We start from the raw sequence: 55,418 nt of genomic DNA, 5'->3' as shown, positions 1-55,418 counted from the left end.
CGGCCTCGGTATCGGCAAGCAGCGACAGCGCGCGGCGTGCGATCGCCTCGGCCGGGTCGAGCCAGTCGACCGGCCAAGGTGCTGTCTTGCGCATGCGGTTGGCCAAAAAAGGATAATGGGTGCAGGCAAGCACGACGATGTCGGTGCGCAGCCCGTCATGCTCAACGAAGCACGGCGCGATCTCGGCGCGCACGGCGTCCTCGTCGACAAAACCATCGCGCATATAGGCTTCGGCCAATCCAGCCAGCCTGTCGCTGCCGACCAGGCGGACGTGGCATTTCTGCGCCCATTTGCTGATCAGGTCGCGCGTGTACTGGCGCTTGACGGTGCCGGGCGTCGCCAGCACCGAAACCAGGCCTGAGCGCGTGCGTTCCGCCGCCGGCTTGATGGCCGGCACGGTGCCGACGAAAGGGTGGCCGGGAAACCGCTCGCGCAACGCATCGATGACCAGTGTCGAGGCGGTGTTGCAGGCGATGACCGAAATGGCCGGGGAAAACCGTTCGAGCAGCCTGGCGAACAACTCGAGGATATGTGTTCTCAACGCCGGTTCCTCCCAGGCGCCGAAGGGGAACGCCGCGTCGTCGGCGACATAGATGAAGCGGCAGTCAGGCATCAGGACGCGCGCCTCACGCAGCACGGTGAGGCCGCCAATACCCGAATCAAACATCAGGATCGGACGGGCGCTCGACGGATCGGTCATGGTCATTGAGTCACTAAGGGCTGGGAAACACTAAGGGCTGGGGAATTACAAACGAGATCACGAGAGAAGGCCGGCCCATGCATTTTGCTTCGGCCAATGATGCTATGTCCCGGCCGCTTCTATGTGAAACCATCATGGCCTTGATGCGGCGAGACGGGTCACACAAGGCCCCGCTTGCCGAAGCCGCCGGCCCGCGGCCGGCCGATTGCCGGAGATGCAGGTTGAGATGCGCGATGGTTCGACGGCACCGGTGCGGCGCGCATGGCGTAGGGCGGAGCCTGGGCCGTCACGCCGGCGGCTGACGCTGAATGAAGCGCCGCGGTGCCGCGCAGCGGCCCGGGCGGGTCGAAATCGTCGAAACTCAGGGATGATGCCATATCCGAAGAGCGACCGCCCGCCGGCTTGGCCGCCAAGATAACGGCCCACAGCCCGACAAGAGCTAATCCCAGCAGGTTAAGGCCGGAATGCGAATCTTCGCCGTCGAATTTTACGACAAGAACAGTGCCGGCCTGCAGAATCGCAAACAGGGTCGAGAACACGATATACGACCAAAGGATCCAACCCGACCCTTGCGCGTCGCGGCTTCGACGCCAGGCGAAATTCGCGCGGAACAGAACGATCACCAGCGAGGCGACGAGAACGGCCGCGGCCAGACCTTCCCTGGAAGGACCTGGTTTCGAATTGGCCAAGCCCTCGATGCCGATGGTCAGCACGACGCACAGCACAAAGGTCACGATTTCCGCAACCAGCAGAGCCACGGAATAGAAGAAAAAGCGAAGACGACCGATATTTGAGCTAAACATCCGAGATCCATCGTTTCGAAAACTATGGATCAAACCAAATAAAATTCGGTTACTGGTAAGACAGCTGCATTTGCGCGCCTAGTCTTTGACTTTCGCCCTTGCAGCGCGTGCCGCGGCCGCCGGGAGCCGCCTTGGATCGTCACCGGGCGATCCGTCGCCGCGCGGCATGGCCGGCGAGAACCTGTCCAGCGATGATATTATTCCGCGCAGCACCTTGAGCTCCGGCTCGGCGAAGCCGGGGCGGGTCAGCACAGCGCGCAAATTGTCGACCATCTTCGGCTTCTTCGCTGCCGGGCGGAAATAGCCGCGCGCCTCCAGTGCACCTTCCAAATACGCAAACAGGCCGTGCAATTCTTCCTTGGCAGCCGGCGGCATTTCAGGGCCGGAGAAGTTGGTCCTGGTCTCGTCTTCCAGGCCGGACTTCATCCATTCATAGGACATCAGCAGGGCCGCCTGGGCGATGTTGAGCGAGGAGAAGGCTGGATCGACGGGGAAGGTGACGATCTCGTCGGCAAGGCCGACCTCGTCATTATAGAGGCCGAAGCGCTCGCGGCCGAAAAGGATGCCGGTGCGCTGGCCGGCCCGCTGCCGCGCCCGCAGCGCCCTGCCCGCCTCGACCGGACCGCGCACCGGCTTGAAATTGTCGCGCGCGCGCGCCGTGGTGGCGAAGACGAAGTTCAAATCGCCGACCGCTGAGGCCAGGTCGTCGAACACCGTGACGGCATCGATGACGTGGTCGGCGCGGCTTGCGGCGGCACGCGCCTTGTCGCTCGGCCAGCCGTCGCGCGGATTGACGAGCCGCAGCTCGGCAAGGCCGAAATTGGCCATGGCGCGCGCAACCATGCCGATATTCTCGCCGAGCTGCGGCTCGACCAGGATGATCGCCGGTCCGGACGCAGGCGTTCCGGAGGCAAGAGGGGTGTCGGGATCCTGGGTAGCGGCCATGGTTGTCAGTGAACTGCTGTTTGCGGCATTTCGCAGTCCCCTGCCACATTTGGCGGCGAAAATGAAGCTTTCGCAAGGAATGCCGGCACTACGGCGCGGTTCGCCGTTTGCGCGGCCAAAAAGCCTTTGATATACGGGCCGCATCCAGGGCCGGCAGCCGTGCGGGCAAGGCCGTTCCGTTCCCCAAAAGCGAGGCATTCTTTCATGGCGAAGATCAAGGTGGCGAACCCGGTCGTCGAACTCGACGGCGACGAGATGACCCGCATCATCTGGCAGTTCATCAAGGACAAGCTGATCCACCCTTATCTCGACCTCAAGCTCGAATATTACGACCTCGGTATCGAGCACCGCGACGCCACCAACGACCAGGTGACCATCGATTCGGCCAACGCCATCAAGAAATACGGCGTCGGCGTGAAATGCGCGACGATCACGCCAGACGAGCAGCGCGTCGAGGAATTCAAGCTGAAGAAGATGTGGAAGTCGCCGAACGGCACCATCCGCAACATCCTCGGCGGCACTATCTTCCGCGAGCCGATCATCATGAAGAACGTGCCGCGGCTGGTGCCCGGCTGGACCAAGCCGATCATCGTCGGCCGCCACGCCTTCGGCGACCAGTACCGCGCCACCGACTTCCGCTTTCCCGGCAAGGGCAAGCTGACGATCAAATTCGTCAGCGAGGACGGCCAGGTGATCGAGCACGATGTGTTCGACGCACCCGGCGCCGGCGTCGCCATGGCCATGTACAATCTCGACGAATCTATCCGCGAATTTGCCCGCGCCTCGCTGAACTATGGCCTGCTGCGTAATTACCCCGTCTACCTCTCGACCAAGAACACAATCCTCAAGGCCTATGACGGCCGCTTCAAGGACATCTTCCAGGAGGTCTACGAGGCGGAGTTCGAAGCCGAATTCAAGGCGAAGAAGCTCTGGTACGAGCACCGGCTGATCGACGACATGGTGGCCTCCAGCCTGAAATGGTCGGGCGGCTATGTCTGGGCCTGCAAGAACTATGACGGCGACGTTCAGTCCGACACGGTGGCGCAAGGCTTCGGCTCGCTCGGCCTGATGACCTCGGTGCTGATGACGCCGGACGGCAAGACCGTCGAGGCGGAAGCCGCGCACGGCACCGTTACCCGCCACTATCGCCAGCACCAGAAGGGCGAGGAGACCTCGACCAATTCGATCGCCTCGATCTTTGCCTGGACGCGCGGCCTCGCGCACCGCGCCAAGCTCGACGACAATGCCGAACTGAAGCGCTTTGCCGAGACCCTGGAAAAGGTCTGCATCCAGACGGTCGAGTCCGGCTTCATGACCAAGGATCTGTCGCTGCTGATCGGTCCCGACCAGCCATGGCTTTCGACCACCGGCTTCCTCGACAAGATCGACGAGAATTTGCAGAAGGCGATGGCCTGAGCCCGCGACATGGGCAAGCCCGTCGTCTACGGCGCGGACTACAGCGTCTATGTGCGCATCGTGCGGCTGGTGCTCGAGGAAAAGGGCGTCGGCTACGAGCTGGTGCCCGTCGACGTCTTTGCCGCAGACGGCATTCCCGGCTGGTACTTCGAGCACCAGCCGTTCGGCCGCATCCCGGCCTTCGAGCATGACGGCTTTCGCCTCTACGAGACCGGCACGATTGCCCGTTATGTCGACGAAACCTTTGACGGCCCGGCGCTGCAGCCGGTCGAAGCCCGGCCTCGAGCACGCATGAACCAGATCACCGGCATGCTCGACGCCTACGCCTACAGGGCCATGGTCTGGGATGTCGCGGTCGAGCGGCTGGAGAAAACGCCACCCGACGAAGCTGTGATCGGCAACGGGTTGCGGCAGGCGAGAACGGCATTGCAAGCGCTGTCGTCGCTGAAAGCCGAAGGGCCTTGGCTGTTGGGGACGGACCTGACGCTGGCCGACCTGCACGCTGCGCCAATCATCAGCTATTTCGTCAAGGTCGCCGAGGGGCAAGCCCTGCTGGCGGAGTTTGCCGATATCCAGGACTGGTATGCGCGCATCACCGGACGCGAGAGTTTTGCGAAGACCGAAAAGGCAGAGTGAGGAGACAAGCATTCGGCAATAGGCCTTCTGGTGATTAGCGAAAGCCGAAGTGACATCCAATCTCCCCCCTTGCGGGGGAGATGTCCGGCAGGACAGAGGGGGTGTGAAGGATCTCTAACCTTCGACTGATCCTTTCCAATTGGGAACGGCCTGAGAACGTGGCTCCGATTGGGCTGGCAGTCGGAGGGACAGCACCCCCCTCTGCCCTGCCGGGCATCTCCCCCGCAAGGGGGAGATCGGCAGCTTCGCCGAAGGCGACCCACTGCGAAATACCGCTCAATCGGGAAGGTAAATCTCCGCCTTCATAAAGGTCTTCGCACGGCCTGTGATCGGCACGCGATCTCCGGCCAGCTCGCATAGCAAATGCCCGCCGCGCTGCGAGCATTGGAATGCCGACACATGCGTCTTGCCGAGCTTTTCAGCCCAGTACGGCACCAATGTCGCATGAATGGAGCCAGTCACCGGGTCCTCGGGAATGCCAGCTCCGGGTACGAAATAACGCGAGACGAAATCATGGGCTCGCCCAGGCGCGGTAATGACCAGGCCGAGAGGATGAAAACGTCCGATCCTGAGCAGATCGGGAACGAAAGATCGCACGGTTGTCTCGTCGGCAAGCTCGACAAACAGGTTCTCGAAATTGCGGAAGCTCGCAGCCGGCCGCTGAGGCAATATCGCTTCCAGCGCCGAGTTCAGCTCGTCCTCGACGGGCTGCGGCGGAAAACACGGCAGATCGAGCTGATAGGCGCCTTCCCGTCGGGAAACCCGCAGCGCGCCCACCCGGGTGGCGAAGGCCATTTCGCCCTGACCCTTGTATTCCGTAGTCAGCACATGGGCGGCCGCAAGTGTAGCATGGTCACAGAAGTCGACTTCATGAACCGGCGTGAACCAGCGCAAACCCCAACCCTCGCCACTCGGCCGCACAAACGCGGTTTCAGCAAGATTGTTCTCGTTTGCGATGGCCTGCATCACGTCGTCCGATAGCCAGTCTTCCAAAAATGAGAACGGCAGCAGGGTTGCCTTGGAAAGCCCGTTCGGCAAAAGCGTCGACTTGATACATGGTCAACGTTGCCACATCATCCCCGCTGCCACTTCGGCCTGGCCTTACTGGTGCAGATTCACGCAGCTTCCAGCGCCGCCTTCACTGCAGCGATCGCGTCTTCGGCCTTCGACGCGTCCGGGCCGCCGGCCTGGGCCATATCGGGTCGCCCCCCGCCGCCCTGCCCGCCCAATGCCGCGGACGCGACGCGCACCAGATCGATGGCGCTGAAGCGGCCGGTCAGATCATCGGTAACGGCGACGACGACACTCGCCTTGTTGTCCTCGCCGGCGCCGACAAAGACGACGACGCCGGAGCCGAGGGACTTCTTGCCGGCATCGGCCAGTGGTTTCAGATCCTTTGGCGAGACGCCCGATACCGCCTTGCCGAGAAAACCGACACCGGCAATGGTTTCGTTTTCCGCAGATATACCAGCTGGCGAGCGATCGCCCAGCGCCAGCTTCTTGCGCGCCTCTGTCAGCTCCTTTTCGAGCTTCTTGCGCTCGTCGAGCAGCGCCTCGACGCGGGCCGGCACATCGGCCGCCGAAATCCTCAGCGCGGCGGCGGCCGCCTTCAACCGCTTGTCCTGTTCGTCGAGATGCTTTCTGGCGGCCTCGCCGGTCAACGCCTCGATGCGGCGCACGCCGGCAGCGACCGCGCTGTCGGACACGATGCGCACCAGGCCGATATCGCCGGTCGCCCTGACATGCGTGCCGCCGCATAGCTCGACCGAATAAGGCCGGTTGGCCTTGGCGCCATGCAAGCCCGTGCCCATCGAAACGACGCGCACTTCATCGCCATACTTCTCGCCAAACAGCGCCATGGCGCCCTCGGCGATAGCGTCGTCGACAGACATCAGTCGCGTGATCACCGGGCCGTTCTGAACGACGATCTCGTTTGCCATGCGCTCGACCTCTTCGAGCTCGTCCGGCGAGATCGGCTTGTTGTGCGAAATGTCGAAGCGCAGACGCTCGGGCGCGACCAGCGAGCCCTTCTGCGCCACATGGGTACCCAGCACCTCGCGCAGCGCCTCATGGATCAGATGTGTGGCGGAATGGTTCGCGCGCAGCCTGGAGCGCCGCGCGTGGTCCACCTTCAGCTCGACGGTCGCGCCCGTCTTGACAGTGCCATTGGCCACCTTGCCGAGATGGACGAAAAGCCCATCGGCCTTCTTCTGGGTATCGGATATCTCGATCGAGAACCCGTCGCCCGAAATGACGCCGGTATCGCCCATCTGGCCACCGGACTCGCCATAGAACGGCGTCTGGTTGACAACCACGGCAACGGCATCGCCTTTGCCGGCACTGTCGACGGTCTTGCCGTCCTTGACCAGCGCCTGGATAAGGCCTTCGGCCTGCTCGGTCTCATAACCCAGGAATTCGGTGGCGCCGGTCTCCTCACGCACCGCGAACCATACCGTCTCGGTTGCGGCCTCACCGGAACCAGCCCAGCTTTTGCGTGCCTCCGCCTTCTGCCGCTCCATTGCCTCGGTGAAGCCGGCAAGGTTGACCGAGATGTTGCGCCGGCGCAGCGCGTCCTGCGTCAGATCGAGCGGAAAGCCATAGGTGTCGTAGAGCTTGAACGCTGTCTCGCCATCCAGCATGTCGCCGGAGGCCAGCTTCTCCGTCGCCTCCGAAAGCAAGCCCAAGCCGCGCACCAGCGTCTTGCGGAAACGAGTTTCCTCAAGCTTCAGCGTCTCGGTGATCATCTGTTCGCCGCGCACCAGTTCCGGGTAGGCTTGGCCCATCTCGCGGACCAGCGCCGGCACCAGGCGCCACATCAGCGGATCGCGGGCGCCGAGCAACTGCGCGTGGCGCATGGCGCGGCGCATGATGCGACGAAGCACGTAGCCGCGTCCTTCGTTGGACGGCAACACGCCGTCGGCGACCAGGAAGCAGGACGAACGCAAATGGTCGGCGATGACCCGGAACGATGCGACGGTGTCCGCATCCGGACCTTTGCCAAGCGCCGACGATGCAGCGTCGATCAGGTGGCGGAACAGGTCGGTTTCGAAGACGCTTTCAACCCCTTGCAGGATGGAGGCCATGCGCTCGAGGCCCATGCCCGTGTCGATCGACGGACGCGGCAGGTCGACGCGCTCTTCCTTCGTCACCTGTTCATACTGCATGAACACCAGGTTCCAGAATTCGAGGAAACGGTCGCCATCCTCCTCGGGGCTGCCGGGGGGGCCGCCCCAGATATGCTCGCCACGGTCGATGAATATCTCCGAACACGGCCCGCAAGGCCCGGTGTCACCCATTGCCCAGAAATTGTCCGAAGTCGCGATGCGGATGATGCGATCGTCCGAAAGGCCGGCGATCTTCTTCCAGTACGAGGCCGCCTCGTCGTCGGTGTGGTAGACGGTGACCAGCAGCTTGTCCTTCTTCAGCCCGAACTCCCTGGTGATCAGGTTCCAGGCAAGCTCTATGGCGCGCTCCTTGAAATAGTCGCCGAAGGAGAAATTGCCGAGCATCTCGAAGAAGGTCAGGTGGCGCGCGGTGTAGCCTACATTGTCGAGGTCGTTGTGCTTGCCGCCGGCGCGAACACTCTTCTGGGCAGTCGTGGCGCGCGAATAGGGCCGCTTCTCCAGACCGGTGAAAACGTTCTTGAACTGCACCATGCCGGCATTGGTGAACATCAGCGTCGGGTCGTTGCGCGGCACCAGCGGGCTTGACGCGACGACCTCGTGACCTTCCTTGCGAAAATAGTCGAGAAATGCCGACCGGATCTCGTTGACGCCACTCATGAAATACTGCCTTTTCGAGAGAACCGCCGGCTGCCGGCGGAAAATAGACATGGCCTTTTAGCGGTCGCACCGCAGCCTGTCCAGAAACACCAAATGGGCTCAAATTCCCGCTTTCACCAGCGCTTTGAAATGGCTTCTGCCCCGCCATCAAACGCAAACCGCCGGCACGGGGCCGGCGGTTCGAAACGCATCGATTACGCAAACTCAAAATCAAAACATCAAATCGAAACCCGACTGAGGCTCCGCGAGGCGTCGCTTGCCCTACACCACCCCAGCGTCGTCCTCGAAACCGTCGTCGCTGCTTTCGGAGCCGCCGTTTTCAAGGAATTTCTCGGCGATCAGCCCGGCATTCTGTCGCAGCGCCAGCTCGATCTCGCGCGCCGTGTCGGGATTGTCGCGCAGGAACAGTTTTGCGTTTTCGCGGCCCTGGCCAAGACGCTGCGAATTGTAAGAGAACCAGGCGCCCGACTTTTCGACCACGCCGGCCTTGACGCCGAGATCGACCAGCTCACCGGTCTTGGAGACGCCCTCACCATACATGATGTCGAACTCGACCACCTTGAAGGGCGGCGCCAGCTTGTTCTTGACCACCTTGACGCGGGTCTGGTTGCCGACGACCTCGTCGCGATCCTTGACCGAGCCGATGCGGCGGATGTCGAGGCGGACCGAAGCATAGAATTTCAGCGCATTGCCGCCGGTCGTCGTCTCGGGCGACCCGAACATGACGCCGATCTTCATGCGGATCTGGTTGATGAAGATGACCATGGTGTTGGAGCGCGAGATCGAGGCGGTGAGCTTGCGCAGTGCCTGGCTCATCAGGCGCGCCTGCAGGCCGGGCAGCGAATCGCCCATCTCGCCTTCGATTTCCGCCCGCGGCGTCAGCGCCGCCACCGAATCGACCACCAGCACGTCGATGGCGCCGGAGCGCACCAGCGTGTCGCAGATCTCCAGCGCCTGCTCGCCGGTATCGGGCTGCGAGATCAACAGGTTTTCGAGATCGACGCCGAGCTTGCGGGCATAGACCGGGTCGAGCGCGTGCTCGGCATCGACGAAGGCGCAGATGCCGCCCTTCTTCTGGGCTTCGGCCACCGTGTGCAGCGCCAGCGTCGTCTTGCCCGAGCTTTCCGGCCCGTAGATCTCGACGATGCGGCCGCGCGGCAGGCCACCGACGCCAAGCGCGATGTCCAGCCCAAGCGAGCCGGTCGGCACCGTTTCGATCTCGACGACCTGCTCGTTTGCGCCGAGCCGCATGATCGAGCCTTTGCCGAAGGCACGCTCGATTTGCGACAGCGCCGCATCCAGAGCCTTTGATTTGTCCACCGCTTTGTCCTCTACAAGCCGCAAAGAATTCTGAGCCATGATACATCACCCCGTGGTCGTCAATGGAGGCCGGACAATCCCGCAATCCTTAAAAGAATGTACCTCGTTTGTTCTCATTTGTCAATGAGCGGCAAGGATTTGAAAAATAACGGATATCCATATTTGTTCTATTTTTGTTTCGTAATTTTGCTTCCGGATGCAACCGGCCTCGCATGCGGCGCCGCTGCCGTCACCAACCGAATCGCACCGGCGATTGCAGGGTTCCGCCCAGCGACCTAGTCTCCTCCCGGGCAACAGCAAAGGGCATTTTGCCGGCATGATGAACTCCCCGACGATCCTGGCCGTGGGCGGCGCCTATATCGAGCGGCGCGGCCGGGTTGCCGGCGCCTTCGTGCCAGCCGCCTTGAACCCCGGCACGATGCGCGAGCATGTTGGCGGCGCCGTCTTCAACGCCTTGCGCTGGGCGGTGCGACGCGGCGCCTCGGCCTCGCTGCTTTCGGTGCGCGGCGGCGATGCCCTTGGCGACACGGTTTTACGCGCCGTCACCGAGGCCGGCATTGCCGACCTGTCGGCGGTGTTCCTCGACCGGGCAACGCCAAGCCATACGATGCTGATCAATAGCGATGGCGGGCTGATCGCCGGCCTTGCCGACATGGTGCTCTACGAGCTGGCGCTTCCCAAGCAAATCCGCCGCGCCAAGGTGCGCGAAGCTATCGGTTCGGCCGATGCGATCCTGTGCGACGCCAACCTGCCGTCGACCGCGCTGGAGCGGCTGGCGGCACTCGCCGCCGGCAAGGCGGTGTTTGCGCTTGCCGTCTCGCCCAACAGAGCGGCGCGGCTGACGCCGGTGCTCGGACTTCTAGCGTTGGCCTTCATCAACCGGCACGAGGCCGGCGTGATCGCCGGCGTTGACATCGATGCTGACGATCAAGGCGTCGTCGACGGGCTGAGACGCGCCGGCCTGAAGAGCGGCGTGGTGACTGCCGGCGACGGTCCGGTGCTCGGTTTCGACCAAACCGGCGTATTTTCGATCCTGCCACCGCCGCTGCAAAAGCGGACCGATGCCACAGGCGCGGGCGACGCATTAGCCGGCGCCACGATCGCTGCCCTGCTGCGTGGCCTGAAGCTGCGCGAAGCGTTGCGTGAAGGCGTCGCCGCCGCGGCGCTCGCCATCGAGAGCGCCGCCTTCACCAGTGCCAGCTTTGTCGAGGCGCTGGCGCTCGTGCCCGAGGCGCGGGACCTGGCATGAAGTTCGGCGCGGAATTGCCGAAGCATAACGCAGCCTATTTTCCGGCGCGCCATCCTGCCTCGTAGGCGCGGCGTGCCCAGATCGCCATCTCATCCGGATCATCGAAGGCACTGTCGGGAACGCTCCAATACGGCATAGACACCAGCTTGCCGTGCCGTGAGCCGGTATAGGTCCATTGCCGGCAGCCGGCCGCTTCGAATTCAGGCGCGCTTTCCGCGTCAGCCTTCAGCATCAATTCGTCACGGATGACGACGGCGACGATGACGCCGTCGAAATAGATGCCCTTGCCGCCGAACATCTTGCGGATGCTAACCGGGCCAAGGCCTTCGAAAAGCTCTTCGATGCGCTCATTGTCCATGCGGCGATCATGTCATCCGGATTTCCCCTTGTCATCGCCGCAACCGGCACCATCCTGACAAGTTCAAATCAATTTCGTCGGAGTTTCTCATGCCGCTTCTGCTCAAAGGGTCCTGCCGGTGCAATGCCGTGCGTTTCGAGGTGGAAAGCCACACGCCGGTGCCGTTCATGCTGTGCTACTGCTCAATCTGCCGCAAGCAGCAGGGCGGTGGCGGTTTCGCCATCAATCTCGGCGCCGATTACAAGACGTTGAAAATCCAGGGCAAGCGCCATCTCGGCGTCTACCGCGCCGAGATCGAGGACGACGAGCACCCGCACCGCGAAATCTCGACGGGCGAGCGGAACTTCTGCACGAAATGCGGGACGGCGCTCTGGCTCTACGACCCAACCTGGCCGGAGCTGGTGCACCCCTTCGCCTCGGCGATCGACACAGACCTGCCAAAGCCGCCGGAGAAGGTGCATCTCATGCTGAAATACAAGGCGAACTGGGTCGAGCCGGAGATCGGCAAAGGGGACAAGGTCTTCGACGTCTACCCGGAAGAATCGATTGCCGACTGGCACAAACGAACAGGAATGTGGGTGGATTAGGTCCCTTCTCCCCGTGAACGGAGGAGAAGGAAAGATCAGGCGGAAGCGCGCGCTTCAGCCAAGGCCTTCAAATCGGCCGGCTTCAGTTCGACCGATTCGCCGCAGCCACAGGCCGAACTCTGGTTCGGGTTGTGGAAGGTGAAGCCGGTGCGCAGCGTCGTCTGCTCGAAATCCATCTCGGTGCCGAAAAGGAAAAGTGCTGCCTCCGGCGCGACATAGACGTGTGCGCCGTCGCGCTCGATATGGTCGTCCTTGGTGTTGGGTTCGGTCACCAGATCGACCGTATATTCCATGCCGGCGCAGCCGCCCTTCTTGATGCCAAGGCGAATGCCATGCGCGTTCTCGCGGGTCGCGACGATCTCGCGGACCCGGTCGGCGGCCTTTTCGGTCATGGTGATGACGGCGAAGCGTCCCATATCGTTCTCCACTTTCACGCGGGTTCAAGGCCTGCGGATCATTCTTACCTAAGATGGTGAAGTTTTCTGCTCACTGCAACCAATTTGGATGTAATTTCAGTTGGCGACAATCGAAGTATGGCGAGAGGCTAAATGCTTGACACCAATCAAACAGTTGAATTTCGGTCATCTCCTGCTCGGCTCGGCCTGCTGGCTGTTATATCGGTAGCGATGACAACTTTAGGCATTGCGCTTGGATGGCGCCTAGTGCCGAATATCGCTCCAGGTAGCCTCAAGCAATTTCTCGGTTGGATAACGGCTATATTGTTCACCGGCACTTTTGTGATCGCTGTGGTGCGTCTTTTCGATTTGAAACGGCCGACGCTAGTTTTGTCGCCTAAGGGCTTTTGGGACGTCCGCCTGTCAGCAGAGTTCATTCCATGGAGTGTCGTGAAGCACATTTCTGAGCGGAGTTACCGGCGACAAAAGTTCCTTTTGGTAGAAGTCCTAGAGAGCGTCTGGCAGAGCCCATCTTTGACCAAAATGGCGCGCTGGAGTCGGGGACCCAATAGAGCGATGGGTTTAGACGCAATGTGTATTGGCACGGGAGACCTCGACGTCAAGTTTGACGAGCTGTTCTCAGCGATCACGGCTTATGCCAAAGCATACGGTGCAAGGTCGACTGATCTCAATACCAGCCCACCGCCACCTGTGCCTCTTCCGACATGCGGTCGGGCGACCAGGGCGGGTCGAAGGTCATGTTGACCTCGACACCGGAAACGCCTTCGACGGCGCCGACGGCATTTTCCACCCAACCCGGCATTTCGCCGGCCACCGGGCAGCCGGGTGCGGTCAGCGTCATGTCGATCTTGACCGAGCGGTCGTCCTCGATGTCGATCTTGTAGACGAGGCCAAGTTCGTAGATGTCGGCCGGGATTTCGGGGTCATAGACCGTCTTCAGCGCCGAGACGATGTCGTCGGTCAGCCGCGCCAGTTCGTCGGCAGGAATCGTTGACCCGGAAACCGCCGCATTGGTGGTCATATCCAGTGCCGTGCTTTCGGCGGTATGGCTGGCATCATCCATGATCGTCACCCGAAGAACTTTCGCGCCTTTTCCAGCGCATCGGCCAAAGCGTCGACTTCGGCCCTGGTATTATACATGCCGAACGATGCCCTGCATGTGGATGTTACGCCGAAGCGTTTCAACAGCGGCTGGGCGCAATGCGTGCCGGCGCGGACCGCCACGCCCTGCCGGTCGATAACCATCGACACGTCATGGGCGTGAATGCCCTGCAGCTCGAACGAGATGATGGCGCCCTTGCCGGGCGCATCGCCGAAGATGCGCAGCGAGTTGATGGCGCGCAGCCGCTGATGCGCATAGTCCTTCAAATCGGCCTCGTGCGCTGCGATGCGCTCACGGCCGATCTTTTCCATGTATTCCAGCGCAGCACCAAGCCCGATCGCCTGCACGATCGGCGGCGTGCCGGCCTCGAAACGGTGCGGCGGGTCGTTGTAGGTGACGATGTCTTGCGTCACCTCCTCGATCATCTCGCCGCCGCCCATGAACGGGCGCATGCGCTCCAGAATATCCTTCTTGCCGTAGAGCACGCCGATGCCCGACGGGCCATAAACCTTGTGGCCGGTGAAGACGAAGAAATCGCAGTCGAGGTCCTGCACGTCGATCGGCATGTGCACGGCGCTCTGGCTGCCGTCGACCAGCACCGGAATGCCGCGGGCATGGGCAATGCGCACGATCTCCTTGATCGGCGTCACCGTGCCCAGCGCGTTCGACATATGGGTGATGGCAACCAGCCTGGTGCGGTCGGTCAGCCGCGTCTCGAATTCCTCGATGTGGAAGACGCCGAGATCGTCGACCGGCACCCAGACCAGTTTCGCGCCCTGCCGTTCGCGGATGAAATGCCACGGCACGATGTTGGAATGGTGCTCCATGATCGAGAGCACGATCTCGTCGCCCTCGCCGATATTGGGCATGCCGAAACCATAGGCAACCGTGTTGATCGCCGCCGTGGTGTTCGAGGTGAAGACGATGTTGTCGGTGCTCGGTGCGTTGAGGAAACGGCGCACCGTCTCGCGAGACTTCTCATAGGCGTCGGTCGCGGCATTGGACAGGAAATGCAGGCCGCGGTGCACGTTGGCATATTCCTGGGAATAGGCGTGCTGGATAGCGTCGAGCACGGCCTGCGGCTTCTGCGCCGAGGCGCCATTGTCGAGATAGACCAGCGGTTTGCCGTAGACTTGCCGCGACAGGATCGGGAAGTCACGGCGGATCGCCTCGACGTCGTAAGGAATGTTTTCGACTTTCTGGTCCATCGTCTCGACCGTCATCCTCGGGCTTGTCCCGAGGATCTACTAGCCCTCGGATTTTGCCAGTTCCTTGTCCACGCGGCAGATCCTCGGGACAAGCCCGAGGATGACGCCGGAATCTTGAGCCACTCACCCATGTGCCACGAACCAGTTGTCGAGCCGTGCTTCCAGCGCCTCGACGATGGCCTCGTCGTCCAGTTCCTCGATCACTTCGGCGACGAAGGCCTTGACCAGCAGGCCGCGCGCGGTCTTCTCGTCGATGCCGCGCGCCATCAGATAGAACAGATGGCCGTGGTCGATCTCGGTGACGGTCGCGCCATGGCCACAGACGACGTCGTCGGCGAAGATTTCAAGCTCCGGCTTGGTCGAGAACTCCCCGTCATCCGACAGAAGCAGCGTGTTGCAGGCCATCTTGGCGTTGGTCTTCTGCGCATATTGGTGGACATTGATGCGGCCTTGGAAGACGCCGCGCGCTCTGCCGGTCACCACGTTGCGGATGACTTCGGTCGAGGCGGTGTGCGGCACGGCATGGTCGAGCACCATGGTGACGTCGGTATGGGTGTCGCCGGCCAAAAGATTAATGCCGCGCAGCGTGAATTCGGCGCCCTCGCCGGTCGTCTTCACAACGACCTCCTGGCGGACAAGCTTACCGCCGGCATTCATGACGAACAGCGTCAGTTTCGAATTTTTGCCGAGATGCGCCTTGAACTGGGCGAGATGCGTCGCCGTATCCGGCTGCTCCTGCACGACCAGCCATGTCACTTCGGCGCCCTCGCCAAGCACAAGCTGGCTGACCGAGCTGACCAGTGCCGCCCTCTCGCCCGTCTGGCGCTCGACGACGACAGCCTTGGCGCCGGTGCCGACGCGGACGGTCAGCCGCACATGCGACTGTCCGCCGGCCTGCAAATTCTGCAATTCGACCGGCTTATCCAGTTGAGCACCGTCGGCGATGTCGACGAAATAGCCGTCGGCGACAAAGGCGGTGTTGAGCGCGCCGATGGCGTCGTCGCTGCCATAAGACTCAAGCCCAGATGCTGCGCTGCCGTCGGTCAGCTTCTCCGACAGGCGCTGCACGGCAACGCCTTCGATATCGGGCAGTTTCATACTCGAAACGCCGTTCAGCACCGGCAAAACGCTGGAGCCCTCGACGATCGGCGCAATGGCTTTCGCGACCGCTGCCGGATCGAAGTCCGGCACCGAAATCAGCAGCCGGCGCAGGTCCGTATAGTGCCAGGATTCGATGCGCCGCGTCGGCAGGCCACTCTTGATCGCCTCGATGGCGTCGTCGCGCTTCAGCATGACCGCGCCGTCGCCGGGCAGCAGCGAGAGCCGCTCGCCAAAGGCGTCGATCAGCGCCGTTTCGGCCGGTGTCCGCTGGGGTGTCGTGTGCATATTCATCAGTATCGCCTTGTTTGGCTTGCCTTCCGGGCCTGCTGGCATCTCACGCGGCTTGCCCGATCACGCCGGCATAGCCATTGGCCTCGAGGTCGAGCGCCAGCGACTTGTCGCCCGACTTGATCACCTGTCCCCTGTAGAGCACGTGCACCGTATCGGGCACGATGCATTGGAGGAGGCGCTGGTAGTGGGTGATGACGACGATGGCGCGGTCCGGCGAGCGCAGCGTGTTGACGCCGTCCGCGACGATCTTCAGCGCGTCGATATCGAGGCCGGAATCGGTCTCGTCGAGGACGCAAAGCTTCGGCTCGAGAAGCTTCATCTGCAAGATCTCGGCGCGCTTCTTCTCGCCGCCGGAAAAGCCGACATTGAGCGGCCGCTTCAGCATCGCCATGTCCATGTTGAGCGAGGCGGCAGCTTCCTTCACGCGCTTCAGAAATTCCGGGATCTTCAGCGGTTCCTCGCCGCGCGCCTTGCGCTTCTCGTTCATCGCCACTTTCAGGAATTCCATCGTCGCCACGCCCGGTATCTCCATCGGGTACTGGAAGGCGAGAAAGATGCCGGCGGTAGCGCGCTCGGCCGGATCCATGTCGAGGATCGACTGGCCGTTGTAGAGGATGTCGCCCTCGGTGACCTCATAATCCTCGCGCCCGGCAAGGATATAGGACAGCGTCGATTTTCCCGAGCCGTTCGGCCCCATGATGGCGGCGACCTCACCGGCCTTCACCGAAAGATTCAGGCCGCGGATGATCTCGGTGCCGTCATCGACGATACGGGCATGGAGGTTTCTGATTTCAAGCATTCCATTCGTCCTATCCGTAGCCGTCTGCCCGGCTAAACTCGATTTAACAACTGCTTCAAGGCTTCCAAAAGTCCCTGCCAAAAGCCATCTGGCGAATAGGCTGCGACGAGCAACGCAACGCCCGTTGCGCCGAACCACAGCGCCAGTTCTAGACCCGCAGACCAGCCGTCCATCCGATCCCGCAGATAAATGTGTTTTTCTGCGGATTCGCGTTTGGGCTCCTTTGTCACCCAACGCTCCCCTCGAGGCTAATCCCGATCAGCTTCTGCGCCTCGACGGCGAATTCCATTGGCAGCTGCTGGATGACGTCCTTGACGAAACCGTTGACGATCAGCGCGATCGCCTCTTCTTCCGGAATGCCACGCTGCATGACGTAGAATTTCTGATCCTCGGAAATCTTCGACGTCGTCGCCTCATGCTCGAACTGTGCGGTCGAATTCTTGGCTTCCATGTAGGGCACGGTGTGCGCGCCGCACTGGTCGCCGATCAAGAGCGAGTCACAGTTGGTGAAGTTGCGGGCGTTGGTCGCCTTGCGGTGCGCCGAGACCTGGCCGCGATAGGTATTCTGCGAGAAGCCGGCGGCAATGCCCTTGGAGATGATGCGGCTCGACGTGTTCTTGCCGAGATGGATCATCTTGGTGCCGCTGTCGACCTGCTGGTAGCCGTTCGACACCGCGATCGAATAGAACTCGCCGCTGGAATCGTCGCCGCGCAGGATGCAGCTCGGATATTTCCAGGTGATGGCCGAACCGGTCTCGACCTGCGTCCACGAAATCTTCGACCGATGGCCGCGGCAGTCGCCGCGCTTGGTGACGAAATTATAGATGCCGCCCTTGCCCTCGGCGTCGCCGGGATACCAGTTCTGCACCGTCGAATATTTGATCTCGGCATCGTCGAGCGCGATCAGTTCGACCACCGCGGCGTGAAGCTGGTTCTCGTCACGCTGCGGCGCCGTGCAGCCTTCGAGATAGGAGACGTAAGCCCCCTCCTCGGCGATGATCAGCGTGCGCTCGAACTGGCCGGTGTTCTTCTCGTTCATGCGGAAATAGGTCGACAATTCCATCGGGCAGCGCACGCCCTTGGGCACGAAGACGAACGAACCGTCGGTGAACACGGCTGAATTCAGCGTGGCGTAAAAATTGTCGGTGGTCGGCACCACCGAGCCGAGATATTTCTTCACCAGCTCCGGATGCTCGCGGATCGCTTCCGAGATCGAGCAGAAGATGACGCCGGCCTGCGCCAGTTCCTTCTTGAAAGTGGTCACGACCGAGACGGAATCGAACACCGCATCGACGGCGACGCGGCCGGACTTGTAGACGTTGTCGCTGGCTTCCTCGAGCTCCGAGGCATCGGTCTTCTGCACGCCGGCGAGGATTTCCTGTTCCCTGAGCGGAATGCCGAGCTTCTCGTAGACCTTCAGCAGTTCGGGATCGACCTCGCTGAGCGAAGTCGGGCCGGGCGTGCTCTTGGGCGCCGCGTAATAATAAATGTCCTGGAAATCGATTTTGGGATAGTGGACGCGCGCCCATTTCGGCTCGTCCAGCGTCAGCCAGCGGCGATAGGCTTCCAGGCGCCATTCCAGCATCCAGGACGGCTCATCCTTCTTGGCCGAAATGAAGCGGATAATGTCTTCACTCAGGCCCTTGGGGGCCTTGTCCATCGCGATTTCGGTCTGGAATCCATATTTATACTGGTCGACATCGATCTTTCGAACTCGATCGATCGTCTCCTGCACAGCAGGCATCAGCGTTCTCCATCCACGCCGGGGTCAAGGCCCGGCAGTTTTCAAACTATGGCACCGGGAACGAGCACCCTTGGGCACCCACGGCGGCGTAAGTTTCATATAGTGCGTTCATGCCGGAAATTCACCCGGCCAAATTCGAACGCACGGCTCTACCAGGCCACAAGGCCCAAATATTCCTTCGCCGCGCTCAGGCGGCCTTTTCCCTGTTCGCCTTTTCCCTACCGGCTTGCCGTGCAACGATCGTCGCCAGCGACGCGCGAAACAGCTCGATATCCTTGGCGCTGGTCGCGTGGCCGATGGACACACGCAACGCGCCAACGCTATCGCCGTAACCCATGGCTTTCAGCACGTGACTCGGCCCGACTTTGCCCGACGAACAGGCCGATCCGGCCGACAGCGCCACACCGGCAAGGTCGAAGGCGATCTGCGCCGTCTCGGCCTTGATGCCGGGAATAGCGAAGAATGTGGTATTGGCAAGCCTTGCAGCGCCGGTCCCGAAGATTTCGGCGTCCGGAACAAGCGTTTTAACGATCGCCTCGATTTCGTCGCGACGCTGCCGCACCGCTTCGATCGTTTGCAAGCCGGCAGACGCTTCGCTAGCGGCCGCACCAAACCCGGCAATCGCCGCCAGGTTTTCGGTGCCGCCCCGATGGCCCTTTTCCTGGCCGCCGCCGCTGACCAGCGGTTTTGGCATCATCAGGTCCGACGCCGCGACAATGGCGCCGACGCCCTTGGGGCCGCCGATCTTGTGCGACGAGAGAATAAAATAGTCTGCGTAAGCCTCTGATATATCGAGCGGAATGCGGCCGGCTGCCTGCACGGCATCGACGACCAGGATGCCACCCGCCGCCTTGACGATTTCGGCGATGCGGCCGACCGGCTGGATTACGCCGGTTTCATTGTTGGCAGCGTGGATGGCCACCAGCGGCAAGCCTTCGGCCTTGTCATGCTGGGCGAGAGCCTCGGCCAAAACGTCGAGCCTGACGACGCCGTCGGCGTCGACGCCGATCCGTATCACCTGCGCCGCTGGGAAACGCCCGCCGTTCAGCAGGCAAGGATGATCGGCCTCGGACACATAGAGCCGGCTCATACGGACAGCACCGCGCCCCATCTGCCAGTCCGGCGTCAGCAGCGTCGAGGCCGCTTCCGTCGCGCCGGAGGTGAATACGACATGCTCGGCCCTGGCGTTGACCAGTCGCGCCACATTGCGCCTGGCATCCTCGATCAGCCGCCGCGCAGCGCGGCCCTCGGCATGGACGGAGGACGGGTTGGCGGCGACGTCGAGCGCGGCGACCACCGCCGCGCGCGCGGCGGCAAGCAGCGGCGCGCTGGCATTGTAGTCGAGATAGGCGCGTGCTCCGGCCATTTCCGTCCAACTGGTCCCTTCAAAAGCCGTTCCGCGAAGATAGCGCGTTATTTCCTTGAAATTGCAAGGCAAGACGTCCTATTTACGCGGTTTGCGGCGCGGGTGGCCGAGCCACAGTTTTGGCCGCCCAGTTTTGAACAATTCTAAACTAGCTTCTAGAAAGACGCTCGCCCTGCGTCAAGGCCTAGGGAAAACTGGGGCCAGAGGAAAAGTTGTTCCGGGCGCCGCGCAATTTATGCCAAGTGGAGTATTTCATGCCTGAGGTCATTTTCACCGGTCCGGCCGGCCGTCTGGAGGGTCGCTATCAGCCCTCGAAGGAAAAGAGCGCGCCGATTGCCATCGTCCTGCACCCGCACCCCCAGTTCGGCGGTACGATGAACAACAAGATCGTCTACGACCTCTTCTACATGTTCCAGAAGCGCAATTTCACCACGCTGCGCTTCAATTTCCGCGGCATCGGCCGCAGCCAGGGAGAGTTCGACCACGGCACCGGCGAGTTGTCCGACGCCGCGGCGGCGCTCGACTGGGTGCAGTCGCTGCATCCCGATTCGAAGAGTTGCTGGGTTGCCGGCTATTCGTTCGGCTCGTGGATCGGCATGCAGCTTCTCATGCGCCGGCCGGAGATCGAGGGCTTTATCTCGGTCGCGCCCCAGCCCAATACCTATGATTTCTCGTTCCTGGCGCCATGCCCGTCGTCCGGCCTGATCATCCACGGCGACGCCGACAAGGTCGCGCCGCCCAAGGACGTTCAGGGCCTGGTCGACAAGCTCCACACGCAAAAAGGCATTACCATCACTCAGAAGACCTTGCCCGGCGCCAACCATTTCTTTGCCAACCATGCGGAGCTTCTGATCGAGGAATGCGCGGACTACCTCGATCGCCGGCTGGCCGGGGAACTGTCCGACCCACGGCCGAAGCGGCTGAGATAATCGGCGATGTACCAACCGCCTCACTTCCAGGAAACACGGCCGGACGTCCTGCACGGGCTGATCCGGGCGCATCCGCTTGGCCTGCTGGTGTCGAACGGCACCGAGGGGCCGATCGCCAACGCAATTCCCTTTCTTCTAGACGCGCCCTCCCTGCTCAACGCCGATGTGCCGCCGAACGGCAGGCTGCGCGCCCATCTGGCCAAGGCCAATCCGCAATGGCGGCTTTTGGCCGACAATCCCCTGGCGCCGGTGCTGGTCGTCTTCCAGGGCGCCGATGCCTATGTGACGCCGTCCTGGTATGAGACCAAGCGTGAAACCGGCAAGGTGGTACCGACCTGGAACTACGCCATCGTCCAGGTGCGCGGCATCGTCACGGTGATCGAAGACCAGGATTGGCTGGCCCGGCAGATTTCCGATCTGACGATGTCGCAGGAGGGCAGCCGCTCGGCGCCATGGGCGGTGACCGACGCGCCGGCACCCTTCATCCAGTCACAGATCAAGGGCATCGTCGGCCTGGAAATCGAAATCACCGAAATCAGCGGCAAGTGGAAAGTCAGCCAGAACCGCCCGGCCGCCGACCGCATCGGTGTCGCCGAGGGGCTCGAGAGCGAGGCCGTCAACTCGGCCGACATGGTCCAGCTGGTAAGGTCCTACGGCGGGCTGGACGGCAAGTAATCTGAGTTGCTTGCTCGACCGGTTCAGGCGGTGGCGGGCTCAATCGACCTTGGTCATCGCCGCTTTGCGCTCGTTGGCGATCAGCCAGAGATTGCGGATATAGATCAACAGGCCCATAGCCTGGCCGGCGATGAACACCGGATCCTGACGCTGGATGGCGTAGATCAGCAGCAGGCCGCCGCCGAACAGCGAAAAGAACCAGAAGGCAATCGGCACGACGCTGCGCTTGGCTTTTTCCGACGCCACCCACTGGACCAGAAAGCGCATGGTGAAGAAGAACTGGGCGACGAAGCCGAGCAGCACCCAGGCATCGAATTGCTTGACGAAAACATCGTGAAGCCAGGTCGCCAATTCCTGAAGCACATTACCCATGCCTGATTTCCTCTACTTTGGGCATTCTGCGGCGCCTGCGGCGCAGCCACCAGACGCCGGCAAGATCGAGCACGCCCTGAAGGCCGCGATCGAAGATGCCGTAATTCGATTTGCCGTGACGGCGGGAGCGGTCGACGACATCGCAATGGACGACGCGGTAGCCCTCCTGGATGACCAGCGCTGGAACAAAGCGATGGGTGCCGTCGAAGAAGGGCAATTTCCGCAAAATGTCGGTGTGAATCGCTTTGAGGCCGCAGCCGGTATCCCGCGTCTCGTCGTGCAGGATGGCTTTTCTCAGCCCGTTGGCAAAACGCGACGCCAGTTGCTTGATCTTGCTGTCGCGGCGCTTCAGACGCTGTCCCTGCGCGGCCCCGACTTCGGGACCAGCCTGCCGCAACGCGTCGATCAACACTGGGATATAGCCGGGGTCGTTCTGGCCGTCGCCGTCAATGGTGGCGACGATATTGCCGCGCGCCGCCCAGGCGCCTGAGCGCACCGAAAGCGACTGTCCGGCGGATTTTTCATGCCTGAGATGGCGCAGCGGAAACCGGCGAAGCGCTGCTTCTGCTGCAAGCACCGAAGGCGTATCGTCTGTCGAGCCATCGTCGACGACAATGACTTCGAAGTCCCGCCCGGCCATGGCAATGCCGATCTCGTCGAGCAGAAGCGGCAGGTTCGCCGCCTCGTTCCGGCAAGGAATGACGATGGATATCTCCGGCATCTCGACTCTGTCACAGGATATGGCATTCGATCGATGCCGGGCGGTCCAGAGGAAGAGCCCCGCTGGCGCGGCGCCTCATTACGCCAGCCGAAACAATGACGCAAGCAGGCCGCACGCTATCCGCGCGGACACAAAACCGGATTCCACTTTTGCTGATCGCGCAAAACCATCCGAAGCGTGATCGGACGCAAAACCGGATTCCACTTTTGCTGATCGCGCTTGAGTGCTAAACGCCCGCCTTCATGCATAGCCGGGCCGCGTTCGGCCGGAAGCTTTTCGGGAAAGAAAATGTCCGCCTTCAAATCCGATTTCCTGCGCACCATGAGCGAGCGTGGTTTCATCCACCAGACCTCGGACGATGCCGGCCTCGACCAGCTTTTCGCCACGGAAACGGTGAGCGCCTATATCGGCTTCGACGCCACCGCGAGGAGCCTGCATGCCGGGTCGCTGATCCAGATCATGATGCTTTACTGGCTGCAGCAGACCGGCCACCGGCCGATCGCGCTGATGGGCGGCGGCACCTCGATGATCGGCGATCCGTCGTTCAAGGACGAGGCGCGCAAGCTTTTGACGCCGCAGGACATCGAGACCAATCTCGCCGGCATCCGCCGCAACTTCACGCCCTACCTCAAATTCGGCAGCGGCCCGAACGGCGCCGTCATGATCAACAATGCCGACTGGCTGATGGATATCAACTACGTCAATTTCCTGCGCGATGTCGGCCGGCATTTTTCGGTCAACCGCATGCTGGCCTTCGATTCGGTCAAGCTCCGGCTGGATCGCGAGCAGTCGCTATCGTTCCTCGAATTCAATTACATGATCCTGCAGGCCTACGACTTCGTCGAGCTCTACAAGCGCCTCGGTTGCCGGCTGCAGATGGGCGGCTCCGACCAGTGGGGCAACATCGTCAACGGTATCGATCTCGGCCATCGCATGGAAGGCGCGCAGCTCTATGCGCTGACGACGCCGCTGCTCACCACCTCCTCTGGCGCCAAGATGGGCAAGTCCGCCTCGGGCGCGGTCTGGCTCGATGCGGAGATGTTGAGCCCGTACGCGTTCTGGCAATATTGGCGCAACACCGAGGATGCCGATGTCGGCCGTTTCCTCAAGCTCTACACGACCTTACCGCTCGCCGAGGTCGCGCGCCTCGAACGGCTCGGCGGCTCGGAGATCAACGAAGCCAAGAAGATCCTCGCCACCGAAATCACCGCCATGCTACATGGCCGCGAGGCGGCAGAGGAGGCCAGCGAAACGGCGCGCAAGACGTTCGAAGAAGGGGCGCTCGCCGAAACACTGCCAACAGTCGAGGTGGGCAGGGCCGATCTTGAAGCCGGCGTCGGCATATTGTCGCTGTTCGTCACCGCCGGGCTGGCTGCGTCCAACGGCGAGGCACGGCGGCATATCCAGGGCGGCGCCATGCGCCTTAACGATCAGCCCGTGTCAGACGATCGCAGGATGGTGACGCTGCAGGATCTGGGGCCGGAAAACGTCGCAAAGCTGTCCCTCGGCAAGAAGAAGCACGTTCTGGTGCGGCCGGTCTGACCAGGGCCCGCCCTTCCTGTTAGATCTTTTCCGAAACCGGTTTCATCTTGCGGCGCTGGACCTTAGGTTCGGAATCACGGCCGAGGTTAATCAGCTAGCTCCCGAGAATGGCCGAGATGCCATTCGTCTCATCGATCGGAAGGAGCAGGTAGCGCAAATTGCGGACGTTCTGCGGCGCTTCGATGAACGTCTTGTTCGGGGCCGGAAGCGGACCGCCTGCTCGTAGAAGCGAGATTTATACAAGCTGACATTAAGTTCCGCGCGAGCAGCCTCCTGATCTGATCCAAAACGGTCCTTGCCGGGACTGATCCATTGCCTGAAAGCGGACGTAGGTAGAATCGGTGCGCCTGCCCCGGCTTAGGCGACGTTGCGGACGTCCGTTCTCCAAAGTTGTTATGCCGGGTGGACGGGGATGCACGTGCAAGCTGGGGTCAGAACGGGTTATCAACGCGCTTGTCCGCAGCAAGCGCTTCATAATCATGCAATCGCCTCTGTTGTGCGTGACAGGAGGTCTTCCGCCAGCCGTGACGCGGCCTCTCGCGCATCCTGGCGAGCCGCATGATCAATATCGGGTCCAAAGAGGGTCTTCTGGATAATTAGACTGCGGACATCTTCGATACCGATGAAGCGCAACCACGCTTCTATATAAGGTTTTTGAAAATCGAAGCGCTGCGCCGGAGTGATAGATTGCGCTGCATAGTCGAGACCTCGCGCGTAGACGACCACTGCGATCTTATCCCGGAGCAGTCCTCCGAACCCGCGTTCAGGATCGAACGAGAAAAGGATGTCCTTCTGCGATACCAGGTCGATGAAGTGCTTGAGCTTGTAGGGAATGCTGAAATTCCACAGAGGCGTCGACAGCAGGACAATATCCGCCCAGTGCAGTTGTTGCGCCAACTCTTGCAATGTGGCCCATGCCTGCTGTTGAGAAGGGGTAAGCGGCGCGCCGCTGAGCCCCGCATATTTGGCCAACATCGCGTCCTCACCGAATTCGGGGAGGTCGACATCCCATAGGTTGAGCGTTGAAATCTCCAAGTCGGGTCGCCGAGCACGATAGGTTTGAACAAAGGCGTCGGCGACCTCACGCGAGGCGGAACGCTCTTTGCGGGGCGAGGAAACGATATGCAGTAGCTTGGTCATGGACCACCCTTGCTCATTGTGATGAACCACATTGCGTCATATTTCAATTCGATATAGAAATTGAGATTATCGACGATATTCATCATGGATCACAATATATGTTGGAATTGGTCCTGCTCAGGACGTTCGTCGCCGTGTTCGACGAAGGCGGCTTCAGTCGGGCAGGAGCGCGACTGAACCTTACGCAGTCGGCCGTCAGTGGGCACCTGCGCCGTCTCGAGGAGCAGGTCGGAAAGCCCTTACTCAACAGGACGACGCGCTCGCTGGAGATGACACCCGATGGCGAGCGCCTGCTCGCCTATGCCCGGGCGATGCTCGCCCTTAACCGGGATGCTTTGGCCGATCTGGCGCAGGCACCCTTTCACGGCAGAGTTCGCGTCGGCCTCTCGGAAGACTTCGCACAGGTCCCCATCCTTCGCGCCTTGCAGGCATTCGGCGCTGATCGCCCCGGATTGCAGGTCGAGGTGCAAGTCGGGATTCCGAGTGCGCTCCTCTCGAAGATGAAGGAGGGCAACATCGAACTGGTGCTCGGATCACAATGTGAGGGTGAGGAGATGGGGCGCCTCCTGTGGCGCGAGCCTCTTGTCTGGGCATGGGCGGATCGTACCGGCGTGAATCTTCCGGACCCGCTGCCGTTGGCTGTGTTGCCGGAACCTTGCCCCTACAGGGAAGTTGCCCTTGAACGGCTTGCCAAGGCCGGGATCAGCCAGCGCACGGTGATGATCTGCGCAAGCAACTCCAGCCTGAGGGCGGCTGCCATCTCAGGCTTTGCTGTAGCGCCGATGATCGCCAGTCAGCTGAGAAACGGCCTGGTCAGGGTACCCGAAAGCCACGGTCTGCCAGAGTTACCAGAAGCGGAGTTCAGGCTATTTGCCGCATCGAACGGCGATACCTCCGTCCTCGAAGAACTGGCGGAGGCCATCATGAATGCCGTTCCTCGAAGGCACGCTGGCGAGGAGTGATCCTGAACTCGCACCGACGTCTGCTTTATGGCTAGTTCCGAATGTCCAGAAATGGCGCAACCGCGACCTCCATCATGGTCACTAACTATGTCTGCTGTCAGGCAATGGTAACAGTCACCTCAATGGCCGAGATTGCGGCGCAAAGCGGCCATTTAAGCCCGGGCTGACGTCAGTCGCCTTTGGATCATGGGCGTGAATTCGCGGGCGGACGAGCGGCCGGTTGAGATCAAAACTCGGTCGCTCGAGGTAATTGGGTTTTGACCTCACCGATACTCGAAGATCGACCTGAAAATCCCGGGCGCTATCACCGATAGCGGATTGACCTCCAGGTTAGGCTTGTTGGCGTTGCCCTTGAGCCTGTAGGTGACGCCGATCAGGCCGCGGTCGCGGCCGTTGCCGAGCAGCGCACCGATCAGCGGCAGTTCGCCGAAGATGCGGTTTACGCCGTACGCCGGCATGAACGTGCCGGTCATATCCATGTTGTTGTTCTGGTCGTAGAGCGTGCCCTGGAAGGTGGTGCCGATGCGCGAGCCGCGCAGCACGCCGTTGCGCAGCTTCAGATAGCCACTGCCCTTGTCGATCTCGCTGAAGCCGCGCTCGAATTTCACCCTCGACGTGTCGAGATTGCCTTTGACCGCCTCGTTGAGGCTGCGGCTGTCGCCAGCCGGCGTCGTCGACACGATCGAGGCGAGCTTCGGCTCATTGACGACAACGAAATTCCTGGCGTCGACCTGGCCTTTCATCGGCCCGTCGGCAGCCCCGGTGAGCGCCAGCGTGATCGAGCCGCCTTCCATGTGCTCGTAGATGTTGAGGAAGCGCAGTATGGCGCCGGCGTCGGCCGACTTCATGTTGAGCGTTCGCAGGCCGCCGCCGGTCGTGTTGCTCACGGTGATCGCGGCTCCCGAACTTGCGGTGGCACTCACCTTGAGCCCGTTCACTCTGGAGCCGGCGGCGCTGTAGTCGAGCTTCAAATTCGACAGCACCTCGTCGTGGAAGCCGGTCAGGGAGCTGACGTCGGCGCTGACCGAGATCGCATCGACGCCGGTGGTCTTGGTGGCGGTATCGACATCGGACGTGAATTGCTTGATCAGCGAGCGTGCGTCCAACGCGCTGCCGCTGACCTCGACCGCATAGGCCTTGCCCGACCGCTTCACCGAGACGGCGACGTCGTCGCCCCTGTTCAACTTGACCTTGCTGAAGCGGGCCGAGGACAAGGTGCCGTTAACCAGCACGGCGCTGCCGTCGATGGAGAAGGTCTTGCCGTCGAGTTCGAAATTGGACAGCGTCGTGGTGTCGCCGGTCTTCGCCATGGCGAAGACGACCTTGGCGGGAATGCCGGGGCCCTTGCTCCAGCCGGCCCAGGGAATGTCCAGCCTGGCATTGCTCAGGTCGGCCGACACGTTCTGGTTGCCGGCGCCGCTCTTGTCGATCGCCACCTTGATGGTTCCGGAAAGCAGCGTCGACAGGCCAGGCATGGCGCTGGCGCGCGTCTTGTCGTCGAGCACCAGCGCTACTTTACGACTGCGCGGCGGGCCGCCATCCCGCAGCGGCTCAATCAGGTCGAGCTCGGCCGGAATCCCGTTGAGCAGTGCCTTGGCCGAGATCACCGCCCGGTCGGGCGCGACCGTGATCGAGCCGTCGGCTCGGCTGACCGTCTGGCCCTCGAACGGCTTGCCCAGCGACAGGTCCTTGTAGTCGAGCGCCACCAGCCAATCGAGTTTGGACGAGTCGACACCGGACTGCAGCGGAATATCAGCCTTGACGTGGCCGGTCACCGTGCCGGACAGGTCGTCCGGCAGCAGGCCGACATGGCGCATGGCGTTGATCGGGTCAAACGATGCCAGTTCGGCGATTGCCGGCGCCTCGCCGGCGACATCGATGTCGAGCGCGCCGATCACCGGCGGATGGTTCGCCGCCTTGACGGTAAGCGTGCCGTTGCTTGCCGCCACGGTGCGGCCGCTCGGCATATAGACGCTGCCCGAGGACAGCGCGACGTCGACGTCGTTGCCGTGGAAGCCGACAACGCCGACGGCATCGCGGATCGGCGGAATGCGGCCGGCCGTATCGAAGCGCGATCCTTCGACCTGGAAACGGCCGAACACTTCATCGGCGGAAAGCGGCACGCCGTTGCCGAGCCGTCCGGGCACGACCTGGAATTGCAGGCTGCCATTGGCGACGCGGCCGCCGAACAGGTTCTTAAGCACCCACAGCCTGGCATTGCGCGCCGAAAACCACGGCCATAATTGCTTGACGTGCGAGACCGGCATGTCGTGGACATTGAGCGCCACCGATATGCCCGGCGCCTGGTTGGCGACGAATGAAACCGAAGCCGTGCCCAGCACTTCGCTGCCGGGTCCGGACCGGACGCCGATCTGCTCGGCGATCAGCTTTTGGCTCGTCGGCTGGTAGACGCCGGCAATACGGGCGATGAAGCTGAGCGCCGGCTCCGGCGAATCCGAAGGCGCCAGGGTCGAACCGTCGCTGGTCAGGTCGTAACGATAGGATGGCTCCTCGCCGGCTGTGCCGGTAGCCGGCTTCGGCCCGATCGAACCGGCGAAATCGAAGGTCGAGCGGCCGGTTTTCACCAGCAAACTGTCGACCTGGATCTTGTTCGACCCGGCGACGAGCGTCGCATCGAGATCGATATCGGCCGGAAGCAGGCCGCGCGAACCGAGATCGAGCACCGATCCGGTCAGCGACAGGGCAGCGGTCAGCCGCGAACCGTTGTCGCCGGTCCCTTCCGACCCCGCCAGCTTCAAGGCGATCGCGCCCAATTTGCCACCTGCTGCCGCAGCGTCGGCATCCGCCGCCTGGATGCTGGCGTCCAGCGTGGTGATGCGTCGCGTCGCCGGATCGCGGGTGGCGGAAGCGGCAATGGTAAGCGCCCTGCCGTCGACATCCGCGTCGGATGAAAACTCCATGCTTCCCGGTCCCGATTGCGAGACTGAGGCGTCGGCGATGGTGACCGACTCGACCGATCCGGCCTCGGGCAGTGCCAGCTCGACGTTGCGCAGATCGATCTGGCGCATCGAATCCTCGCGCACCGCATCGAGCGCACGGTTGAGGTTGGCGAAGACGGCGGCGGAAAGTTTTTCCGGATCGATGAGGCCGTCCTGGTTGCGCAGCTCCGCCGTCCAGTCACCGCCGGACGGCATTGCCGCCATGACGATGTGCGCGTCGGAAATCCGGGCGCTGGTCAGCCGCACCTCGCCCGAAAGCAACGGGATCAGCCGGATGCCAAAGCGGACCCGGCCGGCGTCGGCCATCGGTTTTCCGTCGGCGGTCTTGAGGCTGACGTCGCTGACCTGCAGCGCAATGAAGCTCGACCCGTCAAGCGTCAGCCGGGCCGGCCCGACGGCAACGTCGACATCGAAGCCTGCCAACTTCTCGATTGCCGTTTCGGCTTCCGCGCGAAGCCGCTCCGAGCCGAAGCCGGACACGCCGATCGCGTAGACGCCGGCGGCAGCCAGCAGCACAAGGGCGACGACGCCGGCAAACAGCCGCGCCATCAAACGGACGCCGCGACCGATCGACGCCTGGCCGAGCGGCGGGACGCGGCACGCGGACGGAAAGGTTCCCAGGTCGGTGATCTCGTCACGCCTGAACCTGATCTTCTCGTGCTGCGGTAGCTCCTGATCCACGCAATCTTCCGTTGAAACGAATTCGATCGTGGACGAATCCCCGCTCGACATTATATCGGTGCAGCCTGGCGCGTAACTTCAAACAAGGGCATCGGTATGGCTGACCTCGACGTGGGCGATGTTGCGCCGCAATTCGATCTTCCGCGCGACGGCGGCGGTTCACTCAGCCTCGCCGCATTGCTGGGAAAACCCATCGTACTCTATTTCTACCCACAGGACGACACCACAAGCTGCACCAACGAGGCGATCGGCTTTTCGCAGTTGAAGCCGGAGTTCGAAAAGGCCGGCGCTGTCGTCATCGGGCTCTCGCCGGACAGCGCCAAGAAACACGACAAATTCAAGGCGAAGTACGATCTGAGCGTCGATCTTGTCGCCGACGAAGAGCGCAAAGTGATCGAGGCTTACCATTTGTGGGTGGAAAAGAAGCTCTACGGCCGCACCTATATGGGCGTAGAGCGGGCGACGTTCCTGATCGGCCGCGACGGACGCATCGCCAGGATCTGGCGCAACGTCCGCGTCAAGGGGCACGCCGAAGAGGTGCTGGAGGCGGTTCGCGCGCTTTGAGAGCTGCGCCAGGCCGTTGCAATGCGATGCCCGTTTTACGCGAAGACCTTTGCCTGTCGTTCGATCCGGCAAAACTTTGTTAACCCTAATAATGTGTAATCAGGCTCGTCGTTGGTGTCGTAACGAAAGCTTGGTCCCGTGAACGTAGCCAGTCAGTCAGCGGTCTTCGGCAGACGCAAAGAGCCCCACACGGTCATCATCGCCCGGGGCGACCAGATAAGGCATTTCATCATACGCCCGTGGCTTGCGGCATTTTGCGGCTCGGCGCTGGCGGCGATCGTCATCGGCTACCTGCTGGCGACCTCTTATCTGGTGCTGCGCGACGATCTGATCGGCGCCACGACGGCGCGGCAGGCGCGCATGCAGCAGGCCTACGAAGACCGCATCTCGGCACTGCGCAGCCAGGTCGACCGCATCACCAGCCGCCAGCTACTCGATCAGCAGCTGATGGAAACCAAAGTCAGCGAGCTGCTGGAACGGCAGAGCCAGCTCAGCCTGCGTCACGGCCGCCTCGGGCCGATCCTCGAACGAGCCGAAAACCAGGTCGCAACGCCGCCCGTGCCGACGGCAAAGCCGGACGAACATGCCGCCGCGACCGGCAGCATCCAGCCGATTGCCTATTCCGTCGCCAGCCTTGCTGCCCCCCTTCCCAGCAACGACACCAGGCCGTTCTCACTGTGGTCGACCCGCGCCGATCCGCTGCCGAGCGAAAGCGCGGCCGACCGGGCAGACAAGCTCTTCGTCTCGATCAACAACTCGCTGAAGGCCATCGAGAGCCAGCAGCTCACCCGCATCGCCACACTTGCCGACAATGCCTACAAAAGCGCCGACGCGATCTCGCAGGCGCTCGAGGCCGCCGGCCTGCCCGTCGATAGCGACTTCGAAAAGAGCGACGTCGGTGGCCCGCTGATACCACTCGACAGCTCGTTGGTCTTCGACAGCAAGGTCAAGGAGTTGGACGAGGCTCTTGATGCGCTGGATCATCTTAAAAAGGAAGCGCGGCGGCTGCCGCTCGCCAACCCCGCGCCCGGCCATAACGTCACCAGCCCGTTCGGCGTGCGCACCGACCCTATCCTCGGCACGGCCGCCTTGCATTCCGGCATGGATTTCAGGGCGCCGATCGGTATGCCGGCCAAGGTCACGGCAGCCGGCGTGGTCGTCAAGGCCGGCTGGAACGGCGGCTACGGCCGCATGATCGAGGTCGACCACGGCAACGGTTTTGTGACGCGTTACGGGCATCTCAGCGAAATCGACGTCGCCGTCGGACAGAAGCTCGATGCCGGAGACATGATCGGCAAGACTGGCAACAGCGGCCGCTCAACCGGCCCGCATCTGCATTACGAGGTCCGCCACAACGGCGAGGCAATCGATCCGCTGCGGTTTCTGACCGTCGGCAAGAAGGTCGAGCGGTACCTCTAGGGAGCCGGGCTGCTCCCATCGGGCTCGGCATGACGCCGAAGATCGTGATCGCGGCGGTGATCTGCTTCTTCCCGACGCTGGTCAACATGATCCGCGGGCTGGACTCGGCCAGCGACAACGAGCACGAACTGTTCCGGGTGTGTCGGCCACGCGCTGGGAGATCTTGTGGAGCCTGCGCCTGCCAAGAGCATTGCCGATGCTGTTCTCCTCGTTACGAATCGCTTCGGCCACGGCCGTGATCGGAGCCATCGTCGGCGAGTGGATCGGGTCGGATAAGGGCCTCGGCGCGCTCATCATCCAGGCGACCTTCAACTATCAATCGGATCGGCTCTATGCGGCGATCGTGCTGTCGTCGTCCTTGTCAATCGCGATCTTCGCAATCGTGGTTCTGCTGGAGCGCCGTGCCATCCGCTATTGACCATGCCTCTGAGCGGCCATCCGCCAGGTTCGCTCTGCACGGGCTGTCAATTTTATTTTTGAATTCCATTTGACTGAATAAATCTTCAGTGCCAGTCTAGCCTCTCTCGGGGGCACAAGGCATGGCACTGCGGGGAACCAATCAGGAGTTCGGGCGGCCGTATAATCGGCGCATCGTGCTCGAATCCATCCGCCTTCACGGACCGATTGCCCGCGGCGACATTGCAAGACGCGTCGGGCTCACCGTGCAGACGGTGTCGACCATCGTTCGCGAGCTGGAAGAGCACGGTTACGTGTTGTCGCTGCGCGAAGAGCCCAAGGGGCGCGGCCTGCCACCGGCGACGCTGCGCATCAATCCGGAAGGCGGCTATGCAGTCGGCATCCACGTCACCCCGCTGGGCATCAATGCCGCCCTGATCAACCTAAGCGGCGATGTTATCGAGAGCACCTACCGCGAAGCCCCAAATGCAACGCCCGACCACGCTTTCGACCTGATCGGCGCCATGGTGCTCGAATTGACGGCATTGCGGCCCGGTGGCCGCGTTCTCGGCATCGGCATGGCGCTGCCCGGACCGTTCGGCGTGGAGTCCATGAGCTTTGTGGGGCCGACCACCATGACCGGCTGGAAGGATGTGGCGCTACGCGAGCGGCTGGCCGCCTCAACCGGGCTGCCGGCCTTTTTCGAAACCGACATGGCGGCGGCGGCTATCGGCGAGCGCCTCTACGGCCTCGGGACGGCATATTCCGAATATTACTATCTCTATTTCGGTGTCGGCCTCGGCGGCGTCATGGTGCATGATGGGGCCGCATTGCGCGGCGCCTGGGGAAATGCCGGCGAGATCGGCCACATTCCTGCTGTGCCGGGCGGCGAGCCGTGCCCGTGCGGCAATCGCGGCTGCCTCGAACGGTATCTCTCGCTCGAGGCGCTGCGGCGCCGCAAAATCGCCGACGCCGAGTGGGTGAGCGAGATTGCGCCGATATTCCGCAACGCCGTCACCATCATCGAAAACCTGTTCGACCCCGAAACCATCATCCTCGGCGGACTGGCATCCACCGACCTGCTCGAAAGGCTTGCCGGCGCGGCCGCGCACCTGCCCAACTCGGTCTCGGCGCGAAGCGATCGCACGACGCCCCGCGTCAGCGTCGCACGCGGCGGCCAGCATGCGGTGTTGCGCGGCGCCGCCGCACTTGCCGTTTCGGGGGTGCTTTCGCCGCGCTTCGGCCAGATCTTCACCGCCGAACGCGAACGCGGTCGGGATCTCTTGCATAACAAGGGGATCGCGGCATGAGTGAACCGCTGCTGGTGCTCGACAACGTCGCCAAGAATTACGGCGCTATCGAAGCGCTGAAAGGCATCAGCTTTTCGATCGGCAAGGGCGAAGTGGTGGCGCTTCTGGGCGACAACGGCGCCGGCAAATCGACGCTGGTCAAGATCATTGCCGGCGGCCTCGAGCCGACCTCCGGCCGCATGCTGTTCGAAGGCAAGGAATTCCTGGCCAAATCTCCCGCCGAGGCCAAGGCCGCTGGGATCGAGACGGTCTACCAGGACCTGTCGCTTTGCACCAACGTCGACGTGGTCGCCAATTTCTTCATGGGCCGCGAGATCACCAGGAAGGTTCTCGGCATTCCGGTACTCGACGAGCGCGCGATGGAGCAGGTGGTACAAAGGGCACTGGCCAGCGCCGGCACCCGCATTCCCTCGCTTCGCACCAATGTCGAGCATCTTTCCGGCGGCCAGCGGCAGGCCATCGAGCTCAATCGGTTCGTGCATTTTGGCGGCAAGCTGGTGCTTCTCGACGAGCCGTTCGCGGCGCTCGGCGTCGAGCAGACGCGGCGCGGCCTCGACATGATCCGCCAGGTGGCGAGCCAGGGCATCGGCGTCGTCATCATCACCCATATCATGCAACAGGCCTTCCAGGTCGCCGACCGGATCGTGGTGATCCGGCAAGGTGTAGTGGCTGGCGACGTCGCACGCAACAAAACAAGTCCCGATGCGGTGATCAACATGATCACCGGAGAGACGCTCGCCGGTGCCGGACCGGCGAACTGAGGGACAAATGAGGGGTCCGGCGCAAGAGGAGCGAACGACATGAAGAAAATACTTCTTTCCGTCTTCGGTATCCTGGCACTGGCCTTTGCCACGCTCACGCCGGCATTCGCTCAGTCGAAGGGCACCGTCTACTACATGGTGCCGACATTGCTCGATGAGTTCCAGACCGGCTCGGTGAGCGCGCTGGAACTGTTCCTGAAGCAGGTCGGCTACGAGATGAAGACGCTGAACGCCGACAATAAGACCGACGCTCAGCAATCGCAAATGAACGACGTCATCGCGCTGAAGCCGGCGGCGATCATCCTTGCCGCCGTCGATTTCAATGCGCTGAAGCCGTCGGTCGAGGCGGCCCGTGCCGCCGGCATCCCGGTCGTCGAGTTCGACCGCCAGATAACCTCGACCCCGTCCGACTTCACCTCGGTGGCCGGAACCGTCGAGATCGGCTACGTCGCCGCCGATCAGGCGCAAAAGCTGCTGACCACGAAGAACGGCTCGGTGAAGGGCAAGATCCTGCAGGTGCTCGGCGATCCGGGCGACCCTTACACGCTCGACATCCAGAAGGGTTTCGAGGAGAAGATGAAGGCGTTCCCGGACGTCAAGATCATCTCGCTGCCGGCCATGCAATGGGAGGCCAGTAACGCGGGCACCATCGTTGCCGACCAGATGCTCGCCAACCCCGACATCGACCTGATCTTCAGCCACGCCGCGCATCTTTCGGTCGCCGCCGTCGCCTCGCTCGAGGCCGCCGGCAAGAAACCGGGCGACGTCATGCTGATGAGCTCGAACGGCGCTCCGGTCGGCCTCGACCTGATCCGCAAGGGCTGGCTCAATGTCGAAGTCGAGCAGCCGCTCTACGCCCAGGCTGCGGCGGTCGCGATGTTCATGGACAAGGTGGTCAACAAGCAGGAGATCAAGCCAGGCGAATATGACGTGCTTGGCCTGGAATCGACCCTGACCAAGGAAGCGTGGGGGCCGAACATCAAAATCCCCGGCGCTGCGATCACCAAGGAAAATGTCGATAACCCGGCCTTCTGGGGCAACATGAAGCCGCCGACCGAAACCATAAAGCCAGTCGAATAGCAAACTCGCCAGAAGCTCCGGGCCATGCCGGCCCGGAGCCCTGCCCTGCAGCTCCGGTGCGTTCGAACGGACGCGCAAGGGAATGCTGCAGCAATTTTCAACCGCGCCTGATAGTCCGAAAACCGGGTGGTTTTTCGGGGTCGGCGCCAACCGGATCCTGAGATGAACCCCCGCACGCGCCAAACCCTCGAGTTCATCCTCGACAATCTCGTCTGGTTCATGCTGGTCTTCGTGCTGGTGGTCTTTTCCATCCTTATCCCGAACTATTTTCAGCTCGGCATTTTCGCGAACATCATCGAGGCGTCGAGCGTGCTCGGCGTCATGTCGATCGGCTTGGCGCTGGTCATCATCGCCGGCCATATGGACCTGTCTGTCGAATCGGTGGCGGCGCTCAGCGCCATGGCGGTCGGCATTCTGTTCTGCTCGTCGGGCATCGGCCTTGGCATCCAGTTGCAGCCGCAATGGCTGATGGTTCCGGTTTCGCTGCTCATCGCGCTTGCCGTCGGCGGCCTCATCGGCGTCATCAACGGCTACCTGGTGGTGAAGGTAAAGATGAGTGCCTTCATCATCACGCTGGCCTCCTACATCTGGGTGCGCGGCCTGGTGCTGGTCATTTCCGGCGGCCGCTCGGCACAGGACCTTGCGCCGGCAATCCGCTGGTTCGCCATCCAGCGCCTGGGCGGCCTGCCGCTGACCGCCTGGATCGCCATCGCCTGTTTCATCGTCTTCTCGCTGATCATGGCCAAGACGCCCTTCGGCCGGCACCTGGTCATGATCGGCGGCAACGAGACTGCGACCTTTCGCGCCGGCATCCGCGTCAACCGCAACTTGGTCATAGCCTTCGTTCTCGCCGGCGCCATTGCCGGTCTTGCTGGCTGGCTGCTGGCAATCCGCACCTCCGGCGCAACCGCCAATCTCGGCGTCGGCCTGTTGTTCAATGCCTTCGCCGCGGTCGTCATCGGCGGCGTCAGCCTGAAGGGCGGCGTCGGCACCTTGCCCGGCGTCTATGCCGGCGTGCTGCTGCTCTCGGCCATCAACACGGCGATCAATTTGATGGGCCTGCCGGCCAACTTCACCCAGGTGATCCACGGCCTGCTGGTGCTCGCCGCCGTGCTGCTCGACGCATTCAAGCAGACCATTCGCCAGAGGCTGGCATGACCGGCCGTCTGGAAGATAAGGTCGCGCTGATCGTCGGAAGCGCACGCGGGATCGGCAAGGCGATCGCACAGCGCTTTGCCGAGGAGGGCGCGAAGCTGGTCCTGGCCGATACCGAGGTTGAGGCCGGGCAAGCGACTGCGGACGAGCTTGGCGCCGCCTTCATTCGCACCGACATCTCGCAGATGGCCGATGCCGAGGCTGCTGTTGCACTGGCGCTCGACCGTCACGGCCGGCTCGACATCATGGTGCAGAATGCCGGAATCTATCCCTGGCAATTGCTGGAAAACACGAGTCCCGACGATTGGGACCGGGTCATGGCGGTGAACTTGCGTGGCAGCTTCATCGCCGCACGCGCGGCGCTGGTGCCGATGAAGGCACAGCATTTTGGCCGCATGCTGTTCACCTCCTCCATCACCGGCCCGCACGTCACCAGCCCCGGTCATGGCCACTATTCGGCGACCAAGGCCGGCATCAACGGCCTCATCCGTTCGGCGGCTCTCGAATTCTCGGCGTACGGCATCACCGTGAACGGCGTCGAGCCCGGCAACATCCTCACCGAAGGCATAGAGCAGCATCGCGGTACGGCCTTCATCAAGAACATGGAAGACGCCATCCCGCTCGGCCGTCTCGGCAGCCCACGCGATGTGGCCAATGCCTTCCTGTTCCTGGCCTCGGATGACGCCGGCTACATCACCGGCACGACCATCATCGTCGACGGCGGGCAGCTTTTGCCCGAGGGCAAGGATTTCCGGCTGCTGCCGCCATGATCCTCGATTTCGGCGGCGGTTTCTTCCTGCGCCGGGCGACCGCCGCCGATCATCCGGCACTTGCGATGATCTGTCTCAAGACCGGCGATGCTGGCAAGGACGCCAGCGGCCGACAGGACGACCCGGACCTGCTCGGCCTGCTCTACACCATTCCCTACCAGGCCCTCGAACCCGATCTGGCCTTTATTATCGATAGCCCGAGAGGTGCGGCCGGCTATCTGCTTGGCGCAGCCGAAACAGCCGCTTTCAATGCCAGCCTGGCATCAGACTGGTACCCGGAGCTGCAGCGGCGCGTTGCAGACCCGGGACCCGACAGCTCGCGCTGGCGCGGCAGCGATTGGGCGCGGCACCGGGTCCATCATCCCGATTTCGCTGTTTCGCCTGCGCTGGCGGCCTACCCGTCGCATGGCCATATCGACCTGTTGCCGCAAGCGCGCGGGAAAGGCATCGGCAGGCGCGCGATGGCCTTCCTCGAGCAGCGCCTTGCCGCGAGCGGCTCGACCGGCATTCACCTCGAAGTCATGCCGGAGAACGATGGTGCGCTGAAGTTCTATAAGGCGATTGGATTTGAGGTGGTGCAGGACGCTGATTCGAAGCGTTGTGTTTATGTGGCGAAACTGATTGCTCACGCTCCGGTGATTGCAGGCTGATCTGCGACAAGCCAATCGCCCAAGTTACAAAGAACCGGGAGGCCGATGGAAGTACAATGCTGCCGTTCTGCAGCAGCCAGTTACCCCGTGTGAACACCTTTGCAGCGGGAACGAAGAGTGTTGGCGGAGCGGCTACTAGTTCACTGTGGGCGGCAGGGGAACATTCGCGACCGTTTCCCCGGCCACGATCGAGAACACATAAAGCAGATAGATCGCTAACACCAACAGCGCGAGGAATGAGCCGCTGGCCAAGATTCCCGCAATCGTGGCGCGGCGATACGGTTCGCCTTTTTCCTTCTTGAAGGTGTCTTCTGCGCTACGGGTTGTCTCCACAACCCGTTCGCCTGGAAGCCGGTTTCCTTCAGCCTCCTTAGATATCTTATCGGCGAGATCTCCTGCGATCACCGCATCATCCGCAAGATGACTCGCAAGCCATCCAGGAATATTTTCGCGCCCGCCCATGCTCATATGCAAGTAAGATTTTAGCTTTCTTTTGTGCTCCCTTAAATTACTGTAAGTTTTATCTTTCGGCAATCGTTTGCCACCCAGGTAGCCAGCAGATCAGACTTAGGTCCCACGGGAAAGGCAGTTCGATCAGACCAAAGTCCTACTGTTTATGCGCCCACCCCGGACTGTGAAGCGGTTGGGAGCGGAGATACCGCACAACCACGAAACCACTAGTTGCGTAGATCGCTGGTTTGTTTGCCGGGACAACTCAGTATCGAAGGGTCCATGTGCACTACGGGGACCTTAGCGTCGACAGACCACGTGCCTGTTAGCCAATCTCGATACCATCACTCTCGAGAGGCCCGCCCTGGCTCTGCGACCTCTTCACCAGTGAATGTGACGCCTCGATCAGCCGACGCGATAGGGCGATCGTGTAGCGAAGCTCTTCAATCAGCGCGGTTCCGTGTTCAGTGGCCTGACGAGCACGTGCCACTTGGTTATTGTCGGGCTTCCGAGGGAATTCTTTCACGCTCCGACCTCCAAACCATGCCAACATTATCGCGAAGACCAGTGCCTGGCAACGAAGAAGCCCGCCGCGTCTTTCCGATGCGGCGGGGCGATCAAGCAGAAATGATAAGGGATGCCAGATAGTTGCGTCTACCAACCGCCAGTTGGACGATTTTCTGACAGCGCAGGCGTGTGAACCGGACATTGCAAAAAGACAATGCCTGAATGAACACGTCGATGGAAAGTGGTGGGCGATGACGGGCTCGAACCGCCGACATCTTCGGTGTAAACGAAGCGCTCTACCAACTGAGCTAATCGCCCGCTCCGGGCCGGACCTTTAAGCAGTTAGGACCGGCTTCGCAAGGACAAATGAACGGCCAGTGGCTTGGCCGGGAGCCGGCTTCGGCAACAAAGTTCGGCTTGTCAAAAAACCTTCTCCTGTTTGCTGTTATGCTGTCCGGGTCCGCTTGACACCCGGTGGCTTACCCCTTATCCACCGCCCCAACGACGAACACGGCTGACACGTGCTCGTCCATGCGCGGGTGTAGCTCAGTTGGTTAGAGTGCCGGCCTGTCACGCCGGAGGTCGCGGGTTCGAGCCCCGTCACTCGCGCCATTTCTCCTTAGGGCCACGTGCCCTTGATGTCGGGGAAATGTCGACGTTGATTTGTCAAAAATCATCTTCTTTCGTGACCCAGTCCAGGTCCATTCCTTTCGAATTCTGGCATTGATCCTCATCCATCGACCTGCCCGCCTGTTTGTGGTCAAGCCAGAAGACAATAGCTTCCCGGACAAGAGCCGGGTCTTACCCATTCGCTCCCGCTCACAGTCTCATCCCGCAGCGCCGGGCTTCACCCCTTGGCGAGCACCGCCTCAACCTCCTGCAGCGTCGGCATGGACGGCGCGGTGCCCGGGCGCGTCACCGAAATGCCTGCGACGGCGCAGGCGAAGCGCACCGCCTGCAGGGGTTCGATCCCGCTCGACAGCGCTGCGGCCAGGCCGCCATTGAAGGCGTCGCCCGCGCCGGTGGTCTCGATGACCGGGCCGGCGGCGACCGCTGCGACATGCTCGGAACGGTCGGCCGTGTGCAGCAGCGCGCCCTTTTCGCCGAGCGTCACGATGACAGCGCCCACGCCTTTCCCCAGCAGACTGTCGGCGGCACGGCGGGCATCGTCGATGGAGGACACCTTGATGCCGGTCAGTTCCTCGGCCTCAGTCTCGTTCGGCGTCACATAGTCGCAAAGTGTATAGATGCGGTCCGGAAGCTTGGCCGCCGGCGCCGGGTTGAGAATGGTGGTCACCCCTGCCCCGCGCGCGATCTCCAGCGCCCGCATCGCCGCCTCGATCGGCTGCTCAAGCTGGGTGACGAAGACGCCGGCCGCGCGGATCAGGCCGGCATTTGCCTCGATATCGGCGGGCGAGATCAGCATCGCCGCACCGGGGCTGACGATGATCGCGTTGTTGCCGCTCGTCTCCTCGATGAAGATATAGGCGGCACCGGTGTAGCTTTCCGGCGTGTCGATGACGGCGCTCTTCACGCCGGCATGCGACCAGGTCTGTCTCGCCATATCGGCAAAGGGATCGACGCCGAGGCGGGTAAGGAAGGTGACATCGGCGCCGAGCCGGCCGGCTGCCACCGCCTGGTTCGAGCCCTTGCCGCCGGGGCCGAGCGTGAAGGACGTGCCCAGGATCGTCTCGCCCATCCGCGGCTGGCGGGCGGCGCGGTAGGCCGTGTCGGCGACGAAGACGCCCAATATGACAACCGGCTTCATGACGATCGGTTTCGCCGGCATGCCCCTACTCCGCATCCGGTGGCACGACGCCCTTGCGGAAGGCAAAACAGCCATAGAAGCGGCGCTCGCCGGTCTGGATGACGCAATAGGCCTTCTTGGCGCGTTCGTAGAAGGCGTAGCGCTCGACCGAGATCATCGGCCAGGCCTTGCCCTCGGCGGCATCGATCTCTTTTTGCACTTCCTGCTGCACGGCGGGAATGTCGTCCGGCTTGCCGACGATCTCCATGCGCGCGGCCGCGTCGTCGACGAAGGTGTCCAGCGGATAGAGCGACAGTACCGCCTTGACCACGTCGGCCGCCGACGCATCGATGCGCAGCAGCCGGCCAAGCACGGTCTGGCGCGCCACCGAATCGGACGGGAAATTGGTGTCGGCGATAATCAGATCGTCGCCGTGTCCCATTGCCCGCAGCGCCTGCAGCACATCGGCATTGAGCAGGGGATTGATTCCTTTGAGCATGGTATTCCTCGCGAAGTTTGCTGGGGCGAAATCAGAGACGCTTTCCGGTCTCTGCGTCGAAGAGATGCACCTGGTCGAGCCGCGGTTTCAGGTGCAGTGTGTCGCCCGGCTTGAAGTCGTGGCGCTCACGGAACAGCGCCACCATCTCGCCTTCGCCGAAGCGCAGGAACACCAAAGTCTCGGAACCGGTCGGCTCGACCACCGAAATCTTCGCCGGAACACCATCTGGATGGATTTCGAGATGCTCGGGCCGCACGCCGTAGACGACATTGCGGCCATCTTCCACGGCACTCTTGGCAGCAATCGGGAACGGCGTCCCGGCGATCTCGACGACGGGCTTGTCGCCCTTGCGCACGACGCCCTTGAGCAGGTTCATCGAGGGCGAGCCGATGAAGCCGGCGACAAACAGGTTGGCGGGCCGGTCGAACAACTCCAGCGGCGCGCCGACCTGCTCGATGCGACCGTCGCGCATCACCACAATCTTGTCGGCCATGGTCATGGCCTCGATCTGGTCGTGGGTGACGTAGATGGTGGTGGTCTTCAGTCGTTGGTGCAGTTCCTTGATCTCCGTGCGCATCTGGACACGCAGCTTGGCATCGAGATTGGAGAGCGGCTCGTCGAACAGGAACACCTGCGGGTTGCGCACGATGGCGCGGCCCATGGCGACGCGCTGGCGCTGGCCGCCCGAGAGCTGGCGCGGATAGCGCTTGAGATAGGGATTGAGGTCGAGGATATCGGCGGCCCGCTTGACCCGCTCAGTGACCACCGCCGGGTCTGTTTTGCGCAGCTTGAGAGCAAAGGCCATGTTCTGCTCGACCGTCTTGTGCGGATAGAGCGCGTAGTTCTGGAACACCATGGCAATGTCGCGCTTGGCCGGCGGCAAATGGTTGACGACACGCTCGCCGATGGCGATGGTGCCGCCGGAGACCGTTTCCAGCCCCGCTACCATCCTCAGCAACGTGGACTTGCCGCAGCCGGAAGGCCCGACCAGCACCACGAACTGCCCGTCAGCGATGTCGACGCTGACATCGTGCAGAACCTTGACGGTTCCGAACGCCTTGGCCACATTGCGGATCGCGACTTGAGCCATCATTCCCCCTTTGGTTGCCGTGAAGCTAAACAACGCAAACGGCGAGGGCAAGTCGGTCTCTTATAGATAAAAAACCCATTCACGTTGACACCGCACTTCGTTGTGCGAATAGTGACAGTGTCCGGCTTATGACCCTGTTCGGGCGCACCGGTACGCTTGTCCGGTACTGAATGCCAAGCGTCGCGGGAGGGAGAATTCGGGCCGCTATTTACGGGAGTCGCTGTCGTTGGGGAACATAATCGGCGCTCCATCATCTGAACCAAATTCACGATTGACCTTCTGGGAGGAACGAGATGAAAGTCAGCCTTTATAACCAACTTGTCCGCGCCGGGGCCACCCGCCGCGACGTGCTGAAGGGAGCGGCCAGCATGGCCGCCCTCGCCGCGGCGTCTGGCGCCGGGCTTGGCGCCCTGATGCGCCCGGCCGCGGCCGCTGATGACCTGCGTGCGCAGATCCTGCAGATTCCGGGCGTCGGCAAGGGTCAGCCGACCGATGCCGATTTCCAGCAGGTCGGCGAGCTTTGCCTGGGAGCCACCAAGGCCAATGTCAAGGAAGGCGAATTCGCCGGCGTTGAACTCACCTTCATGGGCCTCAACAACCAGAACCTGCACAATGTGCTGTTTCGCGGCTTCCTGAAGCCGTGGGAGACCTATACCGGCGCCAAGATCAACTGGATCGACCTGGCGCAGGCTGACTACAACGCCCGCCTGCAGCAGTCGATCGCGACAGGCACCGTCGATTTCGACATCATCGAAATGGGAGCACCGTTCGAAGGCGACGTCTGCGGTAAGGGTCTCACCTCCGAAATGCCGGACTGGGTCAAGGACCAGATCGACATGAAGGACGTCGTGGCCTATCTGCAGCCGCCAGTCGGCACCTGGGAGGGCAAGCAGTACCGCGTCACCGTCGACGGCGATGCTCATAATTTCAACTATCGCACCGACGTGTTCGCCGATGCCGACCTCGCCAAGGCTTGGAAGGACGGCGGCGGTGAAGGCGAATGGGGCGTGCCGAAGACTTGGCAGCAGGTGCAGGCGGTGACCAAGTTCCTCAAGGGCAAGCAGGTGAAGGGCCAGGACGTCTTTGGCTATCTCGACGCGCCGAAGCCCTGGGGCGGCTTCGGCTTCTACTTCCTCGGCAGCCGCGCCAGCGCCTATGCCAAGCATCCCGACGACAAGGCCTGGCTGTTCGACGCCGACACGATGAAGCCGCGCATCAACAATCCGGCATGGGTGCGGGCGATCCAGGACGTCATCGATGCGCTGCCTTCCGAGCCTGCCGACCAGATCAACGCCGACCCGAACACCACCGCCTTCCAGCAATTCCTGGCAGGCACCGGTTCGATGGTCACCTGGTGGGGCGACGTTGGTTCGAACGTCAAGACCAACGACTCCTCGGTCGTCGGCGACGTCACCGGCTTCTCGATCCTGCCGGGCTCGGACGATGTCTACAACTCCAAGACCGGCCAGTGGGACAAGCTCGCCAGCGGCCCGAACCATGCGCCGAACTGCGCCTATCTCGGCTGGGGCGTCTACGTCATGGCGCGCGTCGACAGCGACGAAAAGAAGAAGAAGGCCGCCTGGTCGGCCGCTGCTCATCTCGGCGGCAAGGACCTGTCGCTCTGGTGCGCGGCCTATCCGTCGGGTTTCCAGCCCTACCGCAACTCGCATTTCAACATTCCGGAATGGGTGGCGGCGGGCTACGACGAGGCGTTCATCACCTCGTATCTGAAGTCGGAAGCCGACAGCTACAACCATCCCAACGCCGCGATCGAGCCACGCATCCCCGGCATCTTCCAGTACTACAGCGCCGCCGAGGACATTTTGGCCAACACTTTTGCCGGCAAGATGAAGGCGCAGGAAGGCGCCGACGCCATCGCAGCCGCCTGGGAGAAGCTGACCGACCAGATCGGCCGTGACAACCAGATCAAGCTCTACAAGGCCTCGCTCGGCATGTAGGCTGAGATCGTGAACCTGGTTCGGCGGCGCACAGCCGCCGGACCTCCGCTTGACCGACTTGGCCTCGACCGGCTCGGCCGGTCATCGAGCCTCCTGTGAACGGGCAAGACGCGTGGCTGACCGGACCCTGGCTGACCAGACTTTGTCGACAAGTGAATGGCCGGCAGGCGCCGTGCCATCCGACCTGATATCGCGGAGCCGCAAACGGCTTGGCTGGGCGCTGAGGGCCGCTGCAACGCTCGGCCTTCTGGCGGTGATCGCGCTGCAGATCCTTTATAAAAGCGATGTCGACGCTATCGGCTTCGAGACCTGGCGGCCGGTGGTCTACGCCTATGTGCTGTGGGGTGTCGCACTCGGCATCGGCCAGGTGCTGACGCGCGGCGAGGACGGCCAGCGCGCGCTGTTCCTGCTGCCGGCGCTGCTGTTCACCATTGCCATGGTGATCTTCCCGACATTGTTCGGCTTCTACATCGCGCTGACCGATTGGAACCTCAGTTCCTTCAGCGGACGGCAGTTCAACGGGCTCGACAATTTCTGGCAGATGCTGAACGACGCCTACTATCGCAACGCGCTGTTCAACATGGTGCTCTACGTGCTGGCGGTGTTCGTCGAATATGTCATCGCCTTCGGCCTGGCGCTGCTGCTCAACGCGCAGATTAGGGCACGAAAATTCTTCCGCGTCGTCTTTCTCATGCCCCTGATGCTGTCGCCGGTCGCGGTGTCGTGGATGATCGGCAAGTCGCTGATGGAATACCGCTTCGGGCCGGCCGCGACGCTGGCGCGCCATCTCGGCTGGGAAAACCCGGCCTTCTTCTCCAACCCGATCACCGCCCGCATCTCGATCATGGTGCTCGACGCCTGGACCTTCATCCCGTTCATGATGATCATGCTGCTCGCCGGCCTGCAGGCGATGTCGCGCGAAGTGCTCGAGGCGGCGCGTGTCGATGGCGCCACTCCATGGCAGACCTTCTGGCAGGTCACCTTCCCGCTGATGCTGCCGGTGTCGGTGACGGCAGTCATCCTGCGCATCATCTTCAAGCTGAAGCTCGCCGATATCATCATCACCGTCACCTCCGGCGGCCCGGGCGGCGCTACCGATTCAGTGTCGAGCTTCATCTACCGCGAATATCGCGATCGATCGAATGTCGGCTACGGCACGATGCTGGCGATGGCCTATTTGATCATCATCATCGTGTTCGTGACCTGGCTGCTGAAATTCGCCAGCCGCTTCGTGCGCAACGTCAACTGATCGGGCCGGCAAGATGAGCGTTCAGACCACGGACTATGCCGCTTCCGAAATTCGCTCGCCGGCGAGCTTCGTCGCCAATCGCGTGTTCATCTACGGCGCGCTCATCTTCTGGGCCTTCATCTGTCTGTTCCCGATCTATTGGACGATAACCACTTCGTTCAAGACCGCGGTCGACGTCACCCAGGGCCATTTGATTCCGTTCGTCGACTTCCAGCCCGACTGGAAAGGCTGGCGGTCACTCGGCCTCTCTCCAGACTCGATCTTTCGGACGTCGACGGTTCGCGACGAATTTATCAAGCGCTTCATGAATTCGGTCATCACTTCGGTCGGCGCCTCGAGCCTGGCGATCGTCATTGGCAGCCTCGCCGCCTACGGGCTGACCCGCTATCGTTACAAGTTCGCCTGGTTCAGGAACGAGGACATCTCCTTCTTCTTCCTGTCGCAGCTGATCCTGCCGCCGGTGGTACTGGCCTTGCCCTTTCTCGTGCTCTACCGGGAAGTCGGCCTGCTCGACACACGCGTCGGGCTGATCCTGCTCTACACGCTGATGGTGCTGCCGATCGTCATCTGGATCATGCGCGACCAGTTCAATTCCATTCCCGTAGAACTGGAGGAAGCAGCACTCGTCGACGGCCTGTCGATCTGGGGCGCTTTCTTGCGCATCGTCATGCCGATCGCGCTGCCGGGGATGGTCGCGGCCTTCATCCTTGCAATGGTGCTGTGCTGGAACGAGTATTTCTTCGCCGCGCTTCTGACCTCGACCGACGCCAAAACCATCCCTGTCATGGTGGCGAGCCAGACCGGCTCACAAGGCATCAACTGGTGGTCGATGGCGGCGCTCGCCACCGCGGCCATCACACCGCTCGCCGTTATCGGCATCGCGCTCGAGCGTTACCTGATCATGGGCATGACGGCGGGCGCGGTGAAATAACTGCGCCAGCCTTCCCTTCTTCCACAACAAGGGAACAACAAGGGGAGAGGGAAAACCGCGCTAACCCGAAAGGATTGCCCGCAAATGATCGAGGATCATGGCGATCCCTTTTTGCCCCAATTCGGCCGAGGCTTCGGAAGCACTTGCTGTGTACCAGCCGGTGTTGTCGGCGGAGCGGTCGGCATCGACCGCTTCCGGGCACAAGGCCAGCATCAGCGACGTCTCGCCGATGCCGGCATGGTCAAACGGGTATTGGGTGTGCATTGAAGCCGGCATCAGCGGATGCACCTGCACCCAGTTGAAGAAATTGCTGCCCTCGGCGTGCTCGGCATAATAGTCGGCCATCGCCGCAGAGCCCCACCAGCCTTCGCCACGTTCTTTCTCCAGGAAGCGGAAGATCGCCTGCCGGCCGGCGGCCTTGAAGGCGAGATCGGTTGGCATGCCGGCAGCAAAATTTTCGGTCTGGTGGTGAATGATGGCGTGGATGTTGCGGAAGCCGATACGCAGCAGGCTGTAGAACAATTCTTCCGCAAATGGCGCCAGCACATTGCCGCCGACCTGCACCGAACCACTGCCCTCCGGTGCTGCAACCGCATAGCTCGCCGCGCCGTAATAGAAGGGCGGCAGAATGACGATCTCGGCTTCTTTTTCGAACAGCTCCAGGCTCTTGATCACCGCCAGCGTGTCCATGCCGACGGCCATGTGCTCGCCATGATATTCAAGCACACCGAGCGGCAACACGACCGGCCGGTTCTCGACGATCGCCTTGCGGATCTGGTGCGGCAGCATCAATTCGTACCGCATGACAACTACTCCATATTGGTGTGGCGGGCGCGCATCGCTTCAGGCGAGACGCCGGTCAGGTCCCGGAGCTTCAACACCATCACTTCGAAGAGAACGAACAGCGCGCCTTCGAAGACCGAGCCCATCGGCAGCACGGACGTCTTTTCCGGGCCTTGGTCGTCGGCCATGGTCTGAGCCGGGATAAGCAGTGTGAAGTCGGCCAGCTTCGCGGCAGTGCTGTCGGCTTGCGCGGTGAGCAGCAGGACTGTGGCACCGGCCTCGCGCGCTACCCGCATCAAAGTCAGCACCGTCGAGGTCCCGCCCGGGCCGGAACTGGCGAGGAAGACATCGCCCGCGCCCAGCGGCGGCGTCGTCATATCGCCGACAACCGAAACCGGCAGACCGAGGTGATAGAGCCGCATGGCAAAACCCTTGACCTGCAGCGCCTCGCGGCCGCAGCCATAGGTGACGATCTTTCTCGCGCCCGCCAAGATGGCGCAAGCGGCGTCGATGCGGCTTTCGTCGATACGTTCCAGAACGGTACCAAGCTCGTTCAGCGCAATCCCAAACAGGTTTTCGCCGGCGTCCCTCATGACATTTGCACCAGCTTGCAGTTGCCGGAGAACCACTTGAATATGTCAGTCACATCGGCCCCGAACAGCTTGTTTTCATTCATGCTATCACCGCGAAAATCGGTGTCCAACGACACGCAGTGCTTTTGATGTGCCACAGCCGTGATAGTGTCACGGCAAATCGCAAATGAGGAAACGACTGTATATGAAGACACGGCATTTCGACCGCATCGGCAATGGCGGCATCATCTTCACCGAGCTCGGCTTCGGCACCGCGCCGCTCGGCAATCTCTACCGCGCCGTCTCAGACGAGGATGCCAATGCCACGCTGGAGGCGGCATGGCGGGTCGGCTGCCGCTACTTCGACACCGCGCCGCTTTATGGGCTAGGCCTAGCCGAAACGCGGCTCAATCCGTTCCTGCGTTCGAAGAAGCGCGACGACTACGTGCTGTCCAGTAAAGTCGGACGCATCATGCGCGCCTGTCCGCCGGATCAGCGCACCGGCATCGGCAAATTCTTCGACACCCCTTCGCGCCGCGAGGTCTACGACTATAGCTATGACGGTATCATGCGCTCCTTCGAGGCCTCGCTGGAACGGCTCGGTGTCGACCGCATCGACATCCTCTTCGTGCACGATGTCGACATCTTCACGCATGGCAGCAAGGAAGCCTCGGACCAGCGCATCCAGGAATTCATGAGTTCCGGCTACTATGGATTGCTGGCATTGCGCGACCAGGGCGTGATCAAGGCGTTCGGCGGCGGCATCAACGAGTGGCAGGTTGCCCAGACGCTGGCCGAGCGCGGCGATTTCGATCTGTTCCTGCTTGCCGGGCGCTACACGCTGCTGGAGCAGGAGGCGCTGCAGTCTTTCCTGCCGCTATGCCAGCAACGCGGCATCGGCATCGTTCTCGGCGGGCCTTACAATTCCGGCATCCTGGCAACCGGGCCGAAGCCCGGCGCCTACTACAACTATTCGGAGGCGCCGCAGGACATCATCGACCGCGTCACCCGTATCGAGGCCGTCTGCAAGCGCCACGGCGCGCGCCTGATCGAGGCGGCGCTGCAGTTCCCGCTGCTGCATCCTTCCGTCGTCTCGGTAATCCCCGGCGGCCAGCGGCCTGGCGAAGTCGAAAGCAATCGCTCGCTGCTCGACGCGAAGCTGCCATCGGCGCTGTGGGCCGATCTCAAGAAAGAAGGCTTGATGCGCACGGACGCGCCGACGGCGTAGCGCCGCCTTTTCCAGCAGAAAAGAAAAACCGGATATGCCGGTTCTTCTTTTCTCTGAAAGACTTAAGGAGGCGCTTAGTTGACCGCGTCCTTGAGGCCCTTGCCGGCCGAGAACTTCGGCACGGTGCGCGCCGGGATCTTCACTTCCGCACCGGTCTGCGGATTGCGGCCGGTCGACGCGGCGCGTTTTGACACGGTGAAATTTCCGAAGCCGACAAGCCGGACATCGCCGCCCTTTTTCAGTTCGCCGGTGATGACGGAAAACACCGCATCAACCGCCGACTGCGCGTCACCCTTCGAAATACTCGCGGCATCGGCGACAGCGGATACCAGTTCGTTCTTGTTCATAAAAATTCCCTTCCATGAGAAAACCGGAACACTCGACTCATCCGGCAGGAAACGGACTTTAGAAAGAAGCGCCCCGGCAACCAAGTCGAAAAGCGCCAAGAAAGTTGAAAAAAGCCCGGAAATCTGCGGTTCTTCACATGAAAAAGCCGGGCTCAAGGCCCGGCTCTCTCTTTGTGCATTGCAACTTTAGCAAGCGCTAATGCGCCAGCGATTTACCAGCTTCGTCTGCGACATCGACCACGGCCGGCGCATTAACGGGTTCGACCCACTGGATCGGTTCCGGCATACGCACCAGCGCATGGCGCAACACTTCACCGACGCGTGAGACCGGAATGATTTCCATGCCGCTCTTCACGTTTTCCGGAATCTCCGCCAGATCCTTGGCGTTCTCTTCCGGGATCAGCACCTTCTTGATGCCGCCGCGCAGTGCGGCAAGCAGCTTTTCCTTAAGGCCGCCGATCGGCAGCACCCTTCCGCGCAGCGTGATCTCGCCGGTCATCGCCACATCGGCCCTGACCGGGATACCGGTCAGCACCGAAACGATTGCCGTTGCCATCGCCACGCCAGCCGACGGTCCGTCCTTCGGGGTTGCGCCCTCCGGCACGTGGACGTGGATATCGCGCTTGTCGAACAGCGGCGGCTCGACGCCGAAATCGATGGCCCGCGAGCGGACGTAAGAGGCCGCCGCCGAGATCGATTCCTTCATCACATCGCGCAGATTGCCGGTCACGGTCATGCGGCCCTTGCCGGGCATCATGACGCCTTCCACCGTCAACAGCTCGCCGCCGACTTCCGTCCAGGCGAGCCCGGTGACCACGCCGACCTGATCGTCGCTCTCAACCTGGCCGAAGCGGAAGCGCGGAACACCAAGGTAATCGGCAAGATTGTCCGCCGTGATGTTGATCGTCTTCTTCTTCGTCTTCAGGATCTCGGTCACCGCCTTGCGCCCGAGCTTCATCAGCTCGCGCTCCAGGCTCCTGACGCCCGCTTCACGGGTGTAGGTCTGGATGATGCCGCGGATCGCGTCCTCGCCGACGGAGAACTCCTTCGGCTGCAACGCGTGGTCGCGGATCACCTTGGGCATCAGGTGACGCTTGGCGATTTCGATCTTCTCGTCCTCGGTGTAACCGGCGATACGGATGATCTCCATGCGGTCCATCAAGGGCGCAGGGATGTTCAGCGTGTTCGCCGTCGTCACGAACATCACGCTCGACAGGTCGTATTCGACCTCGAGGTAATGGTCCATGAACGTCGAGTTCTGCTCGGGATCGAGCACCTCGAGCAAAGCCGATGACGGATCGCCGCGGAAATCCTGGCCCATCTTGTCGATCTCGTCGAGCAGGAAGAGCGGATTGGATTTCTTCGCCTTCTTCATCGACTGGATGACCTTGCCGGGCATCGAGCCGATGTAGGTGCGCCGGTGACCGCGGATCTCGGCCTCGTCGCGCACGCCGCCCAGCGCCATGCGGATGAACTCGCGACCGGTCGCCTTGGCGATCGACTTGCCGAGCGAGGTCTTGCCGACACCGGGAGGTCCGACGAGGCACAGGATCGGCCCCTTCAGCTTCTTCTGGCGGCTCTGCACGGCGAGGTATTCGACGATGCGGTCCTTGACCTTGTCGAGGCCGAAATGATCCGTATCGAGCACGTTCTGGGCAAAGGCCAGATCCTGCTTGACCTTGGAGTTCCTGCCCCATGGGATCGAGAGCAGCCAGTCGAGATAGTTGCGCACCACGGTCGATTCAGCCGACATCGGCGACATCGTCCGCAGCTTCTTCAGTTCGGCTTCCGCCTTTTCGCGGGCCTCCTTGGAAAGCTTGGTCTTCTTGATACGCGCCTCGATCTCGGCGGCCTCGTCGCGGCCGTCCTCGCCCTCGCCGAGCTCCTTCTGGATCGCCTTCATCTGCTCGTTGAGGTAGTATTCGCGCTGTGTCTTCTCCATCTGGCGCTTGACGCGCGAGCGGATGCGCTTCTCGACCTGCAGCACCGAGATTTCGGCTTCCATGAAGCCCATCGCCTTTTCCAGCCGTTCCTTGACGGACAGCGTGGCAAGCATCTCCTGCTTCTCGGGGATCTTGATGGCAAGATGCGAAGCGACCGTGTCGGCGAGCTTGGAATAGTCGTCGATCTGGCTGGCGGCACCCACCACTTCGGGCGAGATCTTCTTGTTCAGCTTGACGTAGTTCTCGAAGTCGGTGACCACGGAACGCGCCAGCGCCTCGACCTCGACCTCTTCCTCATCCGGTTCGACCAGCGCCGCAGCACGGGCTTCATGGAAGTCGGGACGGTCGGTGAACGCGACGATTTTCGCACGCGAGGCACCTTCGACCAGCACCTTCACGGTGCCGTCCGGCAGTTTCAGCAATTGCAGCACATTGGCGAGCGTGCCGATGTCAAAGATGGCATCGGGCTCCGGATCGTCGTCGGCGGCATTCATCTGGGTCGCGAGCAGGATCTGCCTTTCCTGACCCATCACTTCTTCCAGCGCCTTGATCGACTTTTCACGCCCGACAAAGAGCGGAACGATCATGTGCGGGAACACCACGATGTCGCGCAGTGGGAGGACTGCGAAGACGCCGTCGCTGGGAGCCTTGGATAATTTGGCCATTGTCCAACCTTTCATGTCGCGGCCGCCAATCGGCCAACCGCGAATCTCATATTAACGACCGGGGATCGTTCCGCCTACCACCGTTTGTGACGGGAGTTTTACAGCACAGAATTCGGCACCACGGCCTTCTGCCTCTAGTTGGAGGCACTGAGGGTAAAGATCAAGGGTCAACACGGTCCGTACCTCCAATCCGCACCCAGCACGCGGCGCCGTAACCGGTGTGCGACAGCAAAACGGCGCCCTGCGGCGCCGTTTCAGAAAAATCCATTGCCGGCTCACGTCAGGCGCTGACGTTGCCCTTCTTTTCCTTCTGCTCGGAATAGATGTAGAGCGGCCTGGCGTTGCCTGACACCACCTCTTCCGAAATAACCACTTCGCGCACGCCTTCCAGTGCCGGCAGTTCGAACATGGTGTCGAGCAGGATCGCTTCCATGATCGAACGCAGGCCGCGTGCGCCGGTCTTGCGCTCGATTGCGCGCTTGGCGATCGCCGAGAGCGCGTTCTCGTGGAAGGTCAAGTCGACATTTTCCATCTCGAACAGCCGCTGATACTGCTTGACCAACGCGTTCTTCGGCTCGGTCAGGATTTGGATCAGTGCCGGCTCGTCGAGATCCTCCAGCGTCGCCAAGACAGGCAGACGGCCGACGAACTCAGGAATGAGGCCAAACTTCAAGAGGTCCTCAGGCTCGACCAGGCGGAAAACATCGCCGGTGCGGCGATCCTCGGGCGAAGCGACGATAGCGCCGAAACCGATCGAGGTCTTCCTGCCGCGATCCGAGATGATCTTGTCCAGCCCGGCGAAAGCGCCGCCGCAGATAAATAGGATGTTGGCGGTGTCGACCTGCAGAAATTCCTGCTGCGGATGCTTTCTGCCGCCCTGCGGCGGCACGGAGGCGACAGTGCCTTCCATGATCTTCAAAAGTGCCTGCTGCACGCCCTCGCCCGAAACGTCACGGGTGATCGAGGGGTTGTCCGACTTGCGCGAGATCTTGTCGATCTCGTCGATATAGACGATGCCGCGCTGGGCGCGCTCGACATTGTAGTCGGCCGACTGCAACAGCTTCAGGATGATGTTCTCGACGTCCTCGCCGACATAACCGGCTTCGGTCAGCGTCGTCGCGTCGGCCATGGTGAAGGGGACGTCGATGATGCGGGCCAGCGTCTGCGCCAGCAGCGTCTTGCCGCAGCCGGTCGGGCCGATCAGCAGGATGTTCGACTTCGCCAGTTCGACGTCGTTGTTCTTGCCGGCATGGGCGAGGCGCTTGTAGTGGTTGTGGACGGCCACCGAGAGCACGCGCTTGGCGTAGGGCTGGCCGATGACGTAGTCGTCGAGAACCTTGAGGATTTCCTGCGGTGTCGGCACGCCCTCGCGCGACTTCACCATCGAGGTCTTGTTCTCTTCGCGGATGATGTCCATGCACAGTTCGACGCATTCGTCGCAGATGAACACCGTCGGCCCGGCGATCAGCTTGCGCACTTCGTGCTGGCTTTTGCCGCAAAACGAGCAATAAAGCGTGTTCTTGGAATCACCGCTATTGTTGCCGACCTTGCTCATTTTCCTGTCCTTTCATGGCCGCCCGCCGATGGTCTGGTTGAAAGGGCGCATATTCAATCTATCGCGGGAATCCGCTGCCGCCAGTGCCCCGGCTCCCGCAACGCATTCCGTACGAAACACAAATCGGAAAACGGGGCAATGATTCGAACAACCCCACGCAAAGCTAAGCCGTCGAAAATCAACATAGCCTTAACGTAGGCAATTGCACCCGTCGAGGGAACAGCCAATTGTGGCCGAAATGCCGCAAGCTGCGCCAAAAGCGCGTAATCCCGCCACTCATTGCCACCGCAGGGCCACCGCGGGACTATAAGGCAATACCTTCGACCGGCTCACGTGACGAAATGACCTTGTCGATGAGACCGAAATCCCTGGCCTCGTCGGCAGTCATGAAATGGTCACGGTCGAGCGTTCTTTCAATCTCATCGTAGCTCTTGCCGGTGTGCTTGACGTAAACCTCGTTGAGGCGGCGCTTCAGCTTGATGATATCCTGGGCATGGCGCTCGATGTCGGAGGCCTGGCCCTGGAAGCCGCCGGAAGGCTGGTGGACCATGATGCGGGCATTCGGCGTAGCAAAGCGCATGTCCTTGTGGCCGGCAGTCAGGAGCAGCGAACCCATCGATGCGGCCTGGCCGATGCAGAGCGTCGACACGGCGGGCTTGATGAACTGCATGGTATCGTAGATCGCCATGCCGGAGGTGACGACGCCGCCGGGCGAGTTGATATAGAGGTTGATTTCTTTCTTCGGATTCTCCGCTTCGAGGAACAGCAGTTGCGCGCAGACCAGCGTCGCCATGCCGTCCTCGACCGGGCCGGTGATGAAAATGATGCGCTCCTTGAGGAGCCGCGAGAAAATGTCGTAGGCCCGCTCGCCGCGATTGGTCTGTTCGACCACCATCGGAACGAGGTTCATGTAGGTTTCGACGGGGTTCTTCATGGACTATCCCTTTTTGAGGATGGGATTCCGGCGCCGGAGATTTGCAATCGGGCAGAATCGGTTCTGGATCGTTATTGTGTAAATAGGATGCCGGCTCACCCTAGCGCAAGGCCGCCTCTCCTAGCCATCCGGTTAAGTCGAATCAAGGTTTCCAAAGCAAGTTTCGCCCGTCGCCGTGCCGGCAGCCCTCTCCTGCCGTCGGAAGGTCGCTCATGCCTGGCCGGCGTTTAGCGTTTTCTTAACCGCATCGCTTAACGAAAAGTGGTGAAACCGCTTTTTCCAGCCACGGCTTACCCTACAATTCAACGTTGAACTCGCTTCATGCAGTTCAAACAGGGGGAGTGCGATGATCAGGAAAGCTGCTTCCTTGGCCCTCACCGGCATTACCGTTCTCGGCATGGCGTCCGAAACGGCTGCCGGCGGACGCGCGGTCGAATGCTACGAGCAGGTCAACAGGCCGGCCGTCTACGACACGGTCTATGAGGACGTGCTCGTCAGCCCAGCCGGCCAGCAGGTGGAATACGAGGCGCCAATCTACGGAACGCGCGAGCGCGTGGTGCAGATCGCGCCGGCGCGCGTCAGCTACGAGATCGTGCCCGCCATCACCCGCATCATCTACCGCTCGGTGAGGGTTGCTGACGGCGGCTATTCCTGGGAATGGCGCATCATCAATGGCCGCAAGGTGCTGTGCAAGGTCAGGCACAAGGCGCGCTATGAACGCGTGGCCGAAATCGTCGTGGTTGAGCCGGAACGCCGGCGGCGCGTTGTCCTCCCCGCCGAATACGAGAGCGTCGCCGAAGAGGTTCTGGTGCGGCCGGAGCAGCGGCGCATCATCGACATTCCGGCGTCATATCAGACAGTGGCTCGCCGGGTGGTGGTCAGGGAGGGTTCGTCGAGCTGGCGGCGCGTGCATATTCCGAGGAATTGCCGATACTAGAGCGGTTCCTGATTTGACGGAATCGAAGGGGATTGAACGAAGCCGCTGACGCGGCATTTGGTGCACCGGTTTGCGGATGACGCTTCTGTTTTGAAGGATTGCTGCTGTTGAAG

At 61.9% G+C, this 55,418-nt stretch carries 52 protein-coding genes, 2 tRNA genes and 1 pseudogene (1 of these 55 running past the window's edge); 24 read left to right on the top strand and 31 right to left on the bottom strand.

Annotation, left to right across the window (positions count from 1 at the left end; all coding sequences use genetic code 11):
* The 3 genes from murI to NKJ35_RS18950 form a co-directional block, all read right to left on the bottom strand.
* A protein-coding gene (gene murI / locus NKJ35_RS18960) for a glutamate racemase (RefSeq protein ID WP_352649237.1) crosses the window boundary here: on the bottom strand, positions 1 to 700 show its 5' portion. Its footprint begins 113 nt before the window's first position; 700 of the gene's 813 nt are visible here — the first part of the coding sequence; the start codon lies at positions 698 to 700; the stop codon falls past the left edge of the window.
* Between the two features lie 158 nt (positions 701 to 858).
* A complete protein-coding gene (locus NKJ35_RS18955) occupies positions 859 to 1,503 on the bottom strand; it encodes a DUF805 domain-containing protein (RefSeq protein ID WP_352649146.1) in 645 nt (214 codons plus the stop codon).
* 78 nt (positions 1,504 to 1,581) lie between these two features.
* The gene (locus NKJ35_RS18950; protein ID WP_352649145.1) at positions 1,582 to 2,448 is read right to left on the bottom strand and encodes an RNA methyltransferase; all 867 of its coding nucleotides are present in this window, start codon (positions 2,446 to 2,448) and stop codon (positions 1,582 to 1,584) included.
* Positions 2,449 to 2,652: 204 nt separating this feature from the next.
* Here NKJ35_RS18950 and NKJ35_RS18945 point away from each other — a divergent pair, with 204 nt between their 5' ends.
* Entirely contained in the window at positions 2,653 to 3,864 is a 1,212-nt protein-coding gene (locus tag NKJ35_RS18945) for an NADP-dependent isocitrate dehydrogenase (RefSeq protein WP_352649144.1), read from the top strand.
* A 9-nt stretch (positions 3,865 to 3,873) separates the two neighbouring features.
* Positions 3,874 to 4,500: a glutathione S-transferase family protein gene (locus tag NKJ35_RS18940; RefSeq protein ID WP_352649142.1), complete on the top strand. Its 627-nt coding sequence runs from the start codon at positions 3,874 to 3,876 to the stop codon at positions 4,498 to 4,500.
* Between the two features lie 276 nt (positions 4,501 to 4,776).
* On the opposite strand, the gene NKJ35_RS18935 is transcribed toward NKJ35_RS18940, so the two are convergent.
* The 3 genes from NKJ35_RS18935 to recA all read right to left on the bottom strand — a co-directional run bounded on the left by NKJ35_RS18935 (position 4,777) and on the right by recA (position 9,641).
* The gene (locus NKJ35_RS18935; RefSeq protein WP_352649141.1) at positions 4,777 to 5,538 is read right to left on the bottom strand and encodes a PhzF family phenazine biosynthesis protein; all 762 of its coding nucleotides are present in this window, start codon (positions 5,536 to 5,538) and stop codon (positions 4,777 to 4,779) included.
* 77 nt (positions 5,539 to 5,615) lie between these two features.
* The gene (alaS, locus tag NKJ35_RS18930; RefSeq protein ID WP_352649139.1) at positions 5,616 to 8,282 is read right to left on the bottom strand and encodes an alanine--tRNA ligase; all 2,667 of its coding nucleotides are present in this window, start codon (positions 8,280 to 8,282) and stop codon (positions 5,616 to 5,618) included.
* Between the two features lie 261 nt (positions 8,283 to 8,543).
* Positions 8,544 to 9,641, bottom strand: a complete 1,098-nt coding sequence (gene recA, locus NKJ35_RS18925; RefSeq protein ID WP_352649137.1) for a recombinase RecA — start codon at positions 9,639 to 9,641, stop codon at positions 8,544 to 8,546.
* A 277-nt stretch (positions 9,642 to 9,918) separates the two neighbouring features.
* Here recA and NKJ35_RS18920 point away from each other — a divergent pair, with 277 nt between their 5' ends.
* On the top strand, positions 9,919 to 10,851 hold the full coding sequence (locus NKJ35_RS18920; RefSeq protein ID WP_352649135.1) for a carbohydrate kinase family protein: 933 nt from the start codon (positions 9,919 to 9,921) through the stop codon (positions 10,849 to 10,851).
* Between the two features lie 34 nt (positions 10,852 to 10,885).
* On the opposite strand, the gene NKJ35_RS18915 is transcribed toward NKJ35_RS18920, so the two are convergent.
* Positions 10,886 to 11,209 carry a TfoX/Sxy family protein gene (locus NKJ35_RS18915; RefSeq protein WP_352649133.1) on the bottom strand — a complete coding sequence of 108 codons (324 nt, stop codon included), beginning with the start codon at positions 11,207 to 11,209 and terminating at the stop codon, positions 10,886 to 10,888.
* Positions 11,210 to 11,298: 89 nt separating this feature from the next.
* On the opposite strand from NKJ35_RS18915, the gene NKJ35_RS18910 reads away from it, so the two are divergent.
* Positions 11,299 to 11,796, top strand: a complete 498-nt coding sequence (locus NKJ35_RS18910) for a GFA family protein (RefSeq protein WP_352649131.1) — start codon at positions 11,299 to 11,301, stop codon at positions 11,794 to 11,796.
* A 35-nt stretch (positions 11,797 to 11,831) separates the two neighbouring features.
* Here the strand turns inward: NKJ35_RS18910 and sufA are convergent, their stop codons facing one another.
* Positions 11,832 to 12,212 (bottom strand): Fe-S cluster assembly scaffold SufA, encoded by a 381-nt coding sequence (gene sufA / locus NKJ35_RS18905; protein WP_013895897.1) that lies wholly within the window; start codon positions 12,210 to 12,212, stop codon positions 11,832 to 11,834.
* A 132-nt stretch (positions 12,213 to 12,344) separates the two neighbouring features.
* Here sufA and NKJ35_RS18900 point away from each other — a divergent pair, with 132 nt between their 5' ends.
* On the top strand, positions 12,345 to 12,956 hold the full coding sequence (locus tag NKJ35_RS18900; protein ID WP_352649129.1) for an STM3941 family protein: 612 nt from the start codon (positions 12,345 to 12,347) through the stop codon (positions 12,954 to 12,956).
* Here NKJ35_RS18900 and NKJ35_RS18895 read toward each other — a convergent pair.
* From NKJ35_RS18895 to NKJ35_RS18865, 7 genes are all read right to left on the bottom strand, one after another.
* Positions 12,880 to 13,275 (bottom strand): SUF system Fe-S cluster assembly protein, encoded by a 396-nt coding sequence (locus NKJ35_RS18895; protein WP_352458424.1) that lies wholly within the window; start codon positions 13,273 to 13,275, stop codon positions 12,880 to 12,882. The genes NKJ35_RS18900 and NKJ35_RS18895 overlap by 77 nt on opposite strands.
* 5 nt (positions 13,276 to 13,280) lie before the next feature.
* Positions 13,281 to 14,522, bottom strand: a complete 1,242-nt coding sequence (locus tag NKJ35_RS18890) for a cysteine desulfurase (protein WP_352649236.1) — start codon at positions 14,520 to 14,522, stop codon at positions 13,281 to 13,283.
* Positions 14,523 to 14,645: 123 nt separating this feature from the next.
* Positions 14,646 to 15,914: a Fe-S cluster assembly protein SufD gene (sufD, locus tag NKJ35_RS18885; RefSeq protein WP_352649127.1), complete on the bottom strand. Its 1,269-nt coding sequence runs from the start codon at positions 15,912 to 15,914 to the stop codon at positions 14,646 to 14,648.
* Positions 15,915 to 15,957: 43 nt separating this feature from the next.
* Positions 15,958 to 16,713, bottom strand: coding sequence for a Fe-S cluster assembly ATPase SufC (gene sufC, locus NKJ35_RS18880; RefSeq protein ID WP_352649126.1), 756 nt, complete (start codon positions 16,711 to 16,713; stop codon positions 15,958 to 15,960).
* 32 nt (positions 16,714 to 16,745) lie between these two features.
* Complete coding sequence (locus NKJ35_RS18875) at positions 16,746 to 16,943, bottom strand: hypothetical protein (RefSeq protein ID WP_352649124.1); 198 nt, start codon at positions 16,941 to 16,943, stop codon at positions 16,746 to 16,748.
* The gene (gene sufB, locus NKJ35_RS18870) at positions 16,940 to 18,457 is read right to left on the bottom strand and encodes a Fe-S cluster assembly protein SufB (protein WP_254817626.1); all 1,518 of its coding nucleotides are present in this window, start codon (positions 18,455 to 18,457) and stop codon (positions 16,940 to 16,942) included. Before sufB ends, NKJ35_RS18875 begins: the two co-directional genes overlap by 4 nt.
* Before the next feature lie 187 nt (positions 18,458 to 18,644).
* Entirely contained in the window at positions 18,645 to 19,823 is a 1,179-nt protein-coding gene (locus tag NKJ35_RS18865; protein WP_352649122.1) for a cysteine desulfurase family protein, read from the bottom strand.
* A gap of 254 nt (positions 19,824 to 20,077) precedes the next feature.
* Between NKJ35_RS18865 and NKJ35_RS18860 the strand changes: the two genes are divergently transcribed.
* Both NKJ35_RS18860 and NKJ35_RS18855 read left to right on the top strand, forming a co-directional pair.
* Positions 20,078 to 20,752 carry an alpha/beta hydrolase gene (locus NKJ35_RS18860; RefSeq protein WP_023674683.1) on the top strand — a complete coding sequence of 225 codons (675 nt, stop codon included), beginning with the start codon at positions 20,078 to 20,080 and terminating at the stop codon, positions 20,750 to 20,752.
* A gap of 6 nt (positions 20,753 to 20,758) precedes the next feature.
* Positions 20,759 to 21,427, top strand: a complete 669-nt coding sequence (locus NKJ35_RS18855) for an FMN-binding negative transcriptional regulator (protein WP_352649120.1) — start codon at positions 20,759 to 20,761, stop codon at positions 21,425 to 21,427.
* A gap of 39 nt (positions 21,428 to 21,466) precedes the next feature.
* Here the strand turns inward: NKJ35_RS18855 and NKJ35_RS18850 are convergent, their stop codons facing one another.
* The 3 genes from NKJ35_RS18850 to NKJ35_RS18840 all read right to left on the bottom strand — a co-directional run bounded on the left by NKJ35_RS18850 (position 21,467) and on the right by NKJ35_RS18840 (position 22,822).
* Positions 21,467 to 21,799 (bottom strand): lipid-A-disaccharide synthase N-terminal domain-containing protein, encoded by a 333-nt coding sequence (locus NKJ35_RS18850; protein ID WP_023674681.1) that lies wholly within the window; start codon positions 21,797 to 21,799, stop codon positions 21,467 to 21,469.
* Positions 21,792 to 22,520, bottom strand: coding sequence for a glycosyltransferase family 2 protein (locus tag NKJ35_RS18845; RefSeq protein WP_352649118.1), 729 nt, complete (start codon positions 22,518 to 22,520; stop codon positions 21,792 to 21,794). Before NKJ35_RS18845 ends, NKJ35_RS18850 begins: the two co-directional genes overlap by 8 nt.
* Positions 22,521 to 22,636: 116 nt before the next feature.
* Complete coding sequence (locus NKJ35_RS18840; RefSeq protein ID WP_352649116.1) at positions 22,637 to 22,822, bottom strand: hypothetical protein; 186 nt, start codon at positions 22,820 to 22,822, stop codon at positions 22,637 to 22,639.
* Between NKJ35_RS18840 and tyrS the strand changes: the two genes are divergently transcribed.
* On the top strand, positions 22,809 to 24,062 hold the full coding sequence (gene tyrS / locus NKJ35_RS18835; RefSeq protein ID WP_352649114.1) for a tyrosine--tRNA ligase: 1,254 nt from the start codon (positions 22,809 to 22,811) through the stop codon (positions 24,060 to 24,062). The genes NKJ35_RS18840 and tyrS overlap by 14 nt on opposite strands.
* 477 nt (positions 24,063 to 24,539) lie before the next feature.
* Here the strand turns inward: tyrS and NKJ35_RS18830 are convergent, their stop codons facing one another.
* A complete protein-coding gene (locus tag NKJ35_RS18830; RefSeq protein WP_352649112.1) occupies positions 24,540 to 25,202 on the bottom strand; it encodes an FMN-dependent NADH-azoreductase in 663 nt (220 codons plus the stop codon).
* Between the two features lie 98 nt (positions 25,203 to 25,300).
* On the opposite strand from NKJ35_RS18830, the gene NKJ35_RS18825 reads away from it, so the two are divergent.
* Positions 25,301 to 26,164: a LysR family transcriptional regulator gene (locus NKJ35_RS18825; RefSeq protein ID WP_352649110.1), complete on the top strand. Its 864-nt coding sequence runs from the start codon at positions 25,301 to 25,303 to the stop codon at positions 26,162 to 26,164.
* Positions 26,165 to 26,427: 263 nt separating this feature from the next.
* Here NKJ35_RS18825 and NKJ35_RS18820 read toward each other — a convergent pair whose 3' ends face one another.
* Positions 26,428 to 29,805, bottom strand: a complete 3,378-nt coding sequence (locus NKJ35_RS18820) for a hypothetical protein (protein WP_352649108.1) — start codon at positions 29,803 to 29,805, stop codon at positions 26,428 to 26,430.
* Between the two features lie 96 nt (positions 29,806 to 29,901).
* Here NKJ35_RS18820 and NKJ35_RS18815 point away from each other — a divergent pair, with 96 nt between their 5' ends.
* The 9 genes and pseudogenes from NKJ35_RS18815 (at position 29,902) to NKJ35_RS18775 (ending at position 37,910) form a co-directional block, all read left to right on the top strand.
* Positions 29,902 to 30,369: a peroxiredoxin gene (locus NKJ35_RS18815; protein WP_352649106.1), complete on the top strand. Its 468-nt coding sequence runs from the start codon at positions 29,902 to 29,904 to the stop codon at positions 30,367 to 30,369.
* Positions 30,370 to 30,507: 138 nt separating this feature from the next.
* Positions 30,508 to 31,788, top strand: coding sequence for a M23 family metallopeptidase (locus NKJ35_RS18810; RefSeq protein ID WP_352649104.1), 1,281 nt, complete (start codon positions 30,508 to 30,510; stop codon positions 31,786 to 31,788).
* Positions 31,789 to 31,808: 20 nt separating this feature from the next.
* A pseudogene (locus NKJ35_RS18805) lies at positions 31,809 to 32,206 on the top strand (ABC transporter permease); the annotation flags it as partial.
* 121 nt (positions 32,207 to 32,327) lie between these two features.
* A complete protein-coding gene (locus NKJ35_RS18800) occupies positions 32,328 to 33,494 on the top strand; it encodes an ROK family transcriptional regulator (RefSeq protein ID WP_352506457.1) in 1,167 nt (388 codons plus the stop codon).
* On the top strand, positions 33,491 to 34,255 hold the full coding sequence (locus tag NKJ35_RS18795; RefSeq protein WP_254817614.1) for an ATP-binding cassette domain-containing protein: 765 nt from the start codon (positions 33,491 to 33,493) through the stop codon (positions 34,253 to 34,255). Before NKJ35_RS18800 ends, NKJ35_RS18795 begins: the two co-directional genes overlap by 4 nt.
* A gap of 39 nt (positions 34,256 to 34,294) precedes the next feature.
* Positions 34,295 to 35,335: a sugar ABC transporter substrate-binding protein gene (locus NKJ35_RS18790; RefSeq protein WP_352649101.1), complete on the top strand. Its 1,041-nt coding sequence runs from the start codon at positions 34,295 to 34,297 to the stop codon at positions 35,333 to 35,335.
* Positions 35,336 to 35,497: 162 nt separating this feature from the next.
* Complete coding sequence (locus NKJ35_RS18785) at positions 35,498 to 36,493, top strand: ABC transporter permease (protein WP_254817612.1); 996 nt, start codon at positions 35,498 to 35,500, stop codon at positions 36,491 to 36,493.
* Entirely contained in the window at positions 36,490 to 37,260 is a 771-nt protein-coding gene (locus tag NKJ35_RS18780; protein WP_352649099.1) for an SDR family oxidoreductase, read from the top strand. Before NKJ35_RS18785 ends, NKJ35_RS18780 begins: the two co-directional genes overlap by 4 nt.
* Positions 37,257 to 37,910, top strand: a complete 654-nt coding sequence (locus tag NKJ35_RS18775) for a GNAT family N-acetyltransferase (RefSeq protein ID WP_352649097.1) — start codon at positions 37,257 to 37,259, stop codon at positions 37,908 to 37,910. The genes NKJ35_RS18780 and NKJ35_RS18775 overlap by 4 nt, the downstream gene beginning before the upstream one ends.
* A 135-nt stretch (positions 37,911 to 38,045) precedes the next feature.
* Here NKJ35_RS18775 and NKJ35_RS18770 read toward each other — a convergent pair whose 3' ends face one another.
* Entirely contained in the window at positions 38,046 to 38,444 is a 399-nt protein-coding gene (locus NKJ35_RS18770) for a hypothetical protein (protein ID WP_352649095.1), read from the bottom strand.
* Positions 38,445 to 39,109: 665 nt separating this feature from the next.
* A tRNA-Val gene (locus NKJ35_RS18765) sits at positions 39,110 to 39,185 on the bottom strand.
* Between the two features lie 217 nt (positions 39,186 to 39,402).
* Between NKJ35_RS18765 and NKJ35_RS18760 the strand changes: the two genes are divergently transcribed.
* A tRNA-Asp gene (locus tag NKJ35_RS18760) sits at positions 39,403 to 39,479 on the top strand.
* A 235-nt stretch (positions 39,480 to 39,714) separates the two neighbouring features.
* Here NKJ35_RS18760 and rbsK read toward each other — a convergent pair.
* Genes rbsK through NKJ35_RS18745 form a run of 3 tightly spaced genes read right to left on the bottom strand, consistent with a single transcriptional unit; the run spans position 39,715 to position 42,203 of the window.
* On the bottom strand, positions 39,715 to 40,656 hold the full coding sequence (gene rbsK / locus NKJ35_RS18755; RefSeq protein WP_352649093.1) for a ribokinase: 942 nt from the start codon (positions 40,654 to 40,656) through the stop codon (positions 39,715 to 39,717).
* A 4-nt stretch (positions 40,657 to 40,660) separates the two neighbouring features.
* Positions 40,661 to 41,113 carry an RbsD/FucU family protein gene (locus NKJ35_RS18750; protein WP_023674665.1) on the bottom strand — a complete coding sequence of 151 codons (453 nt, stop codon included), beginning with the start codon at positions 41,111 to 41,113 and terminating at the stop codon, positions 40,661 to 40,663.
* Between the two features lie 31 nt (positions 41,114 to 41,144).
* Positions 41,145 to 42,203: an ABC transporter ATP-binding protein gene (locus NKJ35_RS18745; protein WP_254817606.1), complete on the bottom strand. Its 1,059-nt coding sequence runs from the start codon at positions 42,201 to 42,203 to the stop codon at positions 41,145 to 41,147.
* 293 nt (positions 42,204 to 42,496) lie between these two features.
* Between NKJ35_RS18745 and NKJ35_RS18740 the strand changes: the two genes are divergently transcribed.
* The 3 genes from NKJ35_RS18740 to NKJ35_RS18730 all read left to right on the top strand — a co-directional run bounded on the left by NKJ35_RS18740 (position 42,497) and on the right by NKJ35_RS18730 (position 46,341).
* The gene (locus NKJ35_RS18740) at positions 42,497 to 44,161 is read left to right on the top strand and encodes an ABC transporter substrate-binding protein (protein ID WP_352649091.1); all 1,665 of its coding nucleotides are present in this window, start codon (positions 42,497 to 42,499) and stop codon (positions 44,159 to 44,161) included.
* A 127-nt stretch (positions 44,162 to 44,288) separates the two neighbouring features.
* The gene (locus tag NKJ35_RS18735; protein ID WP_352649235.1) at positions 44,289 to 45,410 is read left to right on the top strand and encodes a carbohydrate ABC transporter permease; all 1,122 of its coding nucleotides are present in this window, start codon (positions 44,289 to 44,291) and stop codon (positions 45,408 to 45,410) included.
* A gap of 13 nt (positions 45,411 to 45,423) precedes the next feature.
* Positions 45,424 to 46,341 carry a carbohydrate ABC transporter permease gene (locus NKJ35_RS18730; protein ID WP_352649089.1) on the top strand — a complete coding sequence of 306 codons (918 nt, stop codon included), beginning with the start codon at positions 45,424 to 45,426 and terminating at the stop codon, positions 46,339 to 46,341.
* Between the two features lie 60 nt (positions 46,342 to 46,401).
* Here NKJ35_RS18730 and NKJ35_RS18725 read toward each other — a convergent pair whose 3' ends face one another.
* Entirely contained in the window at positions 46,402 to 47,145 is a 744-nt protein-coding gene (locus NKJ35_RS18725; protein WP_352649087.1) for a creatininase family protein, read from the bottom strand.
* Between the two features lie 5 nt (positions 47,146 to 47,150).
* Complete coding sequence (hxlB, locus tag NKJ35_RS18720; RefSeq protein ID WP_352649085.1) at positions 47,151 to 47,717, bottom strand: 6-phospho-3-hexuloisomerase; 567 nt, start codon at positions 47,715 to 47,717, stop codon at positions 47,151 to 47,153.
* A 184-nt stretch (positions 47,718 to 47,901) separates the two neighbouring features.
* On the opposite strand from hxlB, the gene NKJ35_RS18715 reads away from it, so the two are divergent.
* On the top strand, positions 47,902 to 48,924 hold the full coding sequence (locus NKJ35_RS18715) for an aldo/keto reductase (protein ID WP_352649083.1): 1,023 nt from the start codon (positions 47,902 to 47,904) through the stop codon (positions 48,922 to 48,924).
* A 74-nt stretch (positions 48,925 to 48,998) separates the two neighbouring features.
* On the opposite strand, the gene NKJ35_RS18710 is transcribed toward NKJ35_RS18715, so the two are convergent.
* The 4 genes from NKJ35_RS18710 to NKJ35_RS18695 form a co-directional block, all read right to left on the bottom strand.
* Positions 48,999 to 49,271 carry an HU family DNA-binding protein gene (locus NKJ35_RS18710; RefSeq protein ID WP_006201846.1) on the bottom strand — a complete coding sequence of 91 codons (273 nt, stop codon included), beginning with the start codon at positions 49,269 to 49,271 and terminating at the stop codon, positions 48,999 to 49,001.
* 196 nt (positions 49,272 to 49,467) lie between these two features.
* Positions 49,468 to 51,879: an endopeptidase La gene (lon, locus tag NKJ35_RS18705; RefSeq protein WP_254817728.1), complete on the bottom strand. Its 2,412-nt coding sequence runs from the start codon at positions 51,877 to 51,879 to the stop codon at positions 49,468 to 49,470.
* Between the two features lie 280 nt (positions 51,880 to 52,159).
* Positions 52,160 to 53,434: an ATP-dependent Clp protease ATP-binding subunit ClpX gene (gene clpX / locus NKJ35_RS18700; RefSeq protein ID WP_006332719.1), complete on the bottom strand. Its 1,275-nt coding sequence runs from the start codon at positions 53,432 to 53,434 to the stop codon at positions 52,160 to 52,162.
* Positions 53,435 to 53,738: 304 nt separating this feature from the next.
* A complete protein-coding gene (locus NKJ35_RS18695; RefSeq protein WP_254817601.1) occupies positions 53,739 to 54,368 on the bottom strand; it encodes an ATP-dependent Clp protease proteolytic subunit in 630 nt (209 codons plus the stop codon).
* A gap of 346 nt (positions 54,369 to 54,714) precedes the next feature.
* On the opposite strand from NKJ35_RS18695, the gene NKJ35_RS18690 reads away from it, so the two are divergent.
* Positions 54,715 to 55,305 (top strand): hypothetical protein, encoded by a 591-nt coding sequence (locus NKJ35_RS18690; protein ID WP_352649080.1) that lies wholly within the window; start codon positions 54,715 to 54,717, stop codon positions 55,303 to 55,305.
* Positions 55,306 to 55,418 lie beyond the last annotated feature (113 nt).

Source organism: Mesorhizobium sp. M0136 (assembly GCF_040322515.1).
Lineage (GTDB): Bacteria > Pseudomonadota > Alphaproteobacteria > Rhizobiales > Rhizobiaceae > Mesorhizobium.
The sequence above is the reverse complement of the archived record's forward strand: the minus strand, read 5'-3'. Positions and strand labels throughout refer to the sequence as shown.

What these genes read in the sequence shown, in the direction of transcription:
- NKJ35_RS18955 (WP_352649146.1), bottom strand. Translation starts at nt 1,503, where the DNA reads ATGTTTAGCTCAAATATCGGTCGTCTTCGCTTTTTCTTCTATTCCGTG.
- NKJ35_RS18950 (WP_352649145.1), bottom strand. Translation starts at nt 2,448, where the DNA reads ATGGCCGCTACCCAGGATCCCGACACCCCTCTTGCCTCCGGAACGCCT.
- NKJ35_RS18945 (WP_352649144.1), top strand. Translation starts at nt 2,653, where the DNA reads ATGGCGAAGATCAAGGTGGCGAACCCGGTCGTCGAACTCGACGGCGAC.
- NKJ35_RS18940 (WP_352649142.1), top strand. Translation starts at nt 3,874, where the DNA reads ATGGGCAAGCCCGTCGTCTACGGCGCGGACTACAGCGTCTATGTGCGC.
- alaS (WP_352649139.1), bottom strand. Translation starts at nt 8,282, where the DNA reads ATGAGTGGCGTCAACGAGATCCGGTCGGCATTTCTCGACTATTTTCGC.
- recA (WP_352649137.1), bottom strand. Translation starts at nt 9,641, where the DNA reads ATGGCTCAGAATTCTTTGCGGCTTGTAGAGGACAAAGCGGTGGACAAA.
- NKJ35_RS18920 (WP_352649135.1), top strand. Translation starts at nt 9,919, where the DNA reads ATGATGAACTCCCCGACGATCCTGGCCGTGGGCGGCGCCTATATCGAG.
- NKJ35_RS18915 (WP_352649133.1), bottom strand. Translation starts at nt 11,209, where the DNA reads ATGGACAATGAGCGCATCGAAGAGCTTTTCGAAGGCCTTGGCCCGGTT.
- NKJ35_RS18910 (WP_352649131.1), top strand. Translation starts at nt 11,299, where the DNA reads ATGCCGCTTCTGCTCAAAGGGTCCTGCCGGTGCAATGCCGTGCGTTTC.
- sufA (WP_013895897.1), bottom strand. Translation starts at nt 12,212, where the DNA reads ATGGGACGCTTCGCCGTCATCACCATGACCGAAAAGGCCGCCGACCGG.
- NKJ35_RS18900 (WP_352649129.1), top strand. Translation starts at nt 12,345, where the DNA reads ATGCTTGACACCAATCAAACAGTTGAATTTCGGTCATCTCCTGCTCGG.
- NKJ35_RS18895 (WP_352458424.1), bottom strand. Translation starts at nt 13,275, where the DNA reads ATGGATGATGCCAGCCATACCGCCGAAAGCACGGCACTGGATATGACC.
- NKJ35_RS18890 (WP_352649236.1), bottom strand. Translation starts at nt 14,522, where the DNA reads ATGGACCAGAAAGTCGAAAACATTCCTTACGACGTCGAGGCGATCCGC.
- sufD (WP_352649127.1), bottom strand. Translation starts at nt 15,914, where the DNA reads ATGAATATGCACACGACACCCCAGCGGACACCGGCCGAAACGGCGCTG.
- sufC (WP_352649126.1), bottom strand. Translation starts at nt 16,713, where the DNA reads ATGCTTGAAATCAGAAACCTCCATGCCCGTATCGTCGATGACGGCACC.
- sufB (WP_254817626.1), bottom strand. Translation starts at nt 18,457, where the DNA reads ATGCCTGCTGTGCAGGAGACGATCGATCGAGTTCGAAAGATCGATGTC.
- NKJ35_RS18865 (WP_352649122.1), bottom strand. Translation starts at nt 19,823, where the DNA reads ATGGCCGGAGCACGCGCCTATCTCGACTACAATGCCAGCGCGCCGCTG.
- NKJ35_RS18860 (WP_023674683.1), top strand. Translation starts at nt 20,078, where the DNA reads ATGCCTGAGGTCATTTTCACCGGTCCGGCCGGCCGTCTGGAGGGTCGC.
- NKJ35_RS18855 (WP_352649120.1), top strand. Translation starts at nt 20,759, where the DNA reads ATGTACCAACCGCCTCACTTCCAGGAAACACGGCCGGACGTCCTGCAC.
- NKJ35_RS18850 (WP_023674681.1), bottom strand. Translation starts at nt 21,799, where the DNA reads ATGGGTAATGTGCTTCAGGAATTGGCGACCTGGCTTCACGATGTTTTC.
- NKJ35_RS18845 (WP_352649118.1), bottom strand. Translation starts at nt 22,520, where the DNA reads ATGCCGGAGATATCCATCGTCATTCCTTGCCGGAACGAGGCGGCGAAC.
- tyrS (WP_352649114.1), top strand. Translation starts at nt 22,809, where the DNA reads ATGTCCGCCTTCAAATCCGATTTCCTGCGCACCATGAGCGAGCGTGGT.
- NKJ35_RS18830 (WP_352649112.1), bottom strand. Translation starts at nt 25,202, where the DNA reads ATGACCAAGCTACTGCATATCGTTTCCTCGCCCCGCAAAGAGCGTTCC.
- NKJ35_RS18825 (WP_352649110.1), top strand. Translation starts at nt 25,301, where the DNA reads ATGTTGGAATTGGTCCTGCTCAGGACGTTCGTCGCCGTGTTCGACGAA.
- NKJ35_RS18815 (WP_352649106.1), top strand. Translation starts at nt 29,902, where the DNA reads ATGGCTGACCTCGACGTGGGCGATGTTGCGCCGCAATTCGATCTTCCG.
- NKJ35_RS18800 (WP_352506457.1), top strand. Translation starts at nt 32,328, where the DNA reads ATGGCACTGCGGGGAACCAATCAGGAGTTCGGGCGGCCGTATAATCGG.
- NKJ35_RS18795 (WP_254817614.1), top strand. Translation starts at nt 33,491, where the DNA reads ATGAGTGAACCGCTGCTGGTGCTCGACAACGTCGCCAAGAATTACGGC.
- NKJ35_RS18790 (WP_352649101.1), top strand. Translation starts at nt 34,295, where the DNA reads ATGAAGAAAATACTTCTTTCCGTCTTCGGTATCCTGGCACTGGCCTTT.
- NKJ35_RS18785 (WP_254817612.1), top strand. Translation starts at nt 35,498, where the DNA reads ATGAACCCCCGCACGCGCCAAACCCTCGAGTTCATCCTCGACAATCTC.
- NKJ35_RS18780 (WP_352649099.1), top strand. Translation starts at nt 36,490, where the DNA reads ATGACCGGCCGTCTGGAAGATAAGGTCGCGCTGATCGTCGGAAGCGCA.
- NKJ35_RS18775 (WP_352649097.1), top strand. Translation starts at nt 37,257, where the DNA reads ATGATCCTCGATTTCGGCGGCGGTTTCTTCCTGCGCCGGGCGACCGCC.
- rbsK (WP_352649093.1), bottom strand. Translation starts at nt 40,656, where the DNA reads ATGCCGGCGAAACCGATCGTCATGAAGCCGGTTGTCATATTGGGCGTC.
- NKJ35_RS18750 (WP_023674665.1), bottom strand. Translation starts at nt 41,113, where the DNA reads ATGCTCAAAGGAATCAATCCCCTGCTCAATGCCGATGTGCTGCAGGCG.
- NKJ35_RS18745 (WP_254817606.1), bottom strand. Translation starts at nt 42,203, where the DNA reads ATGGCTCAAGTCGCGATCCGCAATGTGGCCAAGGCGTTCGGAACCGTC.
- NKJ35_RS18740 (WP_352649091.1), top strand. Translation starts at nt 42,497, where the DNA reads ATGAAAGTCAGCCTTTATAACCAACTTGTCCGCGCCGGGGCCACCCGC.
- NKJ35_RS18730 (WP_352649089.1), top strand. Translation starts at nt 45,424, where the DNA reads ATGAGCGTTCAGACCACGGACTATGCCGCTTCCGAAATTCGCTCGCCG.
- NKJ35_RS18725 (WP_352649087.1), bottom strand. Translation starts at nt 47,145, where the DNA reads ATGCGGTACGAATTGATGCTGCCGCACCAGATCCGCAAGGCGATCGTC.
- hxlB (WP_352649085.1), bottom strand. Translation starts at nt 47,717, where the DNA reads ATGAGGGACGCCGGCGAAAACCTGTTTGGGATTGCGCTGAACGAGCTT.
- NKJ35_RS18715 (WP_352649083.1), top strand. Translation starts at nt 47,902, where the DNA reads ATGAAGACACGGCATTTCGACCGCATCGGCAATGGCGGCATCATCTTC.
- NKJ35_RS18710 (WP_006201846.1), bottom strand. Translation starts at nt 49,271, where the DNA reads ATGAACAAGAACGAACTGGTATCCGCTGTCGCCGATGCCGCGAGTATT.
- lon (WP_254817728.1), bottom strand. Translation starts at nt 51,879, where the DNA reads ATGGCCAAATTATCCAAGGCTCCCAGCGACGGCGTCTTCGCAGTCCTC.
- clpX (WP_006332719.1), bottom strand. Translation starts at nt 53,434, where the DNA reads ATGAGCAAGGTCGGCAACAATAGCGGTGATTCCAAGAACACGCTTTAT.
- NKJ35_RS18695 (WP_254817601.1), bottom strand. Translation starts at nt 54,368, where the DNA reads ATGAAGAACCCCGTCGAAACCTACATGAACCTCGTTCCGATGGTGGTC.
- NKJ35_RS18690 (WP_352649080.1), top strand. Translation starts at nt 54,715, where the DNA reads ATGATCAGGAAAGCTGCTTCCTTGGCCCTCACCGGCATTACCGTTCTC.